Genomic DNA, 51,814 nt, shown 5'->3' with positions numbered 1-51,814 from the left:
GAGACACGTTACAGCTCGACGTTAAACCCTACGCAAGAGTGGAGTTAGACACGATTCGTCGTGCATCCACGGTGACGGCGTAGATAAGTCTACATAATTACAGATTATGTTAGATTTTTAGTAGCGGCACTTTTCCATTGGCTATCAGTCTAAGCAGAACGCAAACGACGGCCAAACTGACGACAATAGTCGCCCCGCCAGGGAAATCATAAAGGCTTGATAACATTAGCCCCAGAGTCAGACCTGCTAATCCTGCCAGATAACCTGAAGTAAGCGCTTTTTTACCAGATAGCTGATTGACCGCCAGAGCAGGCATAATCAAGGCGCTGAACACCAGATAGACACCCACCATTTTGACGCTGAGTGTCACCATCACGGCAAAGATCGGATAAAAAAGCTTGCCATCAAGGATGTCTGGTCTAATGATTGTCACTGCAAGAAATGCCAGACTGGCCAGACCCGGAACCACCATATCTTGCCAGCCAAGCCAGAGGATATGACCGTTCAGTGCCTTGGAAATATGTTCAGCTCCGTGTGGATCACTGGCCATAAGCAGCGTGATAGAAACCGCAGAGACCACATAAATGCAGCCAATAATGGCCTCCAGCTCTTTCTCTGTATACCTCGCCAGCCATGCAATCAGGCCAGCACCACTGATGGAAAAGACAAAGGGCATTAAGGCCCCTAATCCTGTGGAGCTGGTGTGGGAATTGTGGCTGTGAGCCTGGGTCATAGTAAGGATATGAGCGACGATAGCGCCCATAGCCGCAATCTGGGCAATGGCCAGGTCCATGAATATAATGCCACGCCCCAGAACCTGTCGTCCCAGAACCAGATGAGTACTGAAAACGATGATGCCTGCCACCAGGGCAGGCAAGATTATTGAAAGAAAAGCCCATTCCATTATGAATTATCCGGACTGCCTGTCACTTTCAGTAGCTTTTGAATGAGATCGTCATACAAGCTAATCAGATCTACACTTTGTTCGCTGCCGCCGATCGTCATGGGCAACTCTTTGGCAGGCACACCGGCTCTCTGACTTAACCAGTCCGCACCTTTTTTGTCTTGATAGGAGGCGAATATGATGGCATCGATAGACGTCTTTTTAGAAAGCTCCAACAAGGATGCCAGATGTCTGCTTGAGGGTGGCAGGCCGGGTTTGGGTTCCAGGTCACCAACAACATTCACGCCCAGCCATTCCAGCAGATAGTCAAAGTTGCTGTGATAAGTGACCAGGTTTTTACCTTTCAGTGGAGCTGCTACCTTTTCCCAGCGCTCGATGTTGGCCTCCCATCTTTCTGAGAACTTTTTGGCGTTTGCTTTGTATTGATCTCTGTTCCCGGGGTCAAGCTCTGCCATGCGTTCTGCCAGTGCCCGGGTGACTTTCTCTACTCGGTAAGGATCAAGATGCAGGTGAGGATTTCCTTCCGGGTGAACATCACCCATGGTTGGGTCTACCTTCTCAAGCTTACCGATGGTTTCCACCTGATCAGCCGCAAAGAACAGCCCTTTGTCTCCGGTCTGGACTTTTGGATTGGCTGACTTCATCTGCAGAACCGGGAGCCAACCGATTTCCAGCTCAGCACCTGAGCAAACGACTATGTCAGCCTTCCTCATTTTCGAGATCAGTCCAGGACGAGCCTGAATATGGTGAGGGTCCTGTCGGGCAGTCGTTGCTGTGTAAACCTTTGCTTCAGGTGCAATCGCTTCTGACAATGCCGCCCACTCCGGCTCACAGGCAAAAACGGTCAATGCCCCATGACTGGATACTGGAAAGGCAAGAGCGAATGCCAGCAACAGTTTAGAAAGTATGCGCATCGTGAGCTCCAAGGGACATGACATACTGAAGGGTCACGATGTTGTTGTTGGTGTTTTCGAAACCGTCGCCGGTCTGATGGGTATATTGCAGTCTGACTGTGGAGAAGTGTGAATAACTCCAGGACACCATAAGTTCAGTTTCTTGCAGGTTTTTCTCATCAAAATGATCGCCGTGGGCTTCGTAGCCTTTGAACTCACCGTAACGGGCACCCACTGCCCATTGAGGCGTCATCTGATAAACGCTGCTCAGGTAGAAGCCTTCATTTTTTTCATTAGCCTCGATGGTATCGCTGAGATCCCGTGTTTGTAGATATTCCCCTGTCAGGGTCAGACTGCGGTACTTATAGTTGCCATCAGGAGCCCACTTCCACACGGCATCGGCAATATAAGTGTTCTTGCCGGTAAACCGGGCGTCATGAGAGTGGTTGTGGCCCTCATCTTCTTCATGTCCGTGATCTTCATGGTTTTCGTGCTCATGATCATGACTACTGATGTTGGCACCGTTGTCATTCCTGAGATAGCTCAGACCCAGCTGCCAGCTGTGCTCTTCATTAAAATCACCGCCAATTTTGGTGAAGGCGGTGTAAACTCCCACTGACTTTGGATCGGTTAAATCTGCAGCCTGCATCTTTTCACCGCTGAAAGCTTCGGTACCGATCGTCCAGAACGTATCGGTAGGCATTACATAACTCAGGCGAACACCGTCGTCATAATAATGTGACCCCAGCATTGCCCGGTAAGCAGCAGGTCTTTCAACAAATGAATCCGTGTGGGCGTGTTGACCGTTCAGGTAGCCGATATCAGACAGGAATCGACCAGCCCGAACGCTCAAACCACCGGGAAGAGCCAGAGTCTGGATGAATGCCTCTTCTGTTTCGAACTCGGTTTTGCCATCGTGCTCATGCACTACACCGGTGAACTTGCCATAGAAAAGATCATCAATACCCGCGCTGACACCCAATTCAGTATGACCCAGTCCAAAGCCCTTATCGTATTCGCTCAGAGCGCTGTCGGCTGACTTGTAATGGCCGTCCAGAATAAGGCTGAAGTTTGGACTGAACCCTTCAGCATTCGCGGTTGCAGAGGCTGCCACCAGAATCAGCGCTTCTGCCATTCGGCGGCATGCCCATCTTTTGCGAGTAGCTTTTTTACAGGCAGTTGCAAGGGTGGGTTGGGGATGGAAGTCAGTGGAAATGACTGGCGAGTTGACTTCAGGCACAGATGGCTCCTAATGCGTAAATGATCGCTGCGTTGGGTGCAATAAATGTAGTCGACATTTGTCAGCTTTGTAAATGTTATAACATAACGAATTTAGATTGTTAACAAAATACGAAATAGATGCTTGGCTGAAGGACGACTTATCTGTCAGTGGCTGTCTACGAATGGCTATGGCACCATGTACTTCCCCTCACTGATAACGACAAAGGTGAGTGAAGGGAAGAGAGCAAGAAAATTAGAAAAATTGGTTTTATTTACTTGAAAAGACCTTTCAGAGCGTCTTTCAAGTGTCCGGCTTTTTTCTCAATCTCTTTTTCCAGACGCTTTTTCACTTCCTGTCTGGCCAGTGAAGCAATAGTGTCGGCCAGACGCTCGGTGTCAACGCCACACTCCTGCTGGCCTAGCTTGCCCTGGCAACGAACCGGCCAGGTGACGTTGACGTAGTCTTCGTTAACCACGCAAGCTGGATCGCTATCAGGAGCACGGTCGCCACTGATGTTCAGGCCCAAATGATAATCCAGAGTCTGTTTGACCAGATTGATATTACCGTCACCTTTGAGGTTCAGGTTGGTCAGGGCAGCAGTCAGGTCTTTATTGCTGGCTACCCCGTTGCTAATGGTGAAACTGCCTCTAAGCTGGGTGAACCGGGTGGTATGACCCCAGTCTTTTTTCTGCAGATCCTGCTTGCGAATCCTGGCAATTCCCTCGCACACCATCTTGTCAAAGTTAGCCTCAGTAAAGGCCCCCTGATCGACTTTGAAGTCGATCTTACCGTTCAGGTTACTGGTCAGAACACTTTGTAGCTGGCCATGGGTCGTCAGGCTCATGTCTGCATTCACTTTACCCTCAATAGACTTCAGCGCCGGTATAGGCTGGGCCAAAGCCTGCAGGTTGATACCTTTCAGGTTTGCTGTTGTCTGAACGTCGGGATCACCTTTCTTGCGAACATCGAGTTTGCCGTCCAGATCAATGCTCCCGTCATAAAAGCCGGAAGTTAGCTTGATATCCTGGCGCCCTTTCAGGGCTGTGAGCTGGACTGAAGGCTGATTAAAAATGAGTTTTGCAACGGTCAGGGAAGTCAGCCCCAAAGAGCCTTTGATGTTCAGAGGACGCAGGGTGTCTTCCGGAATCAGTGGCAGCTCCTGATTTGGCTGAAGTGCTTTTGCAGTGTCTGATGCAACGGTTGGGGGCTCTGTGCTCTGAACACCTTCTGATTTTTCTTCTTTGGATGCTGTCTCTTCATTAGTTGGTGGCAGATAGCGATCCAGGTTCAGATCACCGCCCTTGAACTGAAAGGTCATGTCCTGTTGTTCCAGATTTCCGATTTTGAAAAAGCCATCGATGTTGAAACCATCCAGCGTCAGATCCAGCTTGTCCGCAGAGAAACTATTACCATCGGTGCTAAAGCTGCTCTTGAAAGCCATCTGAGTCATTGCCCCGGGATCTGCCATGGGCGGGAGCAGGATCTTGATCTCTTTTAGAAACTTGCCCGGATTGAATTGAGTGACATCGAGGTGACCTTTCACCATCAGTGGTTTTTGCTGAATATTCAAAGAGCCAACAATTTGCAGGGTTTCGGCGCTTTCCCCAACAAGGTTCTCTTCTGCCGGGCTGGCGGAGATATTGAGATCTTTCAGATCATAAGTGCCGTCTTTAAGGTTGAATTTCAGAACGCCACTGATGCCAGTCATCAGCGTCAGATCCGGTTCACCGCTTCTAATGCGCGCTTTCAGATTGAAGTCAAAAGGCTCATTGTTGCGAACTGCCCCGGTTTCCAATCCCGCCTGATCAACCAGATAGGTTTTGCCTGTGCTCTTGTCGTTGTAACGGATCACCAATCCTTCAACGGTGACATGGGCAATATCCAGCTCCAGAGGAGCAGATTCGGTTTTACCTTCGGGCGTTATAACGGTTGTGGTCACTGTTGCTGTCGGTTGGCTGGCTGCATTTTTGGAAACTTCCCAGTTGCCTTGGCCAGACTCATTTTTGACCAGGTTGAGCTCTAGCCCTATCAGTCTGGCTGTTTGCATCTCTACTTTTTTGCTTAACAACGGTAGCAGTTTAACGCTGACTTCCGCTTTACCCAGTTCAGCCAGATCGGAGTTGTCTGCACCTTTTACATTCACCTGCTCGAGGGAAAGTCCCAGCCAGGGAAAGACCGACCAGTCAATGGGGCCGTCAATCGTGAGTGTCAGGCCTGTGTTGTCATAAACCAGTTTGGAAATGTCATCCCGGTAATTGTTGGGATCAATCACTTTTGGAAGAATCAGGGCAGCGGCAACCACAAGAATAATGATGCCAGCCACCACAGAGGCGATGAGTTTAATTGCACGATTCATGGGAGACCTCGGGATCTCAGGGTACAAAGTGTTGTTATTGCTTGTTCAGGGTAGTGTACAGCAAGTGTTTGAGGAGTTGGCAAGGGGGATGAAAATATTGTTTCCTAACTCTCCCGGGCCTGAAGTTTCTTGAGGGATTTCACCGAGCGGGTCCAAGGGTAGAGAACCTGAACAGCGTCTTTCAGTTGGGGTGAATTAAGAACAGCCAGAGCCTCTTTACTGCTGCTGAACTGACCTTGCAGAAGAACATACCAGTCTTTCTGATTTTTACGGTATCGGGCAGTGACAGCAGATCTCAATTCAGGGAATCGTTTCTTCAGCTTCTCAATGGCTTCCGGCTTGTTGGCTGCAAACCACTGGATAGTGTAGCTGTTACCCGTTCCGCTGAAGACCGACCCCTTTGGCTGGGTAACTATCTGGGAGTGAATCTGCTGAGCCCTTTCTGGCTTAGCTGATATGAGACTTTTTAGTTCATTAACTGATCGGACTCTGGGGTACAGACGTGTAGAAATACGCGCCAGCTCCGGGTTGGAAAGTGCCCTTTTAGCCTGACCTTTGCTGGTATAGGGGGAGCCTACGAGCAAAAACCAGTCTTGTCGTCCTTTTCGGTAGTGTATGATCTGGGCGTCACTCAACTGTGCATAGCGCCTGCGGACTCTTTCGAGAGTATCTCTTCGGGTTCCAGCCAGCCACTGGATAGCGTAACTGTTTGGGGAGGCTCCGAGGATGCTCTGTTTGGCAGGCTCTCGGTACTCTCTGGTTTCTTTTGGACGACGGTATTCGTTGATCTCTTTCCGGGCTGAATAAGCTGAATAGCTGTCCTGTTGGTGGCTCTGTTGGTGGCTCTGTTGGTAGTGCTTTCTTGCTTGGAAACGATCCGCTTCAGGCATCGTCCGGGCATAACGTTGTGTACTCGAAGTGCTGTAATTCAAATCCAGTGCTTCCTCATCGTAATAGGGGTCGGACTGATAGGAAGATCCAAATATTGGCTCAGAAGTCTGGTAAGGGTCAGTGTTGTAGTCCCGATAGGTTTCTGCTGGTTGCACCTTTGGGTAGGCGGGCGCGATACTGGCAAACAAACGATTATTATCCGGCTTAAGAGGATCATTATCTGCATAACGCTGTTCGTTAAATGGCTGTGAGGGGCCGCCGGGAGCTCTGAGTTCTCCCGGCATAATCAGGTTGAGCTTCTGAATGCTGGCCAGAGAGCGTGTCCAGGGATAGAGCTTGTCGGTCAGCAACAACCGGGGAGGGCTGTTGAGGGCTGTCATCGCTGACTGGCTATCTCTGAAAGGTCCGTCCAGCAATACAAACCAATCTTTGTTGTTGCGCTGATAGCGAACAATCGTCGCCTGTTGCAGAACCGGGAAACGACGCTGCAAATCCCTTAATGGCTCTTCGGTATGTGTTGCAAGCCACTGAATAACAAAGCTCCCGTGTTCCGAACTCAGCAGTTCGTTGATGCTTTGCCGGGGTTGCTGTTTCGGAGTCGTCTGTTGGTTGGGATTGGCGTAGTTATCTCGCCGTTGATAGTCAGGCTGCACTGACGTCCGCGAGGAGTCGATTTCTGGCTCGGCTCTGGCAGGCTGATATTGATTCTGAGGAATCGTTTCCGGATACCCATTGTTTCTATCTGAAGCAGAATACGCAGCGGTTTCCAGAGGTTGTTCGTAACGATCTGTCTGGCTGCTTCTGCATAGCCAGTCGCTGTTAGGTCCTGAGCGACAATCCCACGATGAACTCAGTGCCAGAGGTTTTGGAGGCAATAAGAGAGCGTCCGCTGAAACAGCGATCAGTGTCGTCAGGGAAGCAACGACTCCCAGCCTGAGCGTTTTGTCCTTAAACAGCACTTGAGCAGACATGAATCAGATCCTTCTGACCATTGCTTTTAAAAAATCAGATATGTGAATTAATTGCAAGTGTTGTGATGAATTAATTTTTTAAATGCCAAATGTTGTATGACCCATTGAACTGGAAGCAGCGAACTCAATGAATGGGCAACCGCATGCTATGGCATGTTTTTCAGCGACTATTATGAGGTGTGGTTGTTTGCCTGACGCTGGTTGGGGGGGTTATCTGCCTATGCCGTTTGGATGTCTGAGGAACAGGTTATGGAGATAATGGGTACTTTTAGGGTAATGTCATATCAACGATGGTTGGCGGTGGGTTTTTGTCTGGTTTTGCCCATCTCTTCGTGGGCTTTGGATTCGTCATGTTTCCCCGGGGTCGATAGCCGTCAAAAGCAATATCTGGTGGCTTCTGGCACGCTGATACTGGAAGCAGCCCGGGAGAAAAAGCTGAACAAAGATGAGGTTGAGTTTCCTGTCTGGGTCAGTGGTTATCAGCGGGGTTGGTTTGTCAGGGTCGTTGAAAAATCACCAACCAGAACCGTTTTGGGTGTTACCCCGAAAGAAGGGACGTTATTCAATGGCTTGTTGCTGGCATCATCCGATCAGCAGATCCGCAGTCTGGATCGCACTGAAACCCTGAACTGCAGGGTCTTGATGAATGTCAGACAACTCAAGAGCATGACTGGTGGTCACCTACCCGAGCAAGGGCAAATCTGGATATATGTCGTCAAGCCTGGAAATATCAAGAAAGCGGTGGGCAAATACCCTATTCAACAGTCGGATGTTGATAATTTCCTTACCGGCTGTCTGGAGCAGTCCAAGATATTTTCACTGCCTCAGTTTTCTGAACAGTGTGTGGATTTTACGGTAGGCTGGTCGGAGGACTGGGCCAATGACCGTGAAAGACCTTCCGGTGGCAGGCTTGTACAGAACAAGCGAAAGCAGATTGACAGGCTGCTCGAGAGGCTTGAAGGTGACCTTTTCGACAAAGTACGAGATGAATAGCTCGCCTGCTTCGGAGCTGCTCCGTATAATAGCCGGGTTTTGGTCCGGGAGTCGGCAGGCATTCAGGTTAGAATGGTCTTAATCAGAGTCTGGCATTATTAACAACGGGTCAGACTCCATGCACAGAATAGATACAATCGGAGATTATCATGGCTGAGCGCAAGGCCAGTGTTGAAAGAAATACGCTGGAGACCCAGATCAGGGTTGATATCAATCTGGATGGTAATGGCAAGGGCCAGTTCGACACAGGTGTTCCCTTTCTTGATCATATGATGGACCAGATTGCCCGTCATGGCATGATTGATCTCGACGTCAAGGCTGTGGGCGACAACGACATTGATGACCACCATACCGTAGAAGATATCGGTATTACCCTGGGTCAGGCGTTCACCAAAGCCATTGGTGACAAGAAAGGCCTGACCCGCTACGGCCACTCCTATGTACCGCTGGACGAGGCGCTTTCCAGAGTGGTCATCGATTTTTCCGGACGTCCCGGTCTTGAGTTTAATGTTGATTTTACCCGGGCCATGATTGGCAAGTTCGATGTTGACCTGTTCTATGAATTCTTCCAGGGCTTTGTTAATCACGCCAATGTGACACTGCACATTGATAATCTGCGAGGTCGCAATGCTCACCATCAGATAGAAACGGTCTTCAAGGCTTTCGGCCGGGCACTGAGAATGGCATTGGAACTGGATCCCCGCATGGCTGGCCAGATGCCGTCCACCAAAGGTTCGCTTTAATCAACAGCGAAAAAGCAGCCATGAGCGAAACAAATAAACTGTCCGGTGAGTTAAAAGAATGAAGACCGTTGCAGTCATCGATTATGGGATGGGTAACCTTCACTCTGCCAGTAAAGCTCTGGAACACGTGGCCAGCAGCGATACCTGTGTCAAGGTGACTTCTGACCCGAAAATTATACAGCAGGCAGATCATGTAGTACTTCCCGGCGTCGGGGCTATCCGTGACTGCATGGCAGAAATTCGTGCCAAAGGCGTGGATGATGTAGTGCGGGAAGTGGTCGAAAGTCAGCGCCCGCTTCTGGGTATCTGCGTTGGTATGCAGGTCATGCTGAATCACAGCGAAGAGAATGGTGGCGTTGACTGCCTGGGTCTGATGCCCGGGCGAGTAAAATTTTTTGGCAAGGGGCTGGTGGATGAGAGTGGAGATAAACTGAAAGTCCCCCACATGGGCTGGAGCCCGGTTCAGCAACATCGTGACCATGCCCTCTGGAAAGGCATCGAAGATAACGCCCGCTTCTATTTTGTCCACAGCTATCATGCTCATGCGAACGACGATGGGATGGCCGTCGGTCGTTGTCACTACAGTGTTGATTTTGATGTGGCTTTAGCACGGGACAATATTTTTGCGGTGCAGTTTCACCCTGAGAAAAGCGCTGACAGTGGCCTGAAACTGCTTGAGAACTTTTTGAACTGGAATCCATAGAGAGGGGCTCGACACTTTAAAAACGTTCGAGTCAAAAAAAATGGACATAGACGCTTTACAACCATTTATGAAGAAGCCCGATTCCAATGAAAAGAATTGGGCGGTCTTCTCCCATATCCTGACTTTATTTGGCTGTGTCCTGCCGGGCATGAACATATTGATCCCTTTTCTGATCTGGTATCAGAAAAAAGATCAGTCTGCGTTTATTGCCCATCATGCTAAAGAGTCTTTGAATTTCCAGATTACCGTGATGCTGGTGATTGCGATCTGGGGATTACTGAATGCCGTTCTGATCGGACTGCTCTTTCTTCCCCTGATTCCGTTTGCAGTGGTTTTTGCCCTGATTTTTGTGATCCGGGCCAGCATGAAAGCCAGCAGCGGAGATGAGTATAGATATCCGGTATGCCTGCGTCTGGTCAGCCTTTAATCGGTTCAATGCAGAAAATAGAGAGGCCGTTCAATGGGCTTAGCGAAAAGAATTATTCCCTGTCTTGATGTTGATAACGGCAGAGTGGTGAAAGGCGTTCAGTTTCTTGATATCCGTGATGCCGGTGACCCTGTTGAGGTGGCTCGTCGGTACAACGAAGAAGGTGCTGACGAGATCACCTTTCTGGATATCACTGCCAGCCACGAAGACCGCGACACCATGGTTCATACGGTTGAGCGCATGGCCAGTGAAGTGTTTATCCCTCTCACAGTCGGTGGCGGCATTCGCAAGGTGGAAGATATTCGTACCATGCTTAATGCCGGTGCCGACAAAGTTAGTATTAATACGGCGGCTGTCTTTAACCCTGAGTTTGTTCAGGAAGCTGCTGATCGTTTTGGTAGCCAGTGCATTGTTGTTGCCATCGATGCCAAGAAGGTCAGCCTGTCAGACGAGCCTGATCGCTGGGAAATCTTTACCCATGGTGGCCGAAAGCCAACCGGGTTGGATGCCATTAAGTGGGCGAAGAAAATGGAACAGCTGGGAGCCGGGGAAATTCTGCTGACCAGCATGGATCAGGATGGCGTGAAAAACGGTTACGACATTGGTGTGACCCGAGCCATTTCCGATGCCCTGGAAATACCTGTGATTGCTTCAGGTGGTGCGGGAAACCTGGATCATCTGGTTGAGGCTGTAAAAGCAGGCAAGGCCGATGCAGTGCTGGCGGCGAGTATTTTTCACTTTGGTGAATACTCTATCCCGGAAGCCAAGGCCTACATGGCCAGGCATGGCATTGAAATGAGAGTCTGAAGTGCTTACAACATTATTTTCCCAAAAACAGTCATCAGTGCGACGAGCAACACGATTAACGGTTGCTCTGCCTTCGTCGTAGAATCATGGGCGGTTGTGCTTGACTCATCAGCACCCATTTTTATCTTGAAGGTGGCCGAGTTGTACTGACCATCGGGTAATACACTGGGCAGTGAATAAAACGGATTAGTTAAGATATTGTAAACATCACGGTCAACTGATTTTACTCTCAACCGGGTGTTTAAAATCCATTCGTTTTGGATTTGTTGCAATCGACCCGGAAACTGTTGACCACCAAGAATCGAAGTCAGTGCAAAATAAGTATATTCAGTGATCATACAACTGTAGTCACAGCTTTCATCTTCATAAGTGAACCAGGCGTTTGCAGGGTAACTGTCCGGGATGTTATCAAACCGACCACCACGAGCTTTGTCCATAGCATCGGCAATCAATGAACCATGTTGCTCACCCAGAGCTTCAGGATAAACTTTGCTATAGCCAAGACGGGTGATCAAATGTAGAACCTCTTCGAGAGCGCCATCAAATACGCCTCTGGCTGCGCCATTTGGGTGAGTTTCGCTTGCTTTCAGGTCTTGCAGATTGGTCAGCTTCTTATTATTTCCGACTTTATTCCGCACGGGCTGTAGCTCGGAATCGTCAGCTATCATGGTCAGAGTGGCTTTTTGTGCAACTAAGCTATCAAGCACTGGCTGATTATCGACAACACCATCATCATTGTTATCGAGATATTCAGCCATGATTCTCGCAGCATGAAGCAGTTTCTCATCGGGCACTTTTTCCGTGCCCCGAACTTTAATACCAAACACCGTCGTGTATTTTGGAAATACTATATCCAGGATTTGTTGGTTTTCAGTGGTCGGAGTCAGGGTAAGTGTTGTCGTCTGCGTCGTGTTGTCTGAGTAATTACCGCTGCTGTAGGCGTATGAGTTCAAGCTAATGGCGATAGCTATCGCTGTTTTAACTAGGGTTAGATTGGGCTTCATAATCCCTCCAAACGAACGACAGGTTTACAACTCCAGCTCCCGGCTGATGTCATAAGCTTCCTGCTGAATGACTTCCTGCTGTTCAGCAGGCAGTCCGGTGATCTCCACAATATCCTCACCCTGTTCACTGATTTTTATTTCGGGCTCTCCGGCAGGTAGCCAGTTGAGCTGGTCACGGAACATGTGAATACCTTCCGAACCCGGCAGGCTTGCCAGCATCAGGGCATTACTGGCGGCACTGTCGGATTGTGAGGGGTGTTCTGTATCGGGGAAATCAGCGATGCCATCACTGACACAGATTCCCAACCCAATCTCCAGCGCAGCAATGTTCTGCTCGCCAACGACTCTGTTAAGGCTTTGAATCAACAGGGCACAACTCAAGGCGTCCACAGCAAAGGAGGCACTTTCAAGACTGGAGAAACGAATATACCCGGTGCCATCAGGTGTGTAACTTAACTCTCCCTGATACTGTTGAGCGGCGTGTTTCAGAGCTTCGTTTTGCGTCTCAATAATGTGCATCAGATCATGGGGAGCCAGCAGTTGCCGTAATCGGGGCATGTTTTTGTTACGAACACTGACAATGGCTGAGACTTCCTCTTTTTCCTCTTCCACGGGTTCCGGTTCAACAGAATCCATCAGTTTTTCAGTGAGCTGCTTTTCCACAAAGCCAGAGAGTCGCAGTATTTCGTTTCTGCAGGAGACGGGATTGGTAGGGGATTGCAGAATAGAATGCAACTGTCTTTCAATCAGGTTGAGCCGGAAAGTGATGCCGGAGGCGAAAAAGTAGAGCAACAGCAAGCCACTGACCAGAAGAATGATACTGACAGTAATGATCAGTGTCAGCGCATCACCGGGGTGTTGGGTCAGTAACCCTTTATCCAGTTGCAGACGGACATAACCTGCGATCACGTCCTGATAATGTATGGGTGACGAATAGGTTTCACCTTTCTCGCCGACCTGGTCACTTTCTGAAGAGGCTATTTCACGATTATCAATGCTGTAAATGGCGGCCTTGGCGACATAGGGATTCTGCACCAGCTGCCCCAGCAGTACGTTGAGACTGAGACGGTCTCCTGTGACCAGCATATCAGTGGCGGCACTGGCTGTCTGGGCACTCAGCAGGTTTCCGATCGAGTCAGCCTGATGACGGCTGGTGGACTCCAGTTCGCTGCTGACCAGAAAGACGGTAGACAGCGTCAGGGCTGTGAACAGCAGACCAAACATCAGTAACAGTTGCTGGCGAAGAGACAGGGCTGCTGATTGTCTGGCAAACAGGGTGATGATTTTTTTCGGCAATGACAAGGCCGAACCTCCTGGGGTGTTATGTCGGGGGATTTTTGCAAAGACGACGGTGTGGTTAAATCTGACCGCCCACGCCTTTAAATTTTTCCACGAAATCAGCCATTTTCTGGAATACTGACTGTTTTTTGGCTTTGTATTGCGGGTTCAGTGGGCTCATTTTGGGAAGAGTGGCATTCAGGTCAGTACCGTTCTCGCTGGCGTATTCCCGTTTCAATGAACTACTGATGTAGCGTCTGGCTGCATCGTCGTTTAACTCTTCAGAGCGGATAAGCTCTTCGGCCTTGCGTTTTTGTTCAGCCTGCGCGAACGTGAAGAAGGCATCAATGATGCTGGCTTTATCTCCGATGTTATCCAGGTCGGTCTGGTTGATAAAATCAACAATCAGACTTTCCTTGGCACGGTTCCCGAGACTGGCACGAATAAGACGACGGACTTCTTCAATCAAGTCGGCTTTGTTTTTATTCTTTTTGTTGTGCTCAAAAATCAGTTCCAGGATGTAGTCAAGGTTGATTTCCTGAGATTTCAGAAGGTCCACTTCAAAGATAACATCGTCCCAGTCGATGCTGGATTCTTCTTTTTGGTTGGCGGCTTTCTCACGACGTAGCCAGTCACGGGTATCGTTGTAAGTTGAGCGATAATCCTGGATTAACCGCTCAGAAGGCACCTCGATAGCCTGCATGGCTGCCAGGTCATCGTCGTTCAGATAGTATTTGGCTTTAAACGCCTCGACGGTCTCAGGATTATCCATATCCACAGTTTGTAAGGCTTTCAAACCTGCAAACTCGTCGTAGTTTTGCAGCACATTCTCAACGCGCAGGTATTCACCAAAGAGTTTTGCGAAGTCTTTTTTATCCTGCTCTTTGATAATTTCATCAGGCTTTGGAAAGCGTCTTTGCAGTTCTGCGACAACCTCCAGATAGCCACGGCGAGCTTCGCCTGTGGTGAGATCGGTAAAGCCTTCCATGTACTCTTTGTAGCTCTTCTCCAACACGACGTTTTTGGTGTTCTTATCACCAAACAGCGTGATAGCGTCGATCGTTGGCTGCTCAAGATCACGGAAGGTGACGATATTACCAAAGGTCTTGGTGGCATCATAAATCCGGTTGGTACGGGAATAGGCTTGCATCAAACCGTGATAACGCAGGTTTTTGTCAACAAACAAGGTGTTTAACCTGGGGGCATCAAAACCCGTCAGGAACATACCGACAACGATCAGCAGGTCGACTTCCTGTTTTTTTACCCGTTGGGCAAGATCACGGTAATAGTTTTGAAAGCCTCTGCTATCGACACCAAAATTGGTTTTAAAGTGGGTGTTATAGTCAGCAATAGCGGCGCTCAGAAACTCTTTGGCACTGCTGTCCATGGCGGAGACTTCGAAGCTTTCATCAACAATATCCCCGACGGCATCCTGTTCTTCATTGGCTGCAAAAGAGAAGATAGTGGCCACTTTAAGGTGCTTTTTGCCCGGTTGTTCCTGATGGTCTTTATTCTGTAGGGTTCTGAAGCTTTCGTAGTAAGCTTTGGCCGCATCCACACTGCTGACGGCAAACATGGCATTGAAGCCTGCACCACCGGCTTGCAGTCGGTGAGTCTTTTGCCTGAAGTTATTCAGTATGTACCGGGAGATTTCAGTAATACGTTCCGGATGCAAAAAGGCCTGCTTGTTTTCAGCGGCGGTGAGCTTCTGCTCATCCGTTTCTTTTTCAAGGTTTCTGAACTGTGGTCGTACATCGTTGTAGTCCACTTTAAACTTCAGCACTTTTTCGTCGCGTATCGCATCGGTGATGACATAAGAGTGTAATTCCCGGCCAAACACGCTTGCTGTCGTGTCTGCGCCCAGCGCATTTTGCGGGAAGATCGGCGTGCCGGTAAAACCAAATTGATAGTATTTTTTAAACTTCGTCTTCAGGTTCCTTTGCGCTTCACCAAACTGGCTGCGATGGGCTTCGTCAAAAATAAACACGACCTGTTGTTGATAGACAGGCAGATGGCTCTCGCTTTTGATCAGGTTGTTCAGCTTTTGAATGGTAGTCACAATAATTTTGTTGTCGTCTTTAGCGAGGTTGCGTTTTAAACCTGCTGTGCTGTCTGAGCCGTTTACGCTGTCGGGTGAGAAGCGCTGGTACTCTTTCATGGTCTGATAATCGAGGTCTTTACGGTCTACCACAAAAAAGACCTTATCAATAAAATCCTGCTTAGTGGCCAGACGGGCGGCTTTAAAGCTGGTTAAGGTCTTGCCAGAACCGGTGGTGTGCCAGATATAGCCGTCACTCTCGGTGTTACTCCAGTTTTTGCCCTGATAGGAACTTCTGATTTTCCACAAAATGCGCTCGGTGGCGGCAATCTGGTAGGGGCGCATGACCAGCAAGGTATTGCTGACATCGAAAACACAATAGTGCAGCAGTACCCTGAGCAATGTGTTTTTCTGAAAGAAGGTGGCGGTAAAATCCTTCAGGTCTTTAATCAGGGTGTTATCGGATTTCGCCCAGTTCATGGTGAAATCGAAGCTGTTTTTATTGCGCTGGGTAGTATTGGCGAAGTAACGGGTGTCGGTACCGTTGGAAATCACAAACAGCTGCAGGTACTTATAGAGCGAGTTCTCGGCATTAAAGCTCTCCTTGCTGTAGCGATGCACCTGGTTAAAGGCTTCCCGAATGGCAATGCCGCGCTTTTTCAGCTCAATCTGCACCAGCGGTAAGCCATTCACCAGAAGGGTGACATCATAGCGGTTGGCCTGGGTGCCGGTTTGTTGAAACTGTTTGATCACCTGCACTTTGTTGCGGGCGACATTCTGTTTATCCAGCAGGTAGATGTTTTTGATATGGCCATCGTCAAACACAAAATCAAAAATGTGGTCGTCATGAACCTTGCGGGTTTTATCAATGATGGTGTCGCTGGGATTGTCCAGATACTGTTCGACAAACCGGAGCCACTCGCCATCCTGAAACCTGACGTTATTCAGTGTCTGCAACTGCTCACGGACGTTCACCAGCATTTTTTCGGGCGTGTTCAAGCCTGCTACATAAACGTAAGTCATTTGTCAAAATCAGAACGATTAAAGCGCCAAAGCAGTCACTGGATCAAATAAGGGCACTACCGAAAATGGAACTACCGGATCACGATGAACTCTGATTCACTGTTGCCGTCTGGCGGTTTTGCAACAGACAACAATCAATTACCTCTCCGTAGTTCAGTGATTCTCACCGTTTTGTCACTACTGGCGGTCACTATACGGCTACCATCGGCGTTAAAGGTGGCGGTAAGGACAGAGTCTTTATGGACAATCTTGCCTTTTTCTGACCATGTCCCATCGTCCTCCTGGCCAATAATTTTCGCTGTTCCGTCATTACTGGCAGTCACCAAAAGGCTACCATCGGGGCTGAAGGTAGCTGATCTGGCCGCACCCTTATGGTAAAAGATGGCTACTTGCTCCCATTTACCATAGGCTTGTCGGCCGAAGATTGTCACGCTTCCGTCTTCGCAGGCAGTCACGAAATAGCGACCATTGGGACTGAAACTGGCCGAATTGACCTGATCTTTGTGGTGAAAGGCAATCAGTAGTTCCCATGATCCATCGGCCTGCTTCATGCTGACTTTCGCTATGCGATCCTGACCGGCAGTCACCACATGACAGCAATCGGGGCCGAAGCTGGCAGACATGACAGCAAAACTATGGGAAATACTATCTTCTTCTTGCCATTCTACATCGGTCTTTCGTTTGTGGATTTTTGCCGTCATATCCCGGCTGGCGGTCACCACACGGCAGCTATCGGCACTGAAGATGGCTGTTTGGACTATACCATTATGATGAATCAAGTGGACAGGTTCCCATGATCCATCGGCCTTAAGGCTATGAAGTTGCGCTGTATTATCCAGGCTGGCGGTTATCACATGGCAGCTATTGGGGCTAAAAATGGCTGATAGGACCACGTTAATATGGGTAAGTGTTGCTTTGTGTTGCCATACGCCATCGTCCCCCAAGCTATATATCATCGCCGTGTTATCCCAACTGGCGGTCACCAGGTGTTTACCATTGGGGCTGAAGATGACTGATCTGACAATGTTGTCATGGGTAATGGTGGTATTCACCCGTGATCCATCAGTGCTGTAGTCATAGATTTTTACTGTTCCGTCATTGCATGCGGTAGCCAGATAGCGGCCATCGACACTGAGGTGGGCTGATTCAACTTCATGCTCCTCGCAAATGATGGTGTCCTCTAAAGTAAATGTTTTACATCCAGACATCAGGTTAATCTTGGTGAAATACAACAGAGCCGTTAAATAATTCCCCCCCTGTCGGCGATCTGACAGTGACTTGGCTAACGTCTCATCATTCGTAAACGACTTTAACCAATCGTAGACTTGCTTATTCGTTTTTGTAGCCATGGCCATCTTCAGTTGATCCTGGTGTGATGCAGGAAACTGGCGAAACCATGCTTTTGCCAAGGCTCTATTCTCTTTGACAACATCGCGAAGGTGGGTACATACCTTTTGTACACTGCGAATCTCTTTAAGTTTCAAAGAATGGAAAATTTGGCTAAAAGTCACTGAAGGTAAATTCAGCAATGTAGTATTTTCCTTTTGTTCCCCGTCGGGTACAGTGATGAGCCTACCCGCACTGGTACCCGTGGGTGTTTCCAATCGAGCTCGCTTAGGTGGTGGTGATTGTGAGCCTTCCATGGCGTTAGTTTTAATATCATGCATATCTGATTTCTCTCCAGCGACTATTCCCTTGTATCAGCGAGGACATTCAACTTTCATGACGTTAATTTGAGTCGGTTTCAGAATGAAAGTTCATGACACTTTGTTAAGTGCCACTAACAAAAAACAGTATGTTCTCAAAAAGTCCCAGAACACCCGAAGCCGCTTTGCCTGCCGAGTGCCTCAAAGACTTAGCATATAGTCGTTGGCGGGTGGAATGTTTTTCAGACTGCCATGGCTTTCAAGGAATTTGGCAAAACGATCGTAGCGCCCTGTGTCCCTGGCAGCAGGCCTGAGAGAAAACCGTGACACTGTATCAAACCATGCACGTTGATTAAGCTCGTTGTCATAACCCTGATTTTGCAAATCCTCGATCAGTTCGTGCTCAAGATCGGCTTCGCTCTGGTAGCTGTCCTTGACCTGCCAGTCCTGGGTGTATTGATCGAGTACGATGAAGTTTTTTGATTCGGCGATGGTTTTGTAGTCGGTCATTGATCACCACCTTTCTTTGTCAGCAGTTTTTTAATTTGACGGTCAAAATCTGATTCTATCCGCTGTTTTTTGTTGAATTTCTCATATTCGGCAAAGGCTTTTTGCTCTGCCTGCTGGCGGCTGATGGTGCCATGGCCTTCCAGAACCTGATACTCATTAAAGGCCAGAAACTTATTCACACTGTCTGCAAATCCTGCCATGGTGAAGGTGTTGCGTCGTTCGATAATCCCTTCGATATAATCAAAAAAAGCGGATACGGTACGCTCCAGCTGTTTGATCTCACTTTCGGCTAAATAGTTCTTTGCCACCTTGGAATCTGATTTCAGTACACGACCATCAGGGGCGTTTTTGTAGGTATTCATGCCCATCAGAGGCTGGTCGGCATCGGCTTTCAGAGCGATGATTTCTGCTGCCGTGTGACCGGTAATGGCAAAATGAAATTTGTCCTGCACATGGGCATAAAACAAACGAGTGGTGTCTGATTTGGGATTATAGTCGACACTGCACTCAGCAAAAATATCGGTAATCTGCTGGTAAATACGCCGCTCGCTGGCACGGATGGAACGCACCCGCTCCAGTAGCTCTTTAAAATAATCTTTACCAAAGTACTGGCCATTTTTTAAGCGCTCATCATCCATGGCAAAGCCCTTGATGATGTATTCCTTGATTAAGGCCGTTGCCCAAATGCGGAACTGTGTGGCCTGGGTTGAGTTGACCCGGTAGCCGACGGAGATGACGGCATCCAGGTTGTAGTACTTTATTTTCCCGGTTTGGGTTTTGCCTGCTACGGCTCCGTGCTCAGTGGTGTGTTCCAAAATGGAACATACCACATCTTCTTGCAACTCATTGTTTTCAAATATATTTTTCAGATGTTTGGTAATGGCTGGGCGCTGTACGCCAAATAACTCGGCCATCCGCTGCTGAGTCAGCCAGAGGGTCTCATTGTTTAGCAAGACCTCCACCTTTACGTCTCCACCGGGAGCGGTATAAAGCAGGAACTCAGTGGTTTGGTCTTGCAGGCTCAGGCTTTTATGGCTCATGTCAGGCTGCCCTCTCTTCTGGTTTTGGGAAGCTTAGCAGCAAGTCACGGTAGTATTCGTACTGCTTTTGGCGCAGCTCTATTTCTCTGGGTAAGCCTTCGGTGATGGAGTTTGTCAGGGCGTCGAATTTGTCCAGTATGGCAACAATTCGCTCCTGCTCTGCGAGGGATTTCTCTGGGTCGTTCGGATAGGGAACGGGTATTTGAACTTTCGAGAATCCTTTAATTAACAGCGTTTTCACTTTTGCACGAACGATATACTTTGCCTTATCTGCAATGAATGAGCTTGTTTGCATGCAATAGGAAACGTACTTAGGGTTCAGTGAATGTCTGTACGCATAACAGTGATCATGAATCGCGACTTTATCATCTCCAATCCAGGCAACCGCTTTAGCAACATCTTCAACGGTCTCCCCGACATCGGTTATTACAACATCATTGGGTTCTGCGTACCTCAGTGATGGGGCCAGCTCAGGGCGAACCTGTGAAACCGCATGAGTTGCCGAAACGCCGTACTGAGTATAAATTTCGCCATAATGGATAACGTTAACACCTTCATTATCCACATAATCTGCTTTGGTAAATCGCTTTCCACGAATAAACTCACCAAGCTCTCCCAGAGTCTTCCACTCCACCTCCCCACCATCAAAACTCAACAACCGATCACGATAGTAGTTGTATTGTTTTTTCCGTGCATTAAGCTCGGTGGTCAACTCGGTGGTCAACTCGGTGGTCAACTCGGTGGTCAACTCGGTGGTCAGCTCGGTGAATTTGTCCAGTATTCTGACGATTTCGGATTGGATTTTTAGGGATTTTTGTGGGTTTTGTGGGTTTTGTGGGTTTTGTGGGTTTTGTGGGTTTTGTGGGTTTTGTGGGTTTTGTGGGTAGGGGATGGGGATTGGAATTTGTTGCATTTTCCCCTTTGTTAACTTTGCTCTGTCACCGCCAGATAAGTACGGTATGAAATTAACAATGCAAAGGTAGTGGAATATGAATCTTGTGTTAAGTTTCGACTTTCCACGTATAACATGCACATGATTGTTAGCCCAGAATTTTCCAGTTGCATATTGTATAGAGTATTTTTCGAGACTTGCTGAGCCATCCTCTGCAATTAGTACGAATTCACCATCATGAGTATACCCCTCAACGTAGTCTTGTATGTTGTTGGCTCCATAATATGGTGTTTTTCCCGGTGAACGGAGGGACGCTTTTACTGGTTTTCTCCCTATGTTGGCAATCTCAAAAAACTTTTCATTGCCTAAAGGCACCCACTCAACCTCAGCCCCATCCAACAGCCTTTCCATAAAATCCATATCACCCACCACTACAAGTCCCCAGTCCTGAACTCACTATAACCTTCATAAAAATAACTAACATCAATGCCTTTCATATACAGGTCACGGTCGTCTATCCGATCGGTTAAGGTTTGCCTGAGCAGGTGTTTGACTCGATATCTTTGACGACACTGCGTTGCATGGCAGAGAGGTACTCTTTTTCTGGCATTGGCAGTTATTCGAAAATCTCGAATAACTACATAAAGCGCCTCAAGCTCAACCGGCAGTTGATCCATAAAATCTCTCATCCCTAATGAATTGTGCTTGTCGAAAATCATGCTCGCCCTGCTCACTTTTTATTCAACAAAGAAATAGCAAGACCCAGCAGACCAATCGCCGATAAAGCGTCTGTTGTATTAGCTTTCTGTGCATCGTTAACAAAATAGCGACTGTGGGTACGCTTTAAGTCATCAATGGTGTTGGCTTCAAAAATAACCACTTCTATTTCATTTTTATTGTTCAGAAAGTAATGCAGCTCTTTTTGCAGGCAGACTGCCTGCGCCGCAGAGTAATCACTGTATTCATCGCATTGAGTAGCCTTGGTGGTGCGATTGTGTTCAATGAGATAATACATGGTGAATCGCATCCTCTCTTTGTCGTCTACGGCAGTTATCCGGAATTTCCGGATAACTGCATTTCCTGTTATTCACCATTTGAAAGATATTTTCAAATGTTCATGCCTCAACCTTCTATCTCAGCCACAATGGCATCAATCTCCGAGCGTAGCTGATCTATCCTGCCAACCGTAGTTTTCAGCTCAGCATTCAGCTGAGTAATATCAACCTTCTCCCGGGTATCCCTGGCTTCCACATAACTGCTGACCGACAGGTTGTAGTCATTGTCAGTGATCGTCTCAAGGCTGACCGACTTTGCGACATGCTCGACATCGTCCTTGCTGTGGAAGATTGCCATAATCTGCTGGATATGCTGATCTGTCAGCACATTGTTATCTTTTACCGTGTTACCCAGACGGTTGCTGGTGGTGTCGAAATCGGCAAACAGGCCTTTGATATCGGCTTCTGACGGGTAACCGTTGGCTGAAAATTCAATTGACTTGAATATGTCAGCCAGCTCGGTATTCAGGTTATGGTTTTTGCTGGCATTGGCCGCTACGTTCACAAACAGTTCACTGGGGTAGATAAAATAGCCTTTGGTTTTGATGGCATCTTCTCTGGTTGCGACAATGTTTTCATCGCCATCATCCATTGTCGCATAATTGACGCTGTCATCACCGCCCGTGATGTAGTTGGTGAAGTTCTCACTGATAAAGCGGTAGAAAAGAGTGCCCAGCACGTATTGTTTGAAGTCCCAGCCGTCTACTGAACCACGCACATCGTTGGCGATCTGCCAGAACTGGCGCTGTAGTTCGGCGCGCTGTTGGGCACTGGTCATTGATGGCACTCCTGAAAACAAGGTTCTTTTGACAGTACGCTACCGCCCGGAGATTTGGCTACTGCAATCAGCAATAGGCGGAGCGTGGGTCTCGGTAGCTCTGTCGGTAAAAAAGGGTTCAGTTTACCAGCTTCGGCGAGAAGCCTCTCCCAGAAGAGGGCCGTGAGAGTCAAAATACTACAACATGACAAGAAACTGCCTGAAAAGTGGCCTGTTTGACCGTAAATCTAAAATCATCGGGTAGATCAGGCCTTATTCGCAGTTTTGTTAATTGCACTTACTCCAATGTTATGAACTTTTGTTTCAAAACCGACTCAGAGTTTTGAAGCCATTTTGAATGTTCTTTCTAAGTGGGAACAAAATTAACAAAGGAGTAGTCAATATGAATAACGTAGATAACAACTCCAGCACTGCTGGTTTTTTTTCACCAAAGCCTGAGGAGGAAACACCAGAGGGTGTCAGCTTCGGCAGAACTACAACGGCAGCTGACAATGTTGATGCTTCATTGAGCAGCGATCCCGATCACTCAAGTCAGAACTTGGGAGCCGTTGCCAGCAGCAGCACGTCACTTGAACAGAGAGTAGTGTCTAACCAGGCGAGCACTGAAATAGACGCAGCAAACAAAAAAGCTCAGGAGAATGTGACAACTATCATTAATTACTTAAAACAGCTGAAACAGCAAACTCTGATTTACAAAAATATGTATGGTAGAGAGGCAGCTCCTGATCAGGATATCCAAGTATTTGAGAAAGTCACCCAATTACTTAAATATCTTGAGCCTCTGAATATTTCAACAGATGAAAATCTGAATGATGGTAGACACTTTTCTGAAGTCAATAAGGGATCATTTACTTCTGATTATCATGTTAGTTATCGGGGTGAGGAGATTTTTTCTTTGACCAGTGCTTTTAATGTAATTGAAGATGGTTTGAATTGGTCTCTAGCTGTTAAAACCACAAGCTTATTTGATGAACTCTATTTTGCCCCTGATGCCCCCGGTTATCAAGCTGTAAAAAGTGAATTTGAGGCATTACAGACCAAATCTTCACCTAATGATCTTAAAGGCTCGTCTGCCCGCGAATAACCTGACGAAAAGGCAGATTATAGTGAGCTGCAATTTGTTTGTTGATGCGGTGCTCCGGGTTGCTCGTATCAGGGTTGTTGAGAGACTTACCCTGAATTGCCCGCATCAGCGGCATTATTTGAGATCAGAAATTCAGTTTGTCTTTAAGATTGCTTGATATATCATCTTCAGAATCACTGCTCGAGCTCGAGGTTTCATCTTCATCTGACTGTTCTCTACCTGCTCTTTCCTCGGCATGTTGCTTAAGAAGCCTTGCAACTCTCACCAGTTTGTCTAGTTGCTCTTCATCATATTGAAGAGGAAGCTCTGGTCCAAGGAAGTGTTCCAGAATAGATTTGATCTTTTCGTCTGTACTTCTTGAAAACACTCTTCTAATGTGTCTGGCAATCGCATAACCCACTGCTGTCACTGCGTTTTCAGACTCCGGCAATGCTGCCGAAGCTCCCCCAGTCGAACCTTCAACGGTTTGGGACGCATTATCTATTTCGCTTTGCTTTCTGGATACCAAAAAATGATAAAGTTTTTCCAGCTTTAGCGGTTGGTATTGATCTTTCATCCAGAATCTTTTCGAAAATTCATCTCCGCTAGGTCCGCAGAGAAAAGCTGTAGAAAAAGCTGACATTAACAAAGAATAAAGCACTCCTACTGTTTCTGAATTCTCCACCAGAAATCTAAGCAGAATCATAGTGTCATTGACGTTTTCTTCAGCATCTGTGTAGTTTTCATAATTCATATAGGCCGTCACTTCTACAAAAGTTGGCGCTACCGGATAATCGAGAAATTCAGAGAGTAGTGATTTTTTGTCGTTTATTCCCAGCAGTCCATGACTTGCTGGTAGGAGTGACTTGCTATGACCACTAAGCCCAGAAAGAGAAAAAATAGCCTGACCTGGAGTTAGGCCGCCTGAATATCGTTCTTGCTGACTGCCCTTTTGATAATCGTTGTTTTGTAAAAGTAAGCTTGTCGGCAAGCCATTTAAAGCAGACGACAATTCTTTTGCCGTTATAGTAATACTCGAAAAAAACCGCCCTGTTTTTTCAGTATGAATTGAACCATCAACAGGCGCAAAAACAGCCTTTTTATTTTTTAGCAGATCCTGTAAATCAATGTGCATCTGATGACCTGACAGATCAGTCACAGCCAGAGACTGGTGGGCATCTGCCCGAAGTCTGATGATACTTTTCTCGTTAATGTCTGAAATCAGCAGTACTGAGCCTTTTTGGGAATCAAAAAATGGAGTAAAACCATGGATGGATAAAATCATATCCTCCTGAACAATAATGGAACCATTGCCCAGTACTATAGTGAGTGGCTCAGGCGAAGGAGTTGGGTAAGAGGCCCCTTTAACCGTTCCTGTTACAACCAAAGTTAAAAATATCAATGTTTGCCACAAGCTTTTTAGCATTGAAAAACCCCACTTGGCATAAAATAAATTGGAAATACCTGATGCTTGAACGGGTCCAGCTTTTGATCATTTCGGCAAGGAGCGTGACACTACCCTTGGTTGTCGTATACTGAGCGAGGATATTAGTGCAGAGCTGGTTTATACCCATTACCCTGAAGGATTCTTATATCAAAGCGACAGTGTAGCTTGTTTTTCAATTTTCAGTTTTTTTTCAGCACTGGAAAGTTTGACTTTATGAAGAGAACAAACGAGTTCCAATAGAGCGGCATTTTGTTGAGAAAGGAGCTTTTTTCCCGCTTTCAGGCAAATCACAAACCACAAAGCACAAACCAGAGTGAAGGACAAGGAGTCTCAGAATTCTCTCTCTGCCTGACGCTATCGAACTCTATGCGTTACAATAGCGTCGGCTAACTGCCATGAGCGATAGGAAATGTTTGAAATCGCTTGGGGGTATAGCCATTTGCAAAACGATAAGAAGCCAGGTGAACTGTGAGAGAGATTCTGCTGATTAATGTGACAGGGCGAGACAAACCCGGTCTGACGGCCTCCATAGCGTCCATCATGGCTGCCTGTGCTCATCAGAACAGGGGGCTGGAAATTCTCGATATAGGGCAGTCGGTTATACATGACACCCTGACTCGTGGGACTCTTTCATGGACGATCATTGTTCGATTGCCAGATGGTCTGAAAGTCTCTCCTGTGGTGGAAGATCTGCTTTTTCACTTTGATCAACTTGAGCTTCACGGCAATTATCAGACCCTTTCTGATGAAGGCTTTCAACAGAGGGCATCCGAACAGAGCAATAATCGTTACATCCTGACCCTGCTTTCCAAAAACATCACAGCAGAGCACATCGCCCGTGCTAGCCATATCACAACAGAACATGCTCTGCATATAGATCGGATTACCCGACTGTCTGGCCGTTGTCTGGAGTTCGGGGTCAGAGGACTTTCTCCTGAACCGGACGCATTAAGAACGGACTTTTTGCGCCTGTCCTCAGAGCTGGACATGGATGTGACCTTTCAGGAAGACAACATCTATCGCCAGAATCGCAGGCTGGCGGTGTTTGATATGGACTCTACCCTGATTGAAGCCGAGGTTATTGATTTGCTGGCTGAAGCAGCGGGCGTGGGTGACAAAGTGGCAGCAATCACTGAAAGGGCCATGCAGGGCGAACTGGATTTTAACGAGAGTTTCCGCGAAAGGCTGGCCATGCTGAAAGGTCTGGATGAGTCCGTTCTGGCGAGCATAGCCGAAAAGCTGCCGATAATGGAGGGCGCTGAAAAGCTCTTTAAATGCCTGAATGCACTGGGTTATAAAACAGCGATCCTGTCAGGGGGGTTTACTTACTTTGCCCGTTTCCTTCAGGAGCGATTGGGGATCGACCATATTTTTGCTAATGAGCTGGACATCGTCGATGGCAAAGTCACCGGTGAAGTCAAAGGTGAGATCGTCAACGGCGAGCGCAAGGCAGAGCTGCTCAAACAGATTGCTCTCAGTGAAGGAATTTCTTTGCAGCAAACCATTGCCGTAGGCGATGGAGCTAACGATTTAGCCATGCTGAGTATCGCCGGATTGGGCATTGCGTTCCGGGCCAAGCCTCTGGTCAGGCAAAGCGCCAGACAGTCTATCTCAACACTGGGTCTTGATAGCATACTCTACCTGTCAGGCTTCAGTGACAAAGACCTGCAAATACTGAATCAGGATAAAAGCTAAGGATGGTTCCAGCGTTCAATGATTACAACAAGCTTTTTACGTGTCTTACAGGCTTTGGCTTTTTTGGCATCTCTTTGGTCTTTAAGCAGCTATGGGGCGTCTCTTTCTGAATCTTCCTCTGTACTCTCAGCGGGCGAAAAATGGCGGAAGATTCTCAAAGAGGCCAGAGGGCAGAGTGTTTACTTTAATGCCTGGGGCGGAGATCAGCAGGTCAATGACTATATTCGCTGGACAGCCAAACAAGTACGACAGCGTTATGATATTGAATTGAAACAGGTCAAAGTCAGCAATACGGCAGACGTTGTCAGTCGTATATTGGCAGAGAAGCAGGCCGGTCGCGATTCAGACGGCACGGTCGACATGATCTGGATTAATGGCGAGAACTTCCGTTCAATGAAAAATCATGGCCTGCTTTTTGGGCCATTTTCTGAACAACTACCCAATTACCGCTGGATTGATACCCGGGAAAAACCCACAACGATTCTGGATTTTGGTGAGCCCGTTGAAGGTCTGGAAGCACCCTGGGGCATGGCGCAGCTGGTTTTTATTTATGATCAGGAGAGTGTGCAGGCACCTCCGAAAAGCGCGGCAGATTTATTGAAATTTGCCAGAAAGCATCCTGGCCGGGTCACCTATCCAATGCCACCTGATTTTGTAGGAACCACGTTTCTTAAGCAGTTGTTGCTTGAGCTGGCCCAGCAGAATCCGGCTTTGTTCCAGCCTGTTGGCCCAGACAGCTTTGACAAGATAACGGCACCCTTGTGGCGTTATCTTGATGAACTGCACCCGTTATTGTGGCGTGAGGGCGAAACCTTTGTGCAGAACAATCTGGCGCTGACACCTCTGCTGGATGATGGTGAAATTCTATTGTCAATGTCGTTTAATCCATCTTATGCCAGCTCTGCGATTGCCAATGGCGAACTTGCCGAAAGCGTCAGAACCTATGTTCATTCTGACGGAACGGTCGGAAACACTCACTTTCTGGCTATTCCCTATAATGCCCGTGCAAAAGCAGCTGCGCAGGTCGTGATTAACTTCCTGGTGTCCCCTGAAGCCCAGTTACACAAAGCGGACCCGGATGTCTGGGGTGATCCTACCGTCTTGAGCATGGGAAAACTGGCTGAGTTGGATAAACGACACTTCAGTGAGTTACCTCTGGGTATCGCTACCCTCAGCCCTGAAGCTCTGGGCATAACATTGCCTGAGCCACACGGCTCCTGGTCAACCGCTCTGGAAGCAGAGTGGCAGAAGCGTTACCGTCAGTGAGAAAGGCAGTTTGAAGTTCAGAAAGAGTTTTGCTGTGCAACTTGCTGCGGCACTGGTCGCAGTTTTATTCTTATCCGTCGTATTGTTGGGCACAGTCAGTGCGGTTCTGCCCGCATTTGGTTATTTACCGATACTGGGAATGACTTCCCTGTCTTTTGCTCCCTGGCTGCAAGTGTGGGAAACGCCCGGCCTGACAGAGATGCTCTGGTTGTCTTTTTTCTCGGGTATGTCAAGCACACTGGTCTCCATGCTGCTGGCGCTGGCGTTTGTCAGTGCTGCCTGGGATCGCCGGTTCTGGTATCAGGCACAGCGCTGGTTATCACCCATCATGGCAACACCCCATGTTGCACTTTCTGTAGGGCTGTTCTTTTTGATTATGCCCAGTGGTATTTTGGCCAGGGGACTCTCAGCTTTCATGGATTGGCAAGGCCCCCCGGACTGGCAGACGGTGCAGGACCCCTGGGCGTTGTCATTAACCGCATTGTTGGTTCTGAAGGAAACTCCTTTTCTGATTCTGATGCTGATGGTGGCCATCAGGCAATTGCCGGTCAGGGAAATACTAAGAACGGGGGCCGGACTGGGCTATCAATCCTGGACGGTCTGGGTAAAGTTGATCTGGCCCCAGCTGTACTTGAGAGTTCGTCTTTCCATGCTGACAGTTCTGGTGTTTGCCCTGTCTGTTGTCGATATCGCCATTGTACTGGGCCCGGCAACACCGCCCACTTTTGCCGTGCAGGTGCTGAACTGGTATCAGAATCCTGACCTTGAATTTCAGGCTTTGGCCTCTGTCGGCAGTGTTTTGTTGATGATTTTGGTGCTTGCTGCCATTGGTTCTATTGTATTGCTGGAAAGGTTGGCAGCCACTTTGCTAAGGGGCTGGCTGACCTCCGGTCGCAGAGGCTCTGGAGAAGGTGTTTGGCGTTGTCTGTCTATTTTTGGCTGGAAGGCACTGCTGGTTGTATTCGGCGCCAGTGCGTTCATGTTGTTAATCTGGTCGTTTGTCTGGCGGTGGCGATTCCCTCATCTTTTGCCACAGAGTTGGTCCTTCCGCCATTGGGAACGGGCTTGGCCAAGACTTGTGGAACCGTTGGAAATGGCTTTGCTGATTGGCGTGGTGTCGGCTTTTCTGGCTTTGCTTATCTCGGTCCTGATACTGGAAGCGGGCAGGAGAAGCCAAATAGCGTCCCCTTACCTGAAAAAAATGCACAGACTGATAAGCCGGACTATGTATCTGCCATTACTGTTGCCACAGCTGACATTTTTGTTTGGTATCCAGATCTGGCTGATTCGTTCCGGTGCAGAGGGGCACTGGTGGTCAGTGGTTTTTATGCACCTGCTGTTTGTTTTGCCTTATTGCTATCTCAGTCTTTCAGGCCCCTGGCGGTATTATGATGAACGACAGACTGCTCAGGCTCTCATGTTGTCTGGTTCTTCGGTCAGGGCCTTTTTGCAGGTGAAATGTTTAATTCTGTTGAAACCCTTGTTGGCCAGTTTTGCTCTGGGTTTTGCCGTCAGCATTGCCCAATATTTGCCAACGTTGTTTGCCGGGGCAGGCAGAATATCAACCGTCACAACGGAAACGGTGGCATTGGCTTCCGGTGGTAATAGAAAAGTTATGGCGGTATACGCACTGGTACAAATACTGTTGCCTGTGTTGATGTATGGACTGATGCTACTGCTCAGTTCCCGGAGGATCAGAAACCGGCGGCCAGTCAGGAGATGGGTATGAAGCTGGAAGTCAAAAAGCTCAGCTTGTCAGTTGCAGGAAAATCACTGGTCTCTGATCTGAGTTTCACTGTCAGCGAGGGTCAGGTTCTGGTTTTTATGGGTCCTAGCGGTTGTGGTAAGTCTTCTATTCTTGATGTTCTCTGCGGAACTCTGGCCCGAAACTTTCAGTCTTCAGGAACCATCATTCTTGATAATAAAAACATAACCCATACACCCTCCCATCAGCGAGGAATAGCACTGCAACCCCAGGATCATCTGTTGTTTCCCCATCTTTCAGTCGGTGAGAATCTGGCTTTCGGAATACCTTCCTCCTATAGCCGGAGCCAACGAAAACAGAAAATTGAACAGGCCTTGAATGAATGTCAGCTTCCCGGTTTTGACAAGAATAATCCACTGACTCTGTCGGGAGGACAACGGGCCAGGATCAGTTTGATGAGAACCCTGCTTTCGCAGCCGAAAGTTCTGTTACTGGATGAGCCGTTTTCGAAGCTTGATCAAGCTTTGCGTCAGCAGTTCAGGGAGTTTGTCTTTCAGCGGGTTTCGGAGCTATCAATACCGGTCATTATGGTCACTCATGATTCGGCTGATATTCCGGATGCCAGTGAAATAATAAAGCTTTGAACGATTCGCTCAGTGAGTGTATCTCAGGAACCTGCAGGATGACTCGAAATACCCTGACCACTGTTCGGTGGGTTCAGATTCTTCGAGTCAACAGAGTGAGTAGGAACCGACTGTCCGGATTTGCCGATGCTCACGGCTGCTAGCTGCTGAAGTCGTAGGTCATGGATTCAAGAGGGGGTTGCAGATAATGACCCTGGATATAATCAACACCCAGCTGCCAGATACTGGTGAGTGCCTGGGCATTCTCCACCCCGGGTATGATGATGACTTTGTTGAGGCTCTTGAGATGTTTAGCGGTTCTCTTGAGATGTGCGTCTTCATTTCGCTCAAGTTGCTCCGTGAACAGACAGTCCAGCTTCACAAACATCAGATCCAGGTGTTCCATGATTTTCATGGAAGGTGACTCGCCAGAGAACTGAGTTATGGCAAACTGACAACCAGAAGGCTTCAGGCGTTCTGCGAAAGTCTTAACCTGATTAAGATGTTGGTGAACCAGTCTTTCGGCCATCTGCAGGACAATCATTTGGCCGGGAACATCGGCAGCTTCCAGTAAGCGAGATAAACGCTCAGTGAACTCTTCGTCGTTCAGGCTGGCCTGACTGATGTGAATCATCAGGCGAGTGTCTTCACCGTTTCTAAGCTTTCTCGATAGCAGTTTCACGGACTGGCGGATAACCCATCGGTCAATAAATGGCATCAGGTCACTGTCCTGCGCGGCAGTGATAAACTCACCGGCAGGGACTTCCTTGCCTTTTTGGTCCAGAAGACGCAGCAGAACTTCATAATAACTCGGGCCATCTCCGGTTACGCTGATCACAGGCTGGAATAACAAACGAAAGCTGTCGTTTTCAAGAGCCTGACGAATCATGGCAACGGTGTCACCATTGCAGGCTTTCTGGTTATCAATCGCGCTCTGGGAGAAGAGCTCGAGCTTATTGCCTCCGTTGCTGGCAGTCAGATGACAGGCTAAACGGGCGCGCTCCAGCATGGTTTGTCCATCACAAGCCTGACCAATCTCAGCCAGGCCAATACTGGCTGTTGTGAAGAGCGTTTGTTGTCCTGTAGGGATCAGTTCATTTTCCAGAGCCGCCCTTAATAGCTCCAGAGCGGCAACATTCTTTTCGTGGACATCGATCAGGTAGACCTCGTCACCATAGTGAGTGGCAGTACTGTCGGGTAAATGCTCATACAACAAACGACTCATTGTTTCCTGAATCGCTATACTTCCGTCGACGCCTGTATTTTCTCGAATAGAGTCATAGTTATCGAGCCTCAGATAAGCCAGAGTTTCCGGTTCCCGGTGACCAGAGAGCAGTGGGGTAAAACGTTCCCGGGGAACCAGAATAGAATTTTCTTCCCGATCAACCACCGTCGTTGCCGTTGATGTGGGAGCATTGCCTTTTACTATGACCTGGATGCACGGCTCGTCATCAAACACAGCATCGGATAGCAGGACTGTTGCTGGAAACGTTTGACCTTCTACATTCACTAGCTGGCATTCGACAGTGGGTTGTTCATCTCCCGGTTTGAAATGCTTGATCAGATTTTTAAACAGTGGCTGATCCCGGAAAGCGATCATATCAATCAGAGGCGTGCCTGCCAGATCGTCGGGGTCTTCATAACCAAATAGTTTGTTGTAAGAAGGGTTGGTATCGATATGCATGCCTTCGTGAACATAGGCAATGGCCTGAGAAGTATTGTCCATCAGTAGCTGGCAGCGCTGCTTAAGGTCGTTCAGCTCTTTTTGCAGTTTTTGCAGTTGTTGTCGGTGTTCCTGACTCGCCTTTTCTCTGAGCAGGGCATGCAATATATGTTCTTCGTGAGAGTGATGGATTGCATCACCCGCCCCTTTCTCCAGCCAATGCCTGATGATATCGGGTTTATTATCATGAATAGAAACAATGACTGGAATATCGAGTTTTAATCTCTGAATGCTCGACAAAACCTGCCCGGCATTCAGCAAGGGCGTTTCTTCAACAGTGAGCAATAAATCCCACTGGCCAGTGCTCAGTGCCTCCTCAAGATCATCAAGAGTGTCTAACTGTTGCACCCGGGCAGGAAGGCCGGAGTTGCGGAAAAGTTTAACCCAACGCTCTGCCTCGTTTCTGGAGGTCTCGAGTGTCAACAGGCGTAACGGCTGTTTATTATTGTTCATGATGGCAGTTTTTTTTAGCCTAAAGCTGTTTCAGTTATGGTAATTTTTCTCTTATCAGGGCAGCTAACAGTCAGTCTGTTACCTATGGCCCGGCCCCCATTGCACTCCCTGCAAAAACTTATTCTACTAAAGAAGACGTACTAGCAGCCTGTCGGACTTAAGCGTCCGTAGCGAGGATTGCAAGAAATTGAGGATAAAAATTTCTGCTTTTGAGGAGAATAGCGAGCTATTTGACGAAGAAGCAGGAATTTTTAGACCAATTTATTGCAACCGCAGTAGGACAGCCTTAAGTCCGACAGGCTGCTAGCTTCTGTTACACTGCATTCTAATCATTCTCCGCTACGTTCAAAAGACTTAGTGTGCACCAGAATTTTTTCACTTAAATCCCCGGCAGCCTCATGGCTGTCGCCTGGAGAGATCATGGCAAATAAAGGTAAACTCTATATCATCGCAGCCCCCTCGGGAGCTGGCAAAACCAGCCTGGTCAAGGCTATGGTTCAGTCGACCCCTCATGTGAAGGTATCGGTTTCCCATACAACCCGTCCGATTCGTCCCGGTGAAACAGACGGTATGAACTATCACTTCACCAGCAAAGACGTCTTTCTGGAGCTGATGAGCCAGGGCCAGTTTCTGGAACATGCAGAAGTATTCGGAAATTACTACGGCACCTCTGAAGCCTGGGTTCGGGAACAGCTGGATACCGGTGAAGATGTTATTCTTGAAATTGACTGGCAGGGTGCCCAGCAGGTACGTAAGCTGATGCCTGAAGCAGTCAGTATCTTTATTCTGCCTCCTTCCAAAGAAGCGCTTCGTGAGCGTTTGATGGGGCGTGGTACCGATGATTTCGACGTGATTGAGCGGCGTATGAATCAGGCTGTGAATGAGATGTCTCATTATGCAGAGTTTGATTATCTGGTTATCAACGATGAGTTTGATCTGGCTCTGCGCGACCTGCAAACGATCATCAGAAGTCGTCGCTTGTCTATTGGCTGGATGCAGCACTACAAGTCCGGCCTGATTGAAGGTTTGTTGAACTGATTGTCCTATTCGAAAACAGTTCAGGCGGCAAGGATCTCTCTGTCCTTGCCGATGTTGTCGTTGTGGCCAAAAACAGTCTGATCAGTTCCGGCAACAAAAAGCGTGAATTCCGGGTCATGGCGAGACCCTTTCTGAGACTGAGCGTCAACTGTAACTCACGTCCTTTTTCCAAAAGGAGTGAAAATGAAATACGTTTTTCACTGCTTCCTCCTTTCTCTCTTACTGCCTTGCTTTCTGACAGTGAGCACCGCCCGTGCAGATGAAGACGATGGGCTGCATCTTAATGATTCCGTCTCATCCATTGCAGACAAAGCGGACTCATTTGCTGCACCACGGGAGGTCAGTGTCGTGGGTGGCGCTATTGAGCCTTACCTTGGAGATGGCTTTGACTGGGGTGCAGGAATAAGCCCGTTGCCGTTGATCACGTTTGCATTTAAAAGATATACCGTTACACCGGATCCAAGGGGTAGCAGTGAGAATCAGTCATCCTGCCAGCAGGGTTCACGACAACGGCTTCAGACATGCGGAGGTGCCATTGCATCAAGTTACTCTGGAGATGACTTGCCACCGGCTGATCGCCCGGATTTTGAAGAACAGCTACAGGAATTTGACAGCTTGCTGGCTGAGCTTGAAAAAGAAATGGCTCAACTGGTCGGAGAAGTCGTTCTACTCACGGACCTTGATGAAACTTTGTTGCCAACCGGGCGCCACATCAGAGAACTGACAAAACGATTCAGGCAGAGGTTTGCAGTTTTTGTGGATAAGTGGCGACAACGGGGCAAATTAAGACTGATTGTCGTGACAGGTGCCATTATTGGCCACGATGAGTGGCATTATTTTGCCGACAACCAACTCCCTGAGCCTGACTACCTGGTATCAATCGGGAGTGGTTTCAGAGCTTTTCAGAGTCCCGTTAATGTGATGGCTCGCCCGGGCACCCGATTTTATGGCGCCCTGATGCCCGGTTTCAGCTTGTTTCCCGAAGACCTGTTTATCAGGCCAGATGGTTTCCGTTTCGAACGATACCTGAGTTGCACCGCTGGGCTGGATAATCAACTGGTATATCTCTTCGCCATACAGGATGTAGCCATTACCGATGTTCACAATCCCGAGCCAGGTCCAATCTATGCCTTCACAGTGGATCCTCAGATGGATCTGAATCAGGAAAAAACCAGAGAGCAGTTGAGGCAGGTGGCATTTAATCTTTTTGGTGCACTTGCCGATGTCAGGTTCAATCCTGATGAGCATCAAGTGACCCTCTCATTGCCTCTGACAAAAGGAGAGTGGGTGAGCAGGCTGGCCAGAGTCATGGGTGTGAGTGGTTCTACCATCATTGCGGCCGGTGACAATGAGATTGATCAGGATCTTCTGGTACCCGGCAAAGGCAGTGATTTCTCAGTTGATACTGCCATTGTTGTAGGTAACGCAAGTCACCATTTTAAGAAAAAAATGATGGGGAGTCCCGGAGTAGAGATAAGTACCTTCAGTTGTATTGTCGGGGTGGCGCAGGGCTTTTTAAGGGGACTGAGGAAGATTGTTCTGGAACAGGTTACGTGAGCTGAAGCTGTTTGAGTTTTTTGGTCATGGCCTCTCAAATATTATTCCTGAAGATGCATTAAAACGGCAGCCATTTGTCTGCCGCTGAATGTGTATACAATATTTGTCTTTTGATCAGATGGCTTCTGTTGCCTTGATCAGCCACTCCAGATCTTCTCCTTCCAATAGTGGTGACAATTCACGTCTCACTCTGTCGTGGTATTTATTCAGCCACTCAACTTCCTCACTATTGAGCCTATCGAGCAACAGTGGACGGGTATCAATCGGTGCGAGAGTCAAGTCTTTCAGTTTATAGAAATCGCCGAATTCGGTTTTTATATCTTCTTCAACCAGCATGATATTTTCGATCCGGATACCATGCTTGCCATTACGATACATACCCGGCTCGTTGGTAATCAGCATGCCGGGTTTCAGAGCAACATCCAGAAAGTACTGGCTGACACTCTGCGGGCCTTCGTGCACATTCAGGAAATAACCCACACCATGACCGGTACCATGATTGTAATTCTGACCTTCAGCCCATGCCGGTTGTCTTGCCAGTGTGTCCAGCTGGATACCACGGGTACCACGCAGGAAACGGGCCCTTGCCAGATTAATATGACACTTGAGCACCAGAGTGTAGTCTTTCCTTTCTTCTTCGGTCATGTCACCGCAGGCAAAGGTGCGGGTAATGTCTGTAGTGCCATCCGGGTATTGGCCACCTGAATCGACCAGCAGAAGCCCTTTTGGCTGAATTGTCAGACAGGTTTCTTCTTCAGCTCGATAATGAATAACTGCACCATTAGGCCCATATCCTGCAATGGTTGAAAAGCTTGGACCTTTAAATTCAGGAGCCATTGCCCGGAATGCCTGAAGGTTTTCATCCAGGCTGACTTCAGTCAGGGTTCCTGTGGAAATCTGACCTTCGAGCCAGCGCATAAAACGCACTATGGCGACACCATCACGACGATGGCAGTCATTCATGCGTTTGATTTCGACAGGGTTTTTAACCGCTTTGAGGTTTTTGGCCGGGCTGGTGGCCTCAACAACACAGACGCTCTCTGCAATAACGTCGAACAGCCATTGACAGGTGGTAGCGGGATCAATCAAAAGTGTAGTGTCGTTTAGTAATGACAGGCTATCTGCAACTGCTGAGTACGCGCACAACTCCACAGAAGAGGCTTTCAGTGCTTCCAGAGCTTCTTTTTCCAGACGACTGTCGTCAATAAAGAGCCGTGCTGAGTCTTTGGTGATATGGGCATAAGCCATAAAAACCGGGTTGCATTCAACGTCAGAGCCACGCAGGTTGAACAACCAGGCTATGTCGTCCAGAGCTGCCATCAGGATATGGTCAGCCCCTGCTTCTGTCATTGCTTCCCGCACTTCAGCCAGTTTTTCCTCGCGGCTTTTTCCTGCCATCCCATCACTGTGGAGGGCAACAGGCTCAGCAGGCATGGCTGGACGGTCTTTCCAGATATCATTCAGCAGATCAAGATCGGTTTTCAGGAGCAGGCTTTTGCTATCAAATAACTTTTTGAGATTTCTGACGAACCGAAGGCTCACAACTGTGCCATCAAAGCCAATAACCTGCCCTTCATCAAGGGTATCTGTTATCCATCTGTTGATAGGTGGCACATCAGGCTGCCCTTGCTTCATCAGTTCGATGCCGCTGCCCGCCAGTTGTTCTTCAGCCTGAAGAAAGTAGCGGCCGTCGGTCCACAATGCAGCCCGCTCTTGAAGTACGACAAGGGTGCCTGCTGAGCCATCAAACCCAGACAGCCAGGCACGGCCATTCCATCGATCGGCTACGTATTCGCTCTGGTGTGGATCAGAGCTTGGGATAATCCAAGCGTGAATGTTCTGGCTTTTCATTGCTGATTGCAGTACTGCCAGCTTCTCTGGGGTCGTCAGCTGATTAATGGTGGTTGTCATAAGTTGTATTCTGAAATGCCTGCTGCGAAGAAATAGTATCAGTTAATGGCGCTACTATAACTATCTTTGAAGACAATCAGAAAGGGTAGAAAGCCTTTAATGCTTCAGTCTTTGTCAGAGTCTTATGGCTTTCCAAAATAAAGAACGCTCATACCGCTATAAAAAATGAGCTTCAGAAAGGCCTGTTGACCTGACACAATCAAATGAGTGGTCGATAAAATAATCAATGGCCCTTCCAGTGCATAGTTACTGACCGGTCCCGGGCTTGTTTGGACTCTGGTCGTAAAGTAAACTGTAAGGTCCGCAAACAGGCTGTTTAAGCCAAAAAGCAAAAGTGCTCTTTCCCGGGAGTCTGACCGAAAACAAGCAGAACGCTATTCCCGGTCGGGCGAATAGGAAAGAGCATTTCCATAGTGATTAAATTTGAGAGGTGAGCAGTGGCTCGAGTAACCGTAGAAGACTGTCTGGACAATGTCGATAATCGCTTTGAATTGGTAATGGTCGCTTCCAAGCGTGCACGTCAGCTGGCGATTGGTGGCAAGGACTCCAAACTGGAATGGGAAAACGACAAGCCCACCGTTATGGCTTTGCGCGAAATTGCAGAAGGTCTGGTAACCCCTCTGTCTGTTGAAGAAAAAATGGTGGACGAAGACGAAGCGGCCATGTTCCTGGCTGGTGTTGAGGGCTAATACCACCAGACCTCCCCGGGAGGTGCTCTGGATGGCTGGATGGCTGCACAGGAGGAGCGGGCTTTGCTAACTATTGAAGAGTTTGCCGACCGCTTGAAGTCCTACCTGAATCCCGAACAGGTAAATCTTGTTCGCAGGGCTTACTATTACGCTGAACAGGCGCACGACGGCCAGACCCGGCGTAGTGGTGAGCCTTATATTACCCACCCGCTCGAGGTGGCTGCAATTCTTGCGGACATGCACATGGATCATCATAGTCTGATGGCCGCCATGCTACATGATGTTATCGAAGACACCGGAATCGAAAAAACTGCCATTCACGAACAGTTCGGTGAAGTGGTTGCCGATCTGGTTGACGGAGTCAGCAAACTAACGCACATGCAGTTTGAAAACAAGACTCTGGCCCAAGCCGAAAACTTCCAGAAAATGGCCCTGGCCATGGCGCGGGACATCCGGGTCATCCTGGTCAAACTGTCCGATCGACTCCACAATATGCGCACTCTGGGTGTGCTCAGACCCGACAAGCGTCGTCGGATTGCCAGAGAAACTCTTGACATTTATGTGCCGATTGCCAATCGTCTGGGCATGCACAATCTGCGGATTGAACTGGAAGACCTCGGCTTTCAGGCCATGTATCCCATGAGATCCCGAATGATACGTCAGGCAGTGAAAGAAGCCCGTGGTAATCGCAAGGATCTGGTGGGCCAGGTTCAGAGGGCTATTGCTGTCCGTCTTGAGGAAGTTGGCCTGATGGGCAGAGTCGTAGGACGGGAGAAGCATCTTTACAGTATCTATCGAAAGATGCGTAACCAGAGCAAGTCCTTTGCCGAAATCATGGACATGTTTGCATTTCGTATCATTGTTGGCAGTGCTGACTCCTGTTACCGTGCATTAGGCATGGTCCATAATCTATACAAGCCGATTCCGGGGCGTTTCAAAGACTACATTGCTATTCCCAAGGCTAACGGCTATCAGTCGCTTCACACCAGCCTCTTTGGTATGCACGGTGTTCCCGTCGAGATCCAGATCCGAACTCAGGAAATGGAAGATATGGCCAATAATGGCATAGCTGCCCACTGGCTCTATAAATCGGGAGATGAAGCACTGTCCGGCAGCCATGCCCGTACACGTCAGTGGCTCAAAGGTGTACTTGAACTGCAAAAAAATGCCGGTGATTCACTGGAGTTCATTGAGAACGTCAAGATCGACCTGTTCCCGGACGAAGTCTACGTCTTTACGCCCAAAGGCCATATTCTTGAATTGCCCAAGGGCGCTACTTCCGTTGATTTTGCCTACACCGTTCATACTGATGTGGGTAACACCTGTGTAGCCTGTCGTATTGATCGCCGTCTGGCTTCCCTGAGTCAGCCATTACAGAGTGGGCAGACGGTAGAAGTTGTCACAGCCCCCGGTGCCAGACCTAATGTCGGCTGGTTAAATTTTGTTGTGACCGGAAAAGCCCGGTCCAATATACGTCATTTCCTCAAGAATCAGCGGCGCAATGAATCCATTGCTCTTGGTCGCCGACTGCTGAACAAGGCTCTGGTCAGTTTCGAGAGTCATCTTGATGATATGGACGACCAGGTCCTCAAAGGTCAGATTGAATCGCTGAAGTTCGATACTCTGGATGACCTTTTGGAAGACATTGGTTTGGGCAACCGCATGGCTTACGTCGTTGCACGTATGCTGATGGAACCAGGCAGTGTGGAAACAGAGAAAACCCAGATTGATACTTCTGACTCCGAGAAGCCGCTGTCGATCAGGGGTACGGAGGGTATGGTAATCAGCTTTGCCAAGTGCTGCTATCCGATTCCGGGCGACCCGGTTGTCGGACATGTCAGCTCAGGCCGTGGCATTGTGATTCATACGGAAAGCTGTAAAAACATCTCTGATATTCGCCACAGCCCTGAAAAAGTGCTGGAGGTGGATTGGGATAAAGATGTTTCTGGCGAATTCACAGTCGAGTTGCTGGTAGAGCTGGAACATCATCGAGGCATGATTGCTTCTTTGGCGACCAGTGTCACTGCAGTGGAAGGCAACATAGAGAAAATCAGCATGGAAGAGCGTGATGCCAGCTTCTGTATGGTTCAGCTGGTGATTAAGGTTAAGGATCGTCTCCATCTGGCCCGAATCATCAAACGGCTTCGTGTGATCAAGGGCGTTAACTCTATCAACCGTCGCAGAGAAGCCTAGCAGCCTGTCGGACTTAAGGCTGTCCTACTGCGGTTGCAATAAATTGGTCTAAAAATTCCTGCTTCTTCGTCAAATAGCTCGCTATTCTCCTCAGAAGCAGAAATTTTTATCCTCAATTTCTTGCAATCCTCGCTACGGACGCTTAAGTCTGACAGGCTGCTAGGCAGTATCGGCATAACTCCAAAGGGACTTGAAAAATACGTGTTGTCCCTTACTATTTGGCTCTTTTCTGTTGGGAAGTGAGCGCACAATGAGTAATAGACAGACCATAAACACAGAGAATGCGCCTCAGGCGATTGGTACCTACTCTCAGGCGGTTAAGGCCGGAACGACCGTTTATGTTTCCGGCCAGATTCCCCTGATCCCGGAAACCATGGAGCTGGAGCAGGGAGGCTTCAAAGCGCAGACACGCCGCTGCTTTGAAAATCTGAAAGCCATTGCAGAAGCTGCAGGTGGAGAACTTCAGGATGCTGCAAAAGTAGGCATTTTCCTGACCGATCTTAGCAATTTTAATGCGGTCAATGAAGTAATGGCTGAGTATTTCACTCAGCCCTATCCTGCACGTGCTGCCATTGGTGTGAAAGAACTGCCCAAAGGCGTGCCGGTTGAGATTGATGCGATTCTGGAGCTGAGGTAGTTTTTTTAACGAACATTGTGGAATTCTCCATCCATCCCGGCATTGCGCAGCTTTGCCGTGTGAATGGAAATGAATAGCAAACAGGTAGGGCTGTTGTCATTACTCATAGGACGTTGAGCTTAACAACTCTGAGTAGCCAGCCCTGTAGTTTGGGTACCTGAAAGTGTAACCTGCATCGATGATTTTTTGATTGCTGCAACGTTTGCTGCCTCTCTGAGGTGCAGTGTGGCTGTCGTCCAGCACTATACCGAGTTGAGCTGCCAGCCAGTGCAACACTTCGTACATTGGAGCGGGTTCGTGGTCGACACCCAGGTATAGAGAGTCAACGGGAAGCTTTTGCTCATCGCGGCGAATCAGATGAGCAAGGATACCGGCACAGTCATCCCGGTGTATGCGGTTGCCATAGATGACCGGCTCAGCTTCACAGCCTTCACCGGCTTTGACTCGATTGATCATTCGATTTCTTCCGGGACCATAAATGCCGCCAAAACGAACCGCAGTCGCAGGAAAAGGGCTGTTGATTAAAATCGCTTCTGCCTCCAGCATAATCTTCCCGGAATACCGAACCGGATGTGTGGGTGAAGTTTCATCCACCCACTGACCATCATCCTGGTGATAACTGCCGGTACTGGAAGTGAAAAGCACCCGCTCGGGCCGGTGGCCCTGTGCCTGAAGGCGAGAAAGGACGTTGGAAAGACCTCTTAGATAGGCTTTTTGATAATTGTCCTGACCGGATCCATCGGAGGCAGCCGCATAAACGACATAGTCAATTTTGTTGGGCCAGTTGCCCAGCTGTTCTGGATTTGACAGGTCGCCCTGAACAGGATGAACGCCCTGGGGCAAACGGTCAATGCTCCGGCGTAATCCCCAGACAGAGTAATTGTCTGTGTCCAGAAGCTGTCGTGCTAATTCGCAACCGACATCACCGCAACCGGCGATCAATACATTCTTCTTCATAGCAGCCCCGTCATTTTTATAAAAAAAGGACAACCGTGAGTGTCCTTTATCCTCAGGGAAATGCAAGTAACCTTACTCAAATTCAGCATTTCTCTGTGCCTCCGATGATGCATCTTCTACTTTTGACAGAAGCCGAAGGAATAGTTTGAAAAAAAAACTGTTTAAATTTACAGTGTTCTGGTCGTTTCCAGACAGGCTTCTACCGTTATGACTCTCACAGAATTGCGCTATATTGTGACTCTTGCTCAGGAGCAGCACTTTGGGCGTGCTGCTGCCAAGTGCCATGTCAGTCAGCCCACGCTCAGTGTGGGAGTGAAAAAACTGGAAGATGAGCTTGGAGTAGCCCTGTTCGAACGATCGCGGAATTCGGTTCGGGTGACCCCTATGGGTGAAAAGGTCACCAGTCAGGCCCAGAAAGTTCTGGAAGAAGTGTCAGGCATCAAACAGATTGCCAAAGCCGGGCGCGATCAGTTAACCACGCCTCTGAGAGTGGGTGCCATATACACCATCGGGCCTTATCTGTTTCCACATCTTGTTCCCCAGTTGGCGTTGGTGGCACCTAAGATGCCCCTGTACATCGAAGAAAACTTTACAGCGGTTTTGAGAAAAAAACTAAGAGTGGGCGAGTTGGACGCCATCATCATCGCACTGCCCTTTACTGAGCCTGATGTATTAACCTTGCCTCTTTACGACGACCCTTTCAGGATTTTATTGCCAGCCGGGCATCCCTGGCTGTCGAAGCAAGATATAGACCCTGCAGAACTGGTGAACGAAGAGTTACTGCTTTTGGGGGAAGGCCACTGCTTCAGGGATCAGGTCATGGAGGCCTGTCCGCTTCTGGCTCAGAAAGGCGATGCCGGTGGCGAAGAAGGAGGTGGCATCGAAGCCTCTTCTCTGGAAACTATCCGCCATATGGTGGCATCGGGAATGGGCATCAGTGTGCTGCCTGAATCGGCCCTGGTTGGCAGTCACTACGCTCCCGATGTATTGTCATCAAAGCCTTTTCGCTCGCCATCACCCAGTCGAACCGTTGCCTTGGCCTGGCGTGCCAGTTTCCCGAGACCCAAGGCAATAGATGCATTGTCCAGTGCTCTCAGGCTATGCTCTGTAACGGAAGCCAAATGAATAAAAAGTAACAGCAGTAGTACATTGAGGTGATATGGTGAAGCCCCTGCATGAGATTCCTGTGACAGCACTGAAAGGAGTTGGGGCTGCGCTTGCCGACAAACTGGCAAAAATCCATATTCATAATCTGCAGGACCTGCTTTTTCATTTGCCCCTCAGATATCAGGATCGCACCCGCATTACGCCCATTGCCGCTATTCATCCGGAAGGGGATTATGTTATTCAGGGCTCTGTGGTTGCTACTGACGTCCTGATGGGCAAGCGCCAGAGTCTGCTTTGCCGCATCAGTGATGGCACAGGTTCTGTCGGGTTGAGGTTTTACCATTTTTCCAGCGCACAGAAGAATCACCTCAAACCGGGAGCAGAGGTTCGTTGTTTTGGGCAGCCCCGCAGGGGAGCCAGTGGCCTTGAGATTTATCACCCTGAATATCGGGTCATCAAACCGGATAATAATCTGGATGTTGAGGAAACCCTGACGCCTGTCTATCCGGCTACTGAAGGACTCACTCAGCAGAGAATTCGAAGTCTTTGTGAGCAGGCTTTGGGCAAACTGAACCATCCTGATGTACTTCAGGAGTGGCTGCCTGACAATGTCAGATCGCAATATCAGTTAGGGTCGCTGGTGGATGCTGTGGAGTTCCTGCACTCGCCTCCCCCTGATGTTTCTGTTGAACTCCTTTCTGAAGGTCGCCATCCGGCACAAATGCGACTGGCTTTTGAAGAACTTTTGGCTCACAACCTGAGTATGCAGAAGCTGCGTAGCCTGATTCGCACAGTAAAAAGCTACGCAATGTCACCCAGGCAGACGCTAACCCGGGACTTTCGTGAGCAGCTGCCCTTTTCCCTGACGGGCGCTCAGGAAAAAGTATTGGCGGAAATCAGTCAGGATATGATGAATCCTGATCCCATGTTGAGACTGGTTCAGGGCGATGTGGGTTCGGGCAAAACGGTGGTGGCTGCTCTGGCTGCACTTCAGGCCGTCGAGAATGGTTATCAGGCCGCCGTTATGGCACCAACGGAAATACTGGCTGAGCAGCACGAGAAGAACTTTAAGGGATGGCTGAAACCTCTGGGGATTTCTATTGCCTATTTGTCAGGAAAAACCAAAGGGAAAAAGCGTCAGCAGATTCTGGAAGAGATTGCCCGGGGCGATGCCGCTGTGGTGGTGGGTACTCATGCCCTTTTTCAGGAAGACGTACAGTTCAGGCAGCTGGGTCTGGCCATTATCGATGAGCAGCATCGATTTGGTGTACATCAGCGAATGGCGTTGCGAAAAAAAGGTGAGCTCAATGGTGGGCAACCTCATCAACTGATTATGACAGCAACGCCTATTCCCCGAACGCTGGCTATGAGTGCCTACGCCGATCTGGATTGTTCCGTTATCGACGAATTACCCCCGGGCAGAACACCGGTAAATACCGTCGTGATAAGCGACGATCGTCGTGATCACGTAATAAAACGTCTGCGCTCAGCCTGTTTGGAGGGCCGTCAGGCATATTGGGTCTGTACCCTGATTGAAGAGTCAGAGGCTTTGCAGTGCCAGGCAGCTGAGGTGACGGCTGAACAGCTGCGAGAAGCATTGCCCGAGCTTTCCATAGGATTGGTTCATGGTCGAATGAAAGCGACTGAAAAGCTTGAGGTTATGGATGCTTTCAAGTCCGGACACATGCATCTGTTGGTGGCCACTACGGTCATCGAAGTAGGCGTGGATGTACCTAATGCCAGCCTTATGATTATTGAAAATCCGGAGCGATTGGGTCTGGCTCAATTACATCAGTTAAGAGGTCGTGTCGGTCGCGGCAGCATAGCGAGCCACTGTCTTCTGATGTATCACGCCCCGCTTTCGCAGCAGAGCAGGGAGCGTTTGCAAGTGATGCGCGACTCCAGCGATGGTTTTGTCATTGCTGAAAAAGATTTGCAATTACGCGGACCGGGAGAAGTGCTGGGCACCCGGCAGACCGGGCTTGCCCAGTTCAAGGTAGCCGATCTTGAACGGGATGCCATTTTGCTGGATCAGGTCAGGGATGCGGCCCAGAGTGTCTTGAAAGAGGTACCACAAAACGCAGAGCCATTGATCCTTCGCTGGCTGGGTCATGCTGAGAAGTACGCTAATGTCTGAAGCCTGGTCGTCGCTGATGACAGTCAAAAATTGTTAACATGGCCAGCTCTATCGATTTACTCCGCAGTAAAGAGGATCTGAAGAACTGCATAAATCAGCCAGAGGCGACTGAAACAATTTTTCGTTACCCTCGGGGAATAAAAAAAATTCACGGACAAAACTACGAAGAGCAGTGGCAAGTGCTGCCGGACTTTTCCTGCAGTCATTCTGGCGAGTATACACCAGGTGAAATCGGTGCTTTTTGTGAAAAAATTATGGTTTCACATTTCCTGTCTTTGAATTTATCGTGTGGCTAATTTGGCATTCAGGTGGAGATCGACTAATCTCACTCAGCAGCGGTAGACCTCAAGAGTTCGTAATCAGTCGTTGGGGAATGTAGTCATGAACCTGTTAATAGTCTCCTGTGTAAGCTTGGCCTTATCCTTATCTGTTCCTGCTCTCAGGGCCTCTCCGGTCGGGGTTGCTCAGGAGGGGGTCGCTACGGGCGTGTATGGTTCAGACGAGATTGGTTCAGACGAGATTGGTTCAGACGAGCTTGATTCAGACGAGATTGATTCAGACGAGATTGATTCAGACGAGATTGCTTCGGAAGAGGCCTCTCAGTTTTTCGATCCTCCGGCCTCGGCAGATTCCAGATACGAGTTTTCTTGTGGGGATTCTAAAGGCGTTTGTGGCGTTGAATACTGTCAGGAGGCTTATGGGGATCCCTATCCTGAACGATTTTATGAGATGTCTAGCACTGAAAGCCTGGAAGCATCCTACAATTTGGCCAGCCTTCTGCTGCGTAGCGATAGTGATGACGATGATTCTTCCCTCAAATCCTTTTGCATTGATAAGGAGTTATTGCAGAACCCCGGGGCGGGCTACGGCATTGATGAACTGGAAGGGGCAACCTTTTGGGGGGTGGTCAAACTGGAGCAGCTCGCAACGGGAGAAGTTTTATATGTGCCGGTCAAGACAAGCGAGTGGGTCAAAGTCGGAAAGGTTATCAGTGGGGTAAATGAGAATGAGCTGGGGGTGGATTATCAGGTGACCATATCATCAATTGATCGCTATCGCCATGATGCGCTTCTCAACACTCCGTATGGGCATCCTGTCAGAGACTGGATGCTGCATAATGAGGATGTGACTAAATACATTAGTGCCTCACTTGACCTTGTGGCTAAAGAAGATAAAGTGGCGTATAAAGACGTGTATCCGCAACGCCAGCTGGATAGAGCATACCTGATAGAGAGTTCGACTCTCCATCTCAGTTTGACCTATGACCATTTCTACGGGGACGGTCTTGCCTATGATGCCGTCCTCTCTGGTGAGTTGTCTTTGCCTGATGGAGATTTGATCAAGGGTCTTAAATTAGAAGCAAGAGGAGCTCGCTTGCCTAAGTCCGGGTTTGGTAACTTCAGGCTAAATAAGCGTGACCCAGAAGGCTTCAGTTTACTTCCCTCTCCTGATTCTCAGTTAGAAGGCAGCATTGGTCGCCTTCGGTTTATAGAGCTTGTGCTGTTTCCGAAGGATTGAAACAGCTTGAACAAATCAAGCGTGTAACAATTTCTGATTGATGGCATGGCAATAGATAGGCGGGCTCCCCGTTTTCTGAGCTGGATTCTCGGAAAAAACGATCGTCGCAATGGAGGTTGTTGAGGAGAGGGCGGCCTGTCACGGTCTGTTGTAAGGCTGGCGAGACAAAATTTCGGCTGCTGCGTGGTAGGGCTCGAAGTGTGAAATCATCACATCAAGAATAATTATGTAGTTTTATCTCAAGAATTAAGAAATTTGAGGTCTTCTAAGGTTCGTACTATGTGACTTAGAGAGACTTGACGGGGGGCAGCATATTTTTAGAGCAATGTATCTGGGGTTTAGCCTTTCAGCAGATGCTCAGCAGATTTTGCGTTGCGGAAGTGTCGATTGTGATCAAATCAAAAACGGCGAATATCCTTTCAGACAGGCTGTGATGATCGTGTTCAGCTAATAATATCCGGACACTGCTGCAACGTTCCTGCTCATATGTTAACACTGAATCTATCCAATATTTTCTTGAATCAGTCTGCAGAAAGTAAGCTACAAGTCATCGAGCTAATCGGCCAGAAAATGGTTGAGCTTGGGTACACTACTGAAGCTTACACGGCTGGATTAAAAGCGCGTGAAGCTATTTCTTCCACGTTCCTTGGGAATGGTATTTCTATCCCCCATGGTACGCCGGACACTCGTGATGCGGTCATCAAAACCGGGGTAGTTATTTTCCAGTTTCCACAGGGCGTTGAGTGGGGTGAGGATGAACAGGTTTACATAGCTGTCGGCATAGCAGCCTGCTCCAATGAACATCTGCAGATTCTGAAGGGACTGACACGGATTCTTGGTAACGACGAGCTATGCAGTTTCCTGGCAAAAACAGACAGCCCTCAGGATGTTATTGGTGCTATCAATTCTCCTCCCAGAGAGCGTCGGCCCTTTTCTGAAGAACGCGTTCGTAATTGTATTGATGCGAACCCTTCATCTGCATTGCAGGCTGTCGCGGCAAGAGGGAACGGCTGCGCTGCACCGGCAAAGGAAGTGCTAAGTCGGGCGTTCACTATTTTGAATCCGAACGGAATACATACCCGTCCTGCTAAGGTCTTTGTATCCACCATCAAGCGTTTTGACTCCCGGATAGAAGTCAGCAACCCTGATAAAAGTGACGCATTTATCAATGGTAAAAGTTTGATGAAATTGTTGAGTCTCGGGATCACCAGAGGCAGCACCATCGAAGTGAAAGCCTGTGGACCAGACGCCCACGAAGCCATGGATGCATTGGAGCAGGTGATCAACCAAGAGCTCGCTGAATGATCGTTAATCTGGACTTAAATCCTGATAAGGACCAAACAAACGGTACAAATTATACAAGCTGAACATTGAATCAGTGAATGCTACTGGGCAGCCCTGCAATGAGTGGTAAGAAGCTTTTACTTTTCAAAAAAACAAAAATTAACTTGCAAACGGTTTGATTAGGTATAGAATGAGAATCATTCTCATTATTAATAAAGGAGATGCCTATCGAAACCAGACTTTTTGACCTGATTAACTGGTAAACAGCTACCAGTAACTCGCATATCCTCATCGTTTTGGCGGCTCGTCCCAAGCCGCCTTTTTTTATTCCATTCCCATAGTTCCATTCAATATCCAGGCTTTGCAACCTGACAGTCAGAGATGGTTAATACTGACAGCCAGTATGGCGTCACAACAAAAAACTATGAAGAGCAGGCACCGGTGGCGATGGGCTTTTCCTATAACCAAGAGGAGCCTGGTTAAATCGGCGCTTTTTGTGAAAAAAATGACGGCTCCACTTCTCCTGTTTTTGAATTCGTCGTTTGGCTAATTTGGCATTCAGGTATAGATGGACTAGTCTCACTGATCAGCGATGGATACTCAAGAGTGTGTCAATAGCTGTGAGGATTGTAGTCATGAATCTGTTGAAAGTCTCCTGTGCAAGCTTGACCCTTACCTTGTCTGTTCCTGCCGTTATCGCCTCAACGGCTGCGGTCTCTTCGACAAAGGGTTCTTCAACTTCGGCGCCTTCGGCTTCGACGGTTAATTCAAAATCCAGATACGAATTTTCTTGTGGGGCTTCATCAGGTATTTGCGGCAAGCAATACTGCGAACGTGATTTGGGGTTTCCTGAGGTCAAGCCGTTGTATGGGGAGTCCAGCGTTGATAGCGATAGCCAATACTATAATTTGGCCAGCTTACTCAGAGGTCCGAATGCTTCTAACCTCAAAGACTTTTGCGTCGATCAGTCAGTGCTGAACGACCCCAAGGCAGGCTACGACGTTAATGAGCTGGAAGGGGCGGCCTTCTGGGCAGTGCTCAAACTCGAGCTACTGGCAACAGGACAAGTTTTCTACGTGCCGCTCAAAACAAACCGGTGGTGGCTCCAGACCGGAAAGAGTAAAAGTGAGGAAGATGAAGTAGTGACGTATCGAATGAAGATATTAAATGTTAGTCCCAATCACTTCGATCCGTATTTCACTACTCAGTATGGGCTTGCTGTCCGGAGCTGGTTGTTGTTCAGACGGCAGCTTCGCGCATACAGTACATTATACAAACGCTTAAAAGGTACAGATTATCTACAAGCGCATGATGCTCTCTTATCAGTGAGAGCATACTTCATGAAGAGCTCAGCTCTCAAAGTCAGTTTGACTCCCGACAATTATTACCGGAACGGTGGCGTTTACGATGCCGTCATTTATGGTGCACTTTCTTTGCCTGATGAGGATGTGGTTGAGGAGCTTAAATTGGAATCAAGAAGCACCCGCTTTCCTACGATCGGGTCTGATAACTTCAGGCTTAATCTGCGTAACCCAAAAGGTGTCAGTTTCCTTCCCACTGCTGGTTCTCAGGTAGAGGGCAGCGCTGGACGCTTTCGTGTGATAGAGCTCGTCTTGATGCCGAAATCGAAATAAAAAAGCTTAAGCGAATCAGGCTTGTGCCGAATTTTGGTTGATAACATAGCAATAAATGGGGGGCTTCTGTTGTCTGAGTTCGATTCAAACCCTGAAAGATCAGACAACCTTGAATATGCCGGATTTCTCGACCGATTCTGGGCAACGCTGATCGATACTGTGGTTCTGATCATCATTACTTTACCTCTTACTATGATGATTGATGGTGATCGGCTGACGATTGAAAATTCAAAACAACTTCTGGACCCGGCAGACGTCATGATCAACTGGTTGTTTCCGGCGTTAGCAGTTATCCTGTTCTGGCATTACAAGAGTGCTACGCCGGGCAAAATGATCATCACTATGAAAGTCGTTGATGAGAAGACCGGCCTTGCTCCGGCTCTGTCTCAGTCGGTCATTCGCTATCTGGCTTATTTCATCTCTATGTTGCCCTTGTTTTTGGGTTTTTTCTGGATCTTGGTAGACAAGAAAAGGCAAGGCTGGCACGACAAAATTGCGGGTACCGTCGTAGTCAGGCTCAGAAAGTAAACCATTCCACTCGGGGTAATTCGTATAGATGATGCTGCTGCGCGGATTAAAAGGATGAGCGATAGGATTCCGATTCTTTTATTGGCGTAGGTAAACGGGACATAAACCCTTATTTTCGAGACTATCTGGTCGTTGTCTTCTGCCAGTCTCTTCTTTAGAATTCACACCCATGTTTTTCCCTGAAAAGTGATTCTTTGTCCCTGTTTATCAAACAGGGCAGTACTTTTTATTGGGCACAGAGCTATTTAAAAAGGTGTTCTATCTGACAACCCTGATCGCCGTATAACTAAAATCACTCTGTCGCCACCCACCTGCCCGTTTGAATCGGAGGCAATGTTGTTCGAACTTAAAGCTAATAAGGTAGCTACCATGAAAAATGACCTGCTATCAGGTCTGACGGTAGCACTGGCATTGGTGCCCGAAGCGGTAGCCTTTGCATTTGTTGCGGGTGTTGAACCACTGGTGGGTCTCTACGCTGCGTTTATGGTAGGTCTTATCACGGCTGCCATTGGTGGTCGTCCGGGCATGATTTCTGGTGCTACTGGTGCACTGGCTGTGGTTATGGTCACTCTGGTGGCAGACCATGGTGTTCAGTACCTCTTTGCAACCGTAGTACTGATGGGGATCATCCAGGTTCTGGCTGGGGCGCTTAAGCTGGGTAAATTTATCCGCATGGTGCCCCACCCGGTAATGCTGGGCTTTGTTAATGGTTTGGCCATCGTTATTTTTCTGGCTCAACTGGGTCAGTTCGGCGTTGAAGGTGAAACTGGCTGGCTCTCAGGTACCTTTATGGAAGACAGTGTTATTGATATAGCCTGGATGCAGGGTGGTGAGCTCGGCATGATGCTGGGGTTGGTGGCTTTGACTATGGCTATTATTCACTTCCTCCCCAAGCTGACGAAAGCTGTTCCTTCTTCTTTGGCAGCTATTCTTGTGGTTTCCCTGCTGGTCATTGGCCTGGATTTGGATACCCGAACAGTGGGTGATGTAGCTGGCATTGCCGGTGGATTACCTGAATTCAGCGTTCCCATGGTGCCATTGAGCATGGAGACCTTACTGATCATTCTGCCTTATTCTCTGATTCTGGCGGCCATTGGCTTAATTGAGTCTCTGTTAACCCTGCGTATGGTTGACGAGATTACTGAAACTCATGGCAGCTCTAACCGTGAATGCATGGGGCAGGGTGTAGCCAACATTGTGACTGGTTTCTTTGGCGGTATGGGTGGTTGTGCCATGATCGGCCAGAGCATGATCAATGTTAACTCCGGTGGTCGTGGTCGCCTGTCGGGTATTTCGGCGGCGCTGTTCCTGCTGGCATTCATATTGGTGGCTTCTTCTCTGATTGAGCAAATTCCTGTTGCGGCCCTGATCGGCGTTATGTTCATTGTAGTGATTGGCACTTTTGAATGGAGTAGCTTTCGCATCATGCGCAAAGTGCCCGGGGGTGATGCCTTTGTTCTGGTGCTGGTATCAGTCGTAACTGTTTTGACCGATCTGGCTGTCGCTGTCATTATCGGGGTTATTGTATCTGCCCTGATCTTCGCTTGGGAACATGCCAAGCAGATTCAGATTGAGAAGAAAGAAGACCGGGAAGGTTCCAGCGTTTACAAAGTGCATGGTCCTTTGTTCTTTGGCTCCACCACTCACTTTTTGGAGCAGTTCTCACCAAAAGACGACAACAATGACGTAGTGATCGACTTTGCTGATTCCCGAGTTTGTGATCACTCTGGACTGGAAGCCATAGATACTCTGGCAGAGCGTTACACCAAAGCAGGCAGAAATCTGCACCTGCTGCACTTGAGTCAGGACTGTCAGAAACTGTTGAAGAAAGCAGGCAGCATGGTAGAAGTGAATGTCATTGAAGATCCTAAATACTTTGTGGCCACGAATGCCTGATTGTTAAGTTGATCGTTTGGTGCATTCTGAGAAACTCGGCTAGTTGCCGGGTTTTCTGTTGCTGGCAGGTGGGAAAAGTGACTGCGACAAAAAATAATCTTCTTAATTATTAAGGGATAGTACGTTAGTACTTTTTCGCATGTTGAACCTCTTATGAAATTCTGTATAGTTCGCCTCCTCCAACGGAGCAGATTGCCACAGCAGCAGAGCTGAATCACCTGACAAAAAGGCAGGTTGACAACATCAGCTGACACGGTAAAATGCGCCGCCGCTGAACAAGAAAAGCAACGCTGATTAAGCATCAGCGTCTGTCAGTTCAGCGAGTTGAAAAGCCGTTTTAACTCTTTAGTACAGAGAGCGCTTGACAACAAAAACGGTCGCGGTAACATAGCGGCCTCGCTGATCAGCTTGACCGCTGGTTCAGCCGATTAAAACCTTCATGTTTTAATCCAGTTCTTTAACAAATTATCAGACAATTCGTGTGGGCGCTTGTGCGAATGGCATCGGTCAACAGAGCTTTGCTCTGAAATGATTTAAATGCTGATCAAGCAAGTGAACATACCTGTAATTCATGTACGT

General features: G+C 48.4%; 41 protein-coding genes and 1 pseudogene. 23 read left to right on the top strand and 19 right to left on the bottom strand.

Annotation, left to right across the window (positions count from 1 at the left end; translation table 11 throughout):
• Positions 1 to 109: 109 nt before the first annotated feature.
• The 5 genes from KBW69_RS19580 to KBW69_RS19560 all read right to left on the bottom strand — a co-directional run bounded on the left by KBW69_RS19580 (position 110) and on the right by KBW69_RS19560 (position 7,237).
• The gene (locus KBW69_RS19580) at positions 110 to 904 is read right to left on the bottom strand and encodes a metal ABC transporter permease (protein WP_257281953.1); all 795 of its coding nucleotides are present in this window, start codon (positions 902 to 904) and stop codon (positions 110 to 112) included.
• Complete coding sequence (locus KBW69_RS19575) at positions 904 to 1,818, bottom strand: metal ABC transporter solute-binding protein, Zn/Mn family (protein ID WP_257281952.1); 915 nt, start codon at positions 1,816 to 1,818, stop codon at positions 904 to 906. The genes KBW69_RS19580 and KBW69_RS19575 overlap by 1 nt, the downstream gene beginning before the upstream one ends.
• Entirely contained in the window at positions 1,802 to 3,037 is a 1,236-nt protein-coding gene (locus tag KBW69_RS19570) for a hypothetical protein (RefSeq protein WP_257254966.1), read from the bottom strand. Before KBW69_RS19570 ends, KBW69_RS19575 begins: the two co-directional genes overlap by 17 nt.
• A 253-nt stretch (positions 3,038 to 3,290) precedes the next feature.
• Positions 3,291 to 5,375 (bottom strand): AsmA family protein, encoded by a 2,085-nt coding sequence (locus KBW69_RS19565; RefSeq protein WP_257281951.1) that lies wholly within the window; start codon positions 5,373 to 5,375, stop codon positions 3,291 to 3,293.
• A 104-nt stretch (positions 5,376 to 5,479) separates the two neighbouring features.
• Positions 5,480 to 7,237 (bottom strand): SPOR domain-containing protein, encoded by a 1,758-nt coding sequence (locus KBW69_RS19560; RefSeq protein ID WP_257254968.1) that lies wholly within the window; start codon positions 7,235 to 7,237, stop codon positions 5,480 to 5,482.
• A gap of 249 nt (positions 7,238 to 7,486) precedes the next feature.
• On the opposite strand from KBW69_RS19560, the gene KBW69_RS19555 reads away from it, so the two are divergent.
• The 5 genes from KBW69_RS19555 (at position 7,487) to hisF (ending at position 10,910) form a co-directional block, all read left to right on the top strand.
• Positions 7,487 to 8,230, top strand: a complete 744-nt coding sequence (locus tag KBW69_RS19555; protein ID WP_257281950.1) for a hypothetical protein — start codon at positions 7,487 to 7,489, stop codon at positions 8,228 to 8,230.
• Between the two features lie 149 nt (positions 8,231 to 8,379).
• Positions 8,380 to 8,973 carry an imidazoleglycerol-phosphate dehydratase HisB gene (hisB, locus tag KBW69_RS19550; RefSeq protein ID WP_257254970.1) on the top strand — a complete coding sequence of 198 codons (594 nt, stop codon included), beginning with the start codon at positions 8,380 to 8,382 and terminating at the stop codon, positions 8,971 to 8,973.
• 58 nt (positions 8,974 to 9,031) lie between these two features.
• Positions 9,032 to 9,676, top strand: a complete 645-nt coding sequence (hisH, locus tag KBW69_RS19545; RefSeq protein ID WP_257254971.1) for an imidazole glycerol phosphate synthase subunit HisH — start codon at positions 9,032 to 9,034, stop codon at positions 9,674 to 9,676.
• A 40-nt stretch (positions 9,677 to 9,716) separates the two neighbouring features.
• The gene (locus tag KBW69_RS19540; RefSeq protein WP_257254972.1) at positions 9,717 to 10,103 is read left to right on the top strand and encodes a DUF4870 domain-containing protein; all 387 of its coding nucleotides are present in this window, start codon (positions 9,717 to 9,719) and stop codon (positions 10,101 to 10,103) included.
• Positions 10,104 to 10,136: 33 nt separating this feature from the next.
• Positions 10,137 to 10,910: an imidazole glycerol phosphate synthase subunit HisF gene (gene hisF, locus KBW69_RS19535; protein WP_257281949.1), complete on the top strand. Its 774-nt coding sequence runs from the start codon at positions 10,137 to 10,139 to the stop codon at positions 10,908 to 10,910.
• Positions 10,911 to 10,915: 5 nt separating this feature from the next.
• Here the strand turns inward: hisF and KBW69_RS19530 are convergent, their stop codons facing one another.
• From KBW69_RS19530 to KBW69_RS19485, 10 genes and pseudogenes are all read right to left on the bottom strand, one after another.
• Entirely contained in the window at positions 10,916 to 11,914 is a 999-nt protein-coding gene (locus KBW69_RS19530; protein WP_257281948.1) for a hypothetical protein, read from the bottom strand.
• A 24-nt stretch (positions 11,915 to 11,938) separates the two neighbouring features.
• Positions 11,939 to 13,216, bottom strand: coding sequence for an AhpA/YtjB family protein (locus tag KBW69_RS19525; protein ID WP_257252432.1), 1,278 nt, complete (start codon positions 13,214 to 13,216; stop codon positions 11,939 to 11,941).
• Between the two features lie 55 nt (positions 13,217 to 13,271).
• Positions 13,272 to 16,253, bottom strand: a complete 2,982-nt coding sequence (locus KBW69_RS19520) for an HsdR family type I site-specific deoxyribonuclease (RefSeq protein ID WP_257281947.1) — start codon at positions 16,251 to 16,253, stop codon at positions 13,272 to 13,274.
• A 134-nt stretch (positions 16,254 to 16,387) separates the two neighbouring features.
• Complete coding sequence (locus KBW69_RS19515; RefSeq protein ID WP_257281946.1) at positions 16,388 to 17,920, bottom strand: F-box protein; 1,533 nt, start codon at positions 17,918 to 17,920, stop codon at positions 16,388 to 16,390.
• Positions 17,921 to 18,100: 180 nt separating this feature from the next.
• The gene (locus KBW69_RS19510; protein ID WP_257252435.1) at positions 18,101 to 18,409 is read right to left on the bottom strand and encodes a hypothetical protein; all 309 of its coding nucleotides are present in this window, start codon (positions 18,407 to 18,409) and stop codon (positions 18,101 to 18,103) included.
• Positions 18,406 to 19,449: a virulence RhuM family protein gene (locus tag KBW69_RS19505; protein WP_257275189.1), complete on the bottom strand. Its 1,044-nt coding sequence runs from the start codon at positions 19,447 to 19,449 to the stop codon at positions 18,406 to 18,408. Before KBW69_RS19505 ends, KBW69_RS19510 begins: the two co-directional genes overlap by 4 nt.
• Before the next feature lies 1 nt (position 19,450).
• The gene (locus tag KBW69_RS19500) at positions 19,451 to 20,761 is read right to left on the bottom strand and encodes a restriction endonuclease subunit S (RefSeq protein ID WP_257281945.1); all 1,311 of its coding nucleotides are present in this window, start codon (positions 20,759 to 20,761) and stop codon (positions 19,451 to 19,453) included.
• Between the two features lie 11 nt (positions 20,762 to 20,772).
• Positions 20,773 to 20,939 (bottom strand): annotated as a pseudogene (locus KBW69_RS19495) (cell filamentation protein Fic); the annotation flags it as partial.
• A 132-nt stretch (positions 20,940 to 21,071) separates the two neighbouring features.
• Complete coding sequence (locus KBW69_RS19490) at positions 21,072 to 21,356, bottom strand: hypothetical protein (protein ID WP_257275187.1); 285 nt, start codon at positions 21,354 to 21,356, stop codon at positions 21,072 to 21,074.
• 107 nt (positions 21,357 to 21,463) lie between these two features.
• Positions 21,464 to 22,174 carry a type I restriction-modification system subunit M N-terminal domain-containing protein gene (locus KBW69_RS19485; RefSeq protein ID WP_257281944.1) on the bottom strand — a complete coding sequence of 237 codons (711 nt, stop codon included), beginning with the start codon at positions 22,172 to 22,174 and terminating at the stop codon, positions 21,464 to 21,466.
• 382 nt (positions 22,175 to 22,556) lie between these two features.
• On the opposite strand from KBW69_RS19485, the gene KBW69_RS19480 reads away from it, so the two are divergent.
• Positions 22,557 to 23,258, top strand: coding sequence for a hypothetical protein (locus KBW69_RS19480; protein WP_257281943.1), 702 nt, complete (start codon positions 22,557 to 22,559; stop codon positions 23,256 to 23,258).
• A gap of 124 nt (positions 23,259 to 23,382) precedes the next feature.
• Here KBW69_RS19480 and KBW69_RS19475 read toward each other — a convergent pair whose 3' ends face one another.
• Entirely contained in the window at positions 23,383 to 24,663 is a 1,281-nt protein-coding gene (locus KBW69_RS19475; RefSeq protein WP_257281942.1) for a hypothetical protein, read from the bottom strand.
• 489 nt (positions 24,664 to 25,152) lie between these two features.
• On the opposite strand from KBW69_RS19475, the gene serB reads away from it, so the two are divergent.
• From serB to KBW69_RS19455, 4 genes are all read left to right on the top strand, one after another.
• Positions 25,153 to 26,379, top strand: a complete 1,227-nt coding sequence (serB, locus tag KBW69_RS19470) for a phosphoserine phosphatase SerB (protein WP_257281941.1) — start codon at positions 25,153 to 25,155, stop codon at positions 26,377 to 26,379.
• A gap of 63 nt (positions 26,380 to 26,442) precedes the next feature.
• On the top strand, positions 26,443 to 27,645 hold the full coding sequence (locus KBW69_RS19465) for an ABC transporter substrate-binding protein (protein WP_306670742.1): 1,203 nt from the start codon (positions 26,443 to 26,445) through the stop codon (positions 27,643 to 27,645).
• Positions 27,646 to 27,655: 10 nt separating this feature from the next.
• Positions 27,656 to 29,374 carry an ABC transporter permease gene (locus tag KBW69_RS19460; RefSeq protein WP_257281939.1) on the top strand — a complete coding sequence of 573 codons (1,719 nt, stop codon included), beginning with the start codon at positions 27,656 to 27,658 and terminating at the stop codon, positions 29,372 to 29,374.
• Complete coding sequence (locus tag KBW69_RS19455) at positions 29,371 to 29,994, top strand: ATP-binding cassette domain-containing protein (RefSeq protein ID WP_257254711.1); 624 nt, start codon at positions 29,371 to 29,373, stop codon at positions 29,992 to 29,994. The genes KBW69_RS19460 and KBW69_RS19455 overlap by 4 nt, the downstream gene beginning before the upstream one ends.
• A 139-nt stretch (positions 29,995 to 30,133) precedes the next feature.
• On the opposite strand, the gene KBW69_RS19450 is transcribed toward KBW69_RS19455, so the two are convergent.
• Entirely contained in the window at positions 30,134 to 32,149 is a 2,016-nt protein-coding gene (locus tag KBW69_RS19450) for an EAL domain-containing protein (RefSeq protein ID WP_257254712.1), read from the bottom strand.
• Positions 32,150 to 32,569: 420 nt separating this feature from the next.
• Here KBW69_RS19450 and gmk point away from each other — a divergent pair, with 420 nt between their 5' ends.
• A complete protein-coding gene (gmk, locus tag KBW69_RS19445) occupies positions 32,570 to 33,187 on the top strand; it encodes a guanylate kinase (protein ID WP_257252786.1) in 618 nt (205 codons plus the stop codon).
• A 183-nt stretch (positions 33,188 to 33,370) separates the two neighbouring features.
• On the top strand, positions 33,371 to 34,744 hold the full coding sequence (locus tag KBW69_RS19440) for a hypothetical protein (RefSeq protein ID WP_257252787.1): 1,374 nt from the start codon (positions 33,371 to 33,373) through the stop codon (positions 34,742 to 34,744).
• A gap of 114 nt (positions 34,745 to 34,858) precedes the next feature.
• On the opposite strand, the gene KBW69_RS19435 is transcribed toward KBW69_RS19440, so the two are convergent.
• Positions 34,859 to 36,655: an aminopeptidase P family protein gene (locus KBW69_RS19435; protein WP_257281938.1), complete on the bottom strand. Its 1,797-nt coding sequence runs from the start codon at positions 36,653 to 36,655 to the stop codon at positions 34,859 to 34,861.
• 437 nt (positions 36,656 to 37,092) lie between these two features.
• Here KBW69_RS19435 and rpoZ point away from each other — a divergent pair, with 437 nt between their 5' ends.
• From rpoZ to KBW69_RS19420, 3 genes are all read left to right on the top strand, one after another.
• Positions 37,093 to 37,344 (top strand): DNA-directed RNA polymerase subunit omega, encoded by a 252-nt coding sequence (gene rpoZ, locus KBW69_RS19430; protein ID WP_257252790.1) that lies wholly within the window; start codon positions 37,093 to 37,095, stop codon positions 37,342 to 37,344.
• Between the two features lie 39 nt (positions 37,345 to 37,383).
• Positions 37,384 to 39,537: a bifunctional GTP diphosphokinase/guanosine-3',5'-bis pyrophosphate 3'-pyrophosphohydrolase gene (spoT, locus tag KBW69_RS19425; protein ID WP_373690721.1), complete on the top strand. Its 2,154-nt coding sequence runs from the start codon at positions 37,384 to 37,386 to the stop codon at positions 39,535 to 39,537.
• A 250-nt stretch (positions 39,538 to 39,787) separates the two neighbouring features.
• Positions 39,788 to 40,174: a RidA family protein gene (locus KBW69_RS19420; RefSeq protein ID WP_257253644.1), complete on the top strand. Its 387-nt coding sequence runs from the start codon at positions 39,788 to 39,790 to the stop codon at positions 40,172 to 40,174.
• 99 nt (positions 40,175 to 40,273) lie between these two features.
• On the opposite strand, the gene KBW69_RS19415 is transcribed toward KBW69_RS19420, so the two are convergent.
• Positions 40,274 to 41,131, bottom strand: coding sequence for an SDR family oxidoreductase (locus tag KBW69_RS19415; protein ID WP_257281937.1), 858 nt, complete (start codon positions 41,129 to 41,131; stop codon positions 40,274 to 40,276).
• Positions 41,132 to 41,338: 207 nt separating this feature from the next.
• Here KBW69_RS19415 and KBW69_RS19410 point away from each other — a divergent pair, with 207 nt between their 5' ends.
• The 8 genes from KBW69_RS19410 (at position 41,339) to KBW69_RS19370 (ending at position 51,235) form a co-directional block, all read left to right on the top strand.
• Positions 41,339 to 42,256, top strand: a complete 918-nt coding sequence (locus KBW69_RS19410) for a hydrogen peroxide-inducible genes activator (RefSeq protein WP_257253646.1) — start codon at positions 41,339 to 41,341, stop codon at positions 42,254 to 42,256.
• Positions 42,257 to 42,290: 34 nt separating this feature from the next.
• Positions 42,291 to 44,375, top strand: coding sequence for an ATP-dependent DNA helicase RecG (gene recG / locus KBW69_RS19405; protein ID WP_257253649.1), 2,085 nt, complete (start codon positions 42,291 to 42,293; stop codon positions 44,373 to 44,375).
• Positions 44,376 to 44,413: 38 nt separating this feature from the next.
• Positions 44,414 to 44,671, top strand: coding sequence for a hypothetical protein (locus KBW69_RS19400; RefSeq protein WP_257281936.1), 258 nt, complete (start codon positions 44,414 to 44,416; stop codon positions 44,669 to 44,671).
• Positions 44,672 to 44,756: 85 nt separating this feature from the next.
• On the top strand, positions 44,757 to 45,893 hold the full coding sequence (locus KBW69_RS19395) for a hypothetical protein (protein ID WP_257281935.1): 1,137 nt from the start codon (positions 44,757 to 44,759) through the stop codon (positions 45,891 to 45,893).
• 486 nt (positions 45,894 to 46,379) lie between these two features.
• Positions 46,380 to 47,198 (top strand): HPr family phosphocarrier protein, encoded by an 819-nt coding sequence (locus KBW69_RS23920; protein ID WP_373690720.1) that lies wholly within the window; start codon positions 46,380 to 46,382, stop codon positions 47,196 to 47,198.
• A gap of 614 nt (positions 47,199 to 47,812) precedes the next feature.
• Positions 47,813 to 48,811 (top strand): hypothetical protein, encoded by a 999-nt coding sequence (locus KBW69_RS19380; protein ID WP_257281934.1) that lies wholly within the window; start codon positions 47,813 to 47,815, stop codon positions 48,809 to 48,811.
• A gap of 69 nt (positions 48,812 to 48,880) precedes the next feature.
• Complete coding sequence (locus KBW69_RS19375) at positions 48,881 to 49,339, top strand: RDD family protein (RefSeq protein ID WP_257281933.1); 459 nt, start codon at positions 48,881 to 48,883, stop codon at positions 49,337 to 49,339.
• Between the two features lie 333 nt (positions 49,340 to 49,672).
• The gene (locus tag KBW69_RS19370; RefSeq protein WP_257281932.1) at positions 49,673 to 51,235 is read left to right on the top strand and encodes a SulP family inorganic anion transporter; all 1,563 of its coding nucleotides are present in this window, start codon (positions 49,673 to 49,675) and stop codon (positions 51,233 to 51,235) included.
• Positions 51,236 to 51,814: the final 579 nt, after the last annotated feature.

Source organism: Endozoicomonas sp. ISHI1, from assembly GCF_024606225.1.
Classification (GTDB): domain Bacteria; phylum Pseudomonadota; class Gammaproteobacteria; order Pseudomonadales; family Endozoicomonadaceae; genus Endozoicomonas_A.
The sequence above is the reverse complement of the archived record's forward strand: the minus strand, read 5'-3'. Positions and strand labels throughout refer to the sequence as shown.

Excerpts from the sequence above, each read along its gene's own strand:
- KBW69_RS19580 (WP_257281953.1), bottom strand. The coding sequence starts at position 904 with ATGGAATGGGCTTTTCTTTCAATAATCTTGCCTGCCCTGGTGGCAGGC.
- KBW69_RS19575 (WP_257281952.1), bottom strand. The coding sequence starts at position 1,818 with ATGCGCATACTTTCTAAACTGTTGCTGGCATTCGCTCTTGCCTTTCCA.
- KBW69_RS19565 (WP_257281951.1), bottom strand. The coding sequence starts at position 5,375 with ATGAATCGTGCAATTAAACTCATCGCCTCTGTGGTGGCTGGCATCATT.
- KBW69_RS19560 (WP_257254968.1), bottom strand. The coding sequence starts at position 7,237 with ATGTCTGCTCAAGTGCTGTTTAAGGACAAAACGCTCAGGCTGGGAGTC.
- KBW69_RS19555 (WP_257281950.1), top strand. The coding sequence starts at position 7,487 with ATGGAGATAATGGGTACTTTTAGGGTAATGTCATATCAACGATGGTTG.
- hisB (WP_257254970.1), top strand. The coding sequence starts at position 8,380 with ATGGCTGAGCGCAAGGCCAGTGTTGAAAGAAATACGCTGGAGACCCAG.
- hisH (WP_257254971.1), top strand. The coding sequence starts at position 9,032 with ATGAAGACCGTTGCAGTCATCGATTATGGGATGGGTAACCTTCACTCT.
- KBW69_RS19540 (WP_257254972.1), top strand. The coding sequence starts at position 9,717 with ATGGACATAGACGCTTTACAACCATTTATGAAGAAGCCCGATTCCAAT.
- hisF (WP_257281949.1), top strand. The coding sequence starts at position 10,137 with ATGGGCTTAGCGAAAAGAATTATTCCCTGTCTTGATGTTGATAACGGC.
- KBW69_RS19530 (WP_257281948.1), bottom strand. The coding sequence starts at position 11,914 with ATGAAGCCCAATCTAACCCTAGTTAAAACAGCGATAGCTATCGCCATT.
- KBW69_RS19520 (WP_257281947.1), bottom strand. The coding sequence starts at position 16,253 with ATGACTTACGTTTATGTAGCAGGCTTGAACACGCCCGAAAAAATGCTG.
- KBW69_RS19515 (WP_257281946.1), bottom strand. The coding sequence starts at position 17,920 with ATGCATGATATTAAAACTAACGCCATGGAAGGCTCACAATCACCACCA.
- KBW69_RS19510 (WP_257252435.1), bottom strand. The coding sequence starts at position 18,409 with ATGACCGACTACAAAACCATCGCCGAATCAAAAAACTTCATCGTACTC.
- KBW69_RS19505 (WP_257275189.1), bottom strand. The coding sequence starts at position 19,449 with ATGAGCCATAAAAGCCTGAGCCTGCAAGACCAAACCACTGAGTTCCTG.
- KBW69_RS19500 (WP_257281945.1), bottom strand. The coding sequence starts at position 20,761 with ATGGATTTTATGGAAAGGCTGTTGGATGGGGCTGAGGTTGAGTGGGTG.
- KBW69_RS19490 (WP_257275187.1), bottom strand. The coding sequence starts at position 21,356 with ATGTATTATCTCATTGAACACAATCGCACCACCAAGGCTACTCAATGC.
- KBW69_RS19485 (WP_257281944.1), bottom strand. The coding sequence starts at position 22,174 with ATGACCAGTGCCCAACAGCGCGCCGAACTACAGCGCCAGTTCTGGCAG.
- KBW69_RS19480 (WP_257281943.1), top strand. The coding sequence starts at position 22,557 with ATGAATAACGTAGATAACAACTCCAGCACTGCTGGTTTTTTTTCACCA.
- KBW69_RS19475 (WP_257281942.1), bottom strand. The coding sequence starts at position 24,663 with ATGCTAAAAAGCTTGTGGCAAACATTGATATTTTTAACTTTGGTTGTA.
- KBW69_RS19455 (WP_257254711.1), top strand. The coding sequence starts at position 29,371 with ATGAAGCTGGAAGTCAAAAAGCTCAGCTTGTCAGTTGCAGGAAAATCA.
- KBW69_RS19450 (WP_257254712.1), bottom strand. The coding sequence starts at position 32,149 with ATGAACAATAATAAACAGCCGTTACGCCTGTTGACACTCGAGACCTCC.
- gmk (WP_257252786.1), top strand. The coding sequence starts at position 32,570 with ATGGCAAATAAAGGTAAACTCTATATCATCGCAGCCCCCTCGGGAGCT.
- KBW69_RS19440 (WP_257252787.1), top strand. The coding sequence starts at position 33,371 with ATGAAATACGTTTTTCACTGCTTCCTCCTTTCTCTCTTACTGCCTTGC.
- KBW69_RS19435 (WP_257281938.1), bottom strand. The coding sequence starts at position 36,655 with ATGACAACCACCATTAATCAGCTGACGACCCCAGAGAAGCTGGCAGTA.
- spoT (WP_373690721.1), top strand. The coding sequence starts at position 37,384 with ATGGCTGCACAGGAGGAGCGGGCTTTGCTAACTATTGAAGAGTTTGCC.
- KBW69_RS19420 (WP_257253644.1), top strand. The coding sequence starts at position 39,788 with ATGAGTAATAGACAGACCATAAACACAGAGAATGCGCCTCAGGCGATT.
- KBW69_RS19415 (WP_257281937.1), bottom strand. The coding sequence starts at position 41,131 with ATGAAGAAGAATGTATTGATCGCCGGTTGCGGTGATGTCGGTTGCGAA.
- KBW69_RS19410 (WP_257253646.1), top strand. The coding sequence starts at position 41,339 with ATGACTCTCACAGAATTGCGCTATATTGTGACTCTTGCTCAGGAGCAG.
- recG (WP_257253649.1), top strand. The coding sequence starts at position 42,291 with ATGGTGAAGCCCCTGCATGAGATTCCTGTGACAGCACTGAAAGGAGTT.
- KBW69_RS19400 (WP_257281936.1), top strand. The coding sequence starts at position 44,414 with ATGGCCAGCTCTATCGATTTACTCCGCAGTAAAGAGGATCTGAAGAAC.
- KBW69_RS19395 (WP_257281935.1), top strand. The coding sequence starts at position 44,757 with ATGAACCTGTTAATAGTCTCCTGTGTAAGCTTGGCCTTATCCTTATCT.
- KBW69_RS23920 (WP_373690720.1), top strand. The coding sequence starts at position 46,380 with ATGTTAACACTGAATCTATCCAATATTTTCTTGAATCAGTCTGCAGAA.
- KBW69_RS19380 (WP_257281934.1), top strand. The coding sequence starts at position 47,813 with ATGAATCTGTTGAAAGTCTCCTGTGCAAGCTTGACCCTTACCTTGTCT.
- KBW69_RS19370 (WP_257281932.1), top strand. The coding sequence starts at position 49,673 with ATGTTGTTCGAACTTAAAGCTAATAAGGTAGCTACCATGAAAAATGAC.